This is a genomic window from Nocardia sp. NPDC005745, assembly GCF_040630775.1.
Taxonomy (GTDB): domain Bacteria; phylum Actinomycetota; class Actinomycetes; order Mycobacteriales; family Mycobacteriaceae; genus Nocardia.
This window is the reverse complement of the sequence record NZ_JBEXYF010000015.1, coordinates 54,857-110,454: the sequence shown is the minus strand read 5'-3', so window position 1 is coordinate 110,454 and position 55,598 is coordinate 54,857. Positions and strand designations below refer to the sequence as shown.

The 55,598-nt window shown below is 67.9% G+C and carries 59 protein-coding genes (2 of these 59 running past the window's edge); 26 read left to right on the top strand and 33 right to left on the bottom strand.

Features of this window, described 5'->3' with window-relative positions:
* From ABZ420_RS17940 to ABZ420_RS17930, 3 genes are all read right to left on the bottom strand, one after another.
* Window positions 1–396 carry the 5' portion of a Tellurium resistance gene (locus ABZ420_RS17940; protein ID WP_062966718.1) on the bottom strand. Its footprint begins 228 nt before the window's first position, so the window shows 396 of its 624 coding nt (coding positions 1–396); its start codon is at window positions 394–396; its stop codon lies beyond the left edge, outside the window.
* Window positions 397–490: 94 nt separating this feature from the next.
* Complete coding sequence (locus ABZ420_RS17935) at window positions 491–1,591, bottom strand: DUF475 domain-containing protein (protein WP_040871216.1); 1,101 nt, start codon at window positions 1,589–1,591, stop codon at window positions 491–493.
* 158 nt (window positions 1,592–1,749) lie between these two features.
* Window positions 1,750–2,325, bottom strand: a complete 576-nt coding sequence (locus tag ABZ420_RS17930; protein WP_062966714.1) for a TerD family protein — start codon at window positions 2,323–2,325, stop codon at window positions 1,750–1,752.
* 145 nt (window positions 2,326–2,470) lie between these two features.
* Here ABZ420_RS17930 and ABZ420_RS17925 point away from each other — a divergent pair, with 145 nt between their 5' ends.
* Genes ABZ420_RS17925 through ABZ420_RS17905 form a run of 5 tightly spaced genes read left to right on the top strand, consistent with a single transcriptional unit; the run spans window position 2,471 to window position 8,366 of the window.
* The gene (locus tag ABZ420_RS17925) at window positions 2,471–3,688 is read left to right on the top strand and encodes a hypothetical protein (RefSeq protein ID WP_357123629.1); all 1,218 of its coding nucleotides are present in this window, start codon (window positions 2,471–2,473) and stop codon (window positions 3,686–3,688) included.
* Between the two features lie 13 nt (window positions 3,689–3,701).
* Window positions 3,702–4,916: an HpcH/HpaI aldolase/citrate lyase family protein gene (locus ABZ420_RS17920; RefSeq protein ID WP_357123626.1), complete on the top strand. Its 1,215-nt coding sequence runs from the start codon at window positions 3,702–3,704 to the stop codon at window positions 4,914–4,916.
* Entirely contained in the window at window positions 4,913–6,382 is a 1,470-nt protein-coding gene (locus ABZ420_RS17915; protein WP_357123623.1) for a phosphoribosyltransferase domain-containing protein, read from the top strand. The genes ABZ420_RS17920 and ABZ420_RS17915 overlap by 4 nt, the downstream gene beginning before the upstream one ends.
* Window positions 6,379–7,518 (top strand): cysteine protease StiP family protein, encoded by a 1,140-nt coding sequence (locus ABZ420_RS17910; protein ID WP_357123620.1) that lies wholly within the window; start codon window positions 6,379–6,381, stop codon window positions 7,516–7,518. Before ABZ420_RS17915 ends, ABZ420_RS17910 begins: the two co-directional genes overlap by 4 nt.
* Before the next feature lie 59 nt (window positions 7,519–7,577).
* Entirely contained in the window at window positions 7,578–8,366 is a 789-nt protein-coding gene (locus ABZ420_RS17905; RefSeq protein ID WP_357123827.1) for an HAD family hydrolase, read from the top strand.
* Between the two features lie 45 nt (window positions 8,367–8,411).
* Here the strand turns inward: ABZ420_RS17905 and ABZ420_RS17900 are convergent, their stop codons facing one another.
* The gene (locus ABZ420_RS17900) at window positions 8,412–8,798 is read right to left on the bottom strand and encodes a MerR family transcriptional regulator (RefSeq protein WP_357123617.1); all 387 of its coding nucleotides are present in this window, start codon (window positions 8,796–8,798) and stop codon (window positions 8,412–8,414) included.
* A gap of 47 nt (window positions 8,799–8,845) precedes the next feature.
* On the opposite strand from ABZ420_RS17900, the gene ABZ420_RS17895 reads away from it, so the two are divergent.
* A complete protein-coding gene (locus ABZ420_RS17895) occupies window positions 8,846–9,643 on the top strand; it encodes an MBL fold metallo-hydrolase (RefSeq protein WP_357123614.1) in 798 nt (265 codons plus the stop codon).
* A 2-nt stretch (window positions 9,644–9,645) separates the two neighbouring features.
* On the opposite strand, the gene ABZ420_RS17890 is transcribed toward ABZ420_RS17895, so the two are convergent.
* The 5 genes from ABZ420_RS17890 to ABZ420_RS17870 form a co-directional block, all read right to left on the bottom strand.
* Window positions 9,646–10,491 carry a hypothetical protein gene (locus tag ABZ420_RS17890; RefSeq protein ID WP_357123611.1) on the bottom strand — a complete coding sequence of 282 codons (846 nt, stop codon included), beginning with the start codon at window positions 10,489–10,491 and terminating at the stop codon, window positions 9,646–9,648.
* Between the two features lie 141 nt (window positions 10,492–10,632).
* A complete protein-coding gene (locus ABZ420_RS17885) occupies window positions 10,633–12,132 on the bottom strand; it encodes a hypothetical protein (RefSeq protein ID WP_357123608.1) in 1,500 nt (499 codons plus the stop codon).
* Between the two features lie 99 nt (window positions 12,133–12,231).
* Window positions 12,232–12,996 (bottom strand): AIM24 family protein, encoded by a 765-nt coding sequence (locus tag ABZ420_RS17880; RefSeq protein WP_040871210.1) that lies wholly within the window; start codon window positions 12,994–12,996, stop codon window positions 12,232–12,234.
* 7 nt (window positions 12,997–13,003) lie between these two features.
* The gene (locus ABZ420_RS17875; RefSeq protein ID WP_357123605.1) at window positions 13,004–13,699 is read right to left on the bottom strand and encodes an AIM24 family protein; all 696 of its coding nucleotides are present in this window, start codon (window positions 13,697–13,699) and stop codon (window positions 13,004–13,006) included.
* Window positions 13,700–13,709: 10 nt separating this feature from the next.
* Window positions 13,710–14,333, bottom strand: coding sequence for an AIM24 family protein (locus ABZ420_RS17870; RefSeq protein WP_357123824.1), 624 nt, complete (start codon window positions 14,331–14,333; stop codon window positions 13,710–13,712).
* 180 nt (window positions 14,334–14,513) lie between these two features.
* Here ABZ420_RS17870 and ABZ420_RS17865 point away from each other — a divergent pair, with 180 nt between their 5' ends.
* On the top strand, window positions 14,514–15,923 hold the full coding sequence (locus tag ABZ420_RS17865; RefSeq protein ID WP_357123602.1) for a TerD family protein: 1,410 nt from the start codon (window positions 14,514–14,516) through the stop codon (window positions 15,921–15,923).
* 31 nt (window positions 15,924–15,954) lie between these two features.
* Window positions 15,955–17,532 carry a TerD family protein gene (locus ABZ420_RS17860; RefSeq protein ID WP_357123599.1) on the top strand — a complete coding sequence of 526 codons (1,578 nt, stop codon included), beginning with the start codon at window positions 15,955–15,957 and terminating at the stop codon, window positions 17,530–17,532.
* A gap of 10 nt (window positions 17,533–17,542) precedes the next feature.
* Here ABZ420_RS17860 and ABZ420_RS17855 read toward each other — a convergent pair whose 3' ends face one another.
* From ABZ420_RS17855 to ABZ420_RS17845, 3 genes are all read right to left on the bottom strand, one after another.
* A complete protein-coding gene (locus tag ABZ420_RS17855; RefSeq protein ID WP_357123821.1) occupies window positions 17,543–19,213 on the bottom strand; it encodes a glycosyltransferase 87 family protein in 1,671 nt (556 codons plus the stop codon).
* A 222-nt stretch (window positions 19,214–19,435) separates the two neighbouring features.
* Window positions 19,436–21,802, bottom strand: a complete 2,367-nt coding sequence (locus ABZ420_RS17850; RefSeq protein WP_357123818.1) for a transglycosylase domain-containing protein — start codon at window positions 21,800–21,802, stop codon at window positions 19,436–19,438.
* Between the two features lie 538 nt (window positions 21,803–22,340).
* Window positions 22,341–22,760 carry a DUF5318 domain-containing protein gene (locus ABZ420_RS17845; RefSeq protein ID WP_040871200.1) on the bottom strand — a complete coding sequence of 140 codons (420 nt, stop codon included), beginning with the start codon at window positions 22,758–22,760 and terminating at the stop codon, window positions 22,341–22,343.
* A gap of 113 nt (window positions 22,761–22,873) precedes the next feature.
* On the opposite strand from ABZ420_RS17845, the gene ABZ420_RS17840 reads away from it, so the two are divergent.
* The 4 genes from ABZ420_RS17840 (at window position 22,874) to ABZ420_RS17825 (ending at window position 26,530) form a co-directional block, all read left to right on the top strand.
* Window positions 22,874–23,965, top strand: coding sequence for a DUF1707 domain-containing protein (locus tag ABZ420_RS17840; protein ID WP_357123596.1), 1,092 nt, complete (start codon window positions 22,874–22,876; stop codon window positions 23,963–23,965).
* A 3-nt stretch (window positions 23,966–23,968) separates the two neighbouring features.
* Window positions 23,969–24,766 carry a DUF1707 domain-containing protein gene (locus tag ABZ420_RS17835; protein WP_357123593.1) on the top strand — a complete coding sequence of 266 codons (798 nt, stop codon included), beginning with the start codon at window positions 23,969–23,971 and terminating at the stop codon, window positions 24,764–24,766.
* A 113-nt stretch (window positions 24,767–24,879) separates the two neighbouring features.
* Window positions 24,880–25,437: a PadR family transcriptional regulator gene (locus ABZ420_RS17830; protein WP_040871180.1), complete on the top strand. Its 558-nt coding sequence runs from the start codon at window positions 24,880–24,882 to the stop codon at window positions 25,435–25,437.
* On the top strand, window positions 25,430–26,530 hold the full coding sequence (locus ABZ420_RS17825) for an inositol-3-phosphate synthase (protein WP_040871179.1): 1,101 nt from the start codon (window positions 25,430–25,432) through the stop codon (window positions 26,528–26,530). The genes ABZ420_RS17830 and ABZ420_RS17825 overlap by 8 nt, the downstream gene beginning before the upstream one ends.
* Window positions 26,531–26,590: 60 nt before the next feature.
* Here the strand turns inward: ABZ420_RS17825 and ABZ420_RS17820 are convergent, their stop codons facing one another.
* The 8 genes from ABZ420_RS17820 to ABZ420_RS17785 all read right to left on the bottom strand — a co-directional run bounded on the left by ABZ420_RS17820 (window position 26,591) and on the right by ABZ420_RS17785 (window position 34,012).
* Window positions 26,591–26,860, bottom strand: coding sequence for a type II toxin-antitoxin system RelE/ParE family toxin (locus tag ABZ420_RS17820; protein ID WP_357123590.1), 270 nt, complete (start codon window positions 26,858–26,860; stop codon window positions 26,591–26,593).
* The gene (locus tag ABZ420_RS17815) at window positions 26,857–27,114 is read right to left on the bottom strand and encodes a type II toxin-antitoxin system Phd/YefM family antitoxin (protein WP_357123587.1); all 258 of its coding nucleotides are present in this window, start codon (window positions 27,112–27,114) and stop codon (window positions 26,857–26,859) included. Before ABZ420_RS17815 ends, ABZ420_RS17820 begins: the two co-directional genes overlap by 4 nt.
* A gap of 43 nt (window positions 27,115–27,157) precedes the next feature.
* Window positions 27,158–27,583, bottom strand: coding sequence for a GyrI-like domain-containing protein (locus tag ABZ420_RS17810; protein WP_357123584.1), 426 nt, complete (start codon window positions 27,581–27,583; stop codon window positions 27,158–27,160).
* A 9-nt stretch (window positions 27,584–27,592) separates the two neighbouring features.
* Entirely contained in the window at window positions 27,593–28,051 is a 459-nt protein-coding gene (locus ABZ420_RS17805) for an effector binding domain-containing protein (protein WP_357123582.1), read from the bottom strand.
* 250 nt (window positions 28,052–28,301) lie between these two features.
* Window positions 28,302–30,578: a transglycosylase domain-containing protein gene (locus tag ABZ420_RS17800; RefSeq protein ID WP_357123579.1), complete on the bottom strand. Its 2,277-nt coding sequence runs from the start codon at window positions 30,576–30,578 to the stop codon at window positions 28,302–28,304.
* A gap of 166 nt (window positions 30,579–30,744) precedes the next feature.
* Window positions 30,745–31,638, bottom strand: coding sequence for a carbohydrate ABC transporter permease (locus tag ABZ420_RS17795; protein WP_357123576.1), 894 nt, complete (start codon window positions 31,636–31,638; stop codon window positions 30,745–30,747).
* Entirely contained in the window at window positions 31,638–32,579 is a 942-nt protein-coding gene (locus tag ABZ420_RS17790) for a sugar ABC transporter permease (protein ID WP_357123815.1), read from the bottom strand. Before ABZ420_RS17790 ends, ABZ420_RS17795 begins: the two co-directional genes overlap by 1 nt.
* A 131-nt stretch (window positions 32,580–32,710) precedes the next feature.
* Window positions 32,711–34,012, bottom strand: coding sequence for an ABC transporter substrate-binding protein (locus tag ABZ420_RS17785; protein WP_357123573.1), 1,302 nt, complete (start codon window positions 34,010–34,012; stop codon window positions 32,711–32,713).
* 458 nt (window positions 34,013–34,470) lie between these two features.
* Between ABZ420_RS17785 and ABZ420_RS17780 the strand changes: the two genes are divergently transcribed.
* From ABZ420_RS17780 to ABZ420_RS17765, 4 genes are all read left to right on the top strand, one after another.
* Entirely contained in the window at window positions 34,471–34,959 is a 489-nt protein-coding gene (locus ABZ420_RS17780; protein ID WP_357123570.1) for a hypothetical protein, read from the top strand.
* Window positions 34,949–35,311 (top strand): hypothetical protein, encoded by a 363-nt coding sequence (locus ABZ420_RS17775; protein WP_357123567.1) that lies wholly within the window; start codon window positions 34,949–34,951, stop codon window positions 35,309–35,311. The genes ABZ420_RS17780 and ABZ420_RS17775 overlap by 11 nt, the downstream gene beginning before the upstream one ends.
* A 62-nt stretch (window positions 35,312–35,373) precedes the next feature.
* Entirely contained in the window at window positions 35,374–36,219 is an 846-nt protein-coding gene (locus ABZ420_RS17770) for a DUF2786 domain-containing protein (RefSeq protein ID WP_357123564.1), read from the top strand.
* 115 nt (window positions 36,220–36,334) lie between these two features.
* Window positions 36,335–36,847: a TIGR04338 family metallohydrolase gene (locus tag ABZ420_RS17765; RefSeq protein WP_357123561.1), complete on the top strand. Its 513-nt coding sequence runs from the start codon at window positions 36,335–36,337 to the stop codon at window positions 36,845–36,847.
* A 9-nt stretch (window positions 36,848–36,856) separates the two neighbouring features.
* Here ABZ420_RS17765 and ABZ420_RS17760 read toward each other — a convergent pair whose 3' ends face one another.
* Complete coding sequence (locus tag ABZ420_RS17760; RefSeq protein WP_357123558.1) at window positions 36,857–37,840, bottom strand: o-succinylbenzoate synthase; 984 nt, start codon at window positions 37,838–37,840, stop codon at window positions 36,857–36,859.
* Window positions 37,841–37,945: 105 nt separating this feature from the next.
* Between ABZ420_RS17760 and ABZ420_RS17755 the strand changes: the two genes are divergently transcribed.
* Window positions 37,946–38,353: a hypothetical protein gene (locus tag ABZ420_RS17755; protein WP_357123555.1), complete on the top strand. Its 408-nt coding sequence runs from the start codon at window positions 37,946–37,948 to the stop codon at window positions 38,351–38,353.
* Between the two features lie 106 nt (window positions 38,354–38,459).
* Here ABZ420_RS17755 and ABZ420_RS17750 read toward each other — a convergent pair whose 3' ends face one another.
* Genes ABZ420_RS17750 through ABZ420_RS17735 form a run of 4 tightly spaced genes read right to left on the bottom strand, consistent with a single transcriptional unit; the run spans window position 38,460 to window position 41,010 of the window.
* The gene (locus tag ABZ420_RS17750; RefSeq protein WP_357041308.1) at window positions 38,460–38,717 is read right to left on the bottom strand and encodes a hypothetical protein; all 258 of its coding nucleotides are present in this window, start codon (window positions 38,715–38,717) and stop codon (window positions 38,460–38,462) included.
* Between the two features lie 15 nt (window positions 38,718–38,732).
* Window positions 38,733–40,247 carry a hypothetical protein gene (locus ABZ420_RS17745; protein ID WP_357123552.1) on the bottom strand — a complete coding sequence of 505 codons (1,515 nt, stop codon included), beginning with the start codon at window positions 40,245–40,247 and terminating at the stop codon, window positions 38,733–38,735.
* Window positions 40,244–40,564, bottom strand: coding sequence for a WXG100 family type VII secretion target (locus ABZ420_RS17740; RefSeq protein ID WP_357123549.1), 321 nt, complete (start codon window positions 40,562–40,564; stop codon window positions 40,244–40,246). The genes ABZ420_RS17745 and ABZ420_RS17740 overlap by 4 nt, the downstream gene beginning before the upstream one ends.
* A 32-nt stretch (window positions 40,565–40,596) precedes the next feature.
* Window positions 40,597–41,010 carry a WXG100 family type VII secretion target gene (locus tag ABZ420_RS17735; RefSeq protein ID WP_357123546.1) on the bottom strand — a complete coding sequence of 138 codons (414 nt, stop codon included), beginning with the start codon at window positions 41,008–41,010 and terminating at the stop codon, window positions 40,597–40,599.
* Window positions 41,011–41,060: 50 nt separating this feature from the next.
* Here ABZ420_RS17735 and ABZ420_RS17730 point away from each other — a divergent pair, with 50 nt between their 5' ends.
* Both ABZ420_RS17730 and ABZ420_RS17725 read left to right on the top strand, forming a co-directional pair.
* A complete protein-coding gene (locus ABZ420_RS17730; RefSeq protein WP_357123543.1) occupies window positions 41,061–41,234 on the top strand; it encodes a hypothetical protein in 174 nt (57 codons plus the stop codon).
* 44 nt (window positions 41,235–41,278) lie between these two features.
* Window positions 41,279–41,596 carry a hypothetical protein gene (locus tag ABZ420_RS17725; RefSeq protein ID WP_357123540.1) on the top strand — a complete coding sequence of 106 codons (318 nt, stop codon included), beginning with the start codon at window positions 41,279–41,281 and terminating at the stop codon, window positions 41,594–41,596.
* Between the two features lie 125 nt (window positions 41,597–41,721).
* Here the strand turns inward: ABZ420_RS17725 and ABZ420_RS17720 are convergent, their stop codons facing one another.
* Together ABZ420_RS17720 and ABZ420_RS17715 are read right to left on the bottom strand one after the other, a co-directional pair.
* Window positions 41,722–42,264: a hypothetical protein gene (locus ABZ420_RS17720; RefSeq protein ID WP_357123538.1), complete on the bottom strand. Its 543-nt coding sequence runs from the start codon at window positions 42,262–42,264 to the stop codon at window positions 41,722–41,724.
* Between the two features lie 389 nt (window positions 42,265–42,653).
* Window positions 42,654–43,823, bottom strand: coding sequence for an acetyl-CoA C-acyltransferase (locus ABZ420_RS17715; RefSeq protein ID WP_357123535.1), 1,170 nt, complete (start codon window positions 43,821–43,823; stop codon window positions 42,654–42,656).
* 111 nt (window positions 43,824–43,934) lie between these two features.
* On the opposite strand from ABZ420_RS17715, the gene ABZ420_RS17710 reads away from it, so the two are divergent.
* On the top strand, window positions 43,935–44,453 hold the full coding sequence (locus ABZ420_RS17710) for a helix-turn-helix domain-containing protein (protein ID WP_357123533.1): 519 nt from the start codon (window positions 43,935–43,937) through the stop codon (window positions 44,451–44,453).
* A 256-nt stretch (window positions 44,454–44,709) separates the two neighbouring features.
* On the opposite strand, the gene ugpC is transcribed toward ABZ420_RS17710, so the two are convergent.
* The 3 genes from ugpC to ABZ420_RS17695 form a co-directional block, all read right to left on the bottom strand.
* Window positions 44,710–45,792: a sn-glycerol-3-phosphate ABC transporter ATP-binding protein UgpC gene (gene ugpC, locus ABZ420_RS17705; RefSeq protein WP_357123530.1), complete on the bottom strand. Its 1,083-nt coding sequence runs from the start codon at window positions 45,790–45,792 to the stop codon at window positions 44,710–44,712.
* 91 nt (window positions 45,793–45,883) lie between these two features.
* Window positions 45,884–46,870: a phosphotriesterase-related protein gene (locus ABZ420_RS17700; RefSeq protein WP_357123528.1), complete on the bottom strand. Its 987-nt coding sequence runs from the start codon at window positions 46,868–46,870 to the stop codon at window positions 45,884–45,886.
* A gap of 128 nt (window positions 46,871–46,998) precedes the next feature.
* Window positions 46,999–48,258, bottom strand: a complete 1,260-nt coding sequence (locus tag ABZ420_RS17695) for a helix-turn-helix domain-containing protein (protein ID WP_357123525.1) — start codon at window positions 48,256–48,258, stop codon at window positions 46,999–47,001.
* Between the two features lie 153 nt (window positions 48,259–48,411).
* On the opposite strand from ABZ420_RS17695, the gene ABZ420_RS17690 reads away from it, so the two are divergent.
* The 6 genes from ABZ420_RS17690 to ABZ420_RS17665 all read left to right on the top strand — a co-directional run bounded on the left by ABZ420_RS17690 (window position 48,412) and on the right by ABZ420_RS17665 (window position 53,657).
* Window positions 48,412–49,206, top strand: coding sequence for an LLM class F420-dependent oxidoreductase (locus ABZ420_RS17690; protein WP_357123522.1), 795 nt, complete (start codon window positions 48,412–48,414; stop codon window positions 49,204–49,206).
* A 150-nt stretch (window positions 49,207–49,356) separates the two neighbouring features.
* The gene (locus tag ABZ420_RS17685; protein WP_357123519.1) at window positions 49,357–51,153 is read left to right on the top strand and encodes an ABC transporter substrate-binding protein/permease; all 1,797 of its coding nucleotides are present in this window, start codon (window positions 49,357–49,359) and stop codon (window positions 51,151–51,153) included.
* On the top strand, window positions 51,154–51,879 hold the full coding sequence (locus tag ABZ420_RS17680) for an amino acid ABC transporter ATP-binding protein (protein WP_062975790.1): 726 nt from the start codon (window positions 51,154–51,156) through the stop codon (window positions 51,877–51,879).
* Window positions 51,880–51,987: 108 nt separating this feature from the next.
* A complete protein-coding gene (locus ABZ420_RS17675) occupies window positions 51,988–52,284 on the top strand; it encodes a hypothetical protein (protein WP_357123516.1) in 297 nt (98 codons plus the stop codon).
* Between the two features lie 32 nt (window positions 52,285–52,316).
* Window positions 52,317–53,156 (top strand): alpha/beta hydrolase, encoded by an 840-nt coding sequence (locus ABZ420_RS17670; RefSeq protein WP_357123513.1) that lies wholly within the window; start codon window positions 52,317–52,319, stop codon window positions 53,154–53,156.
* Window positions 53,157–53,252: 96 nt separating this feature from the next.
* The gene (locus ABZ420_RS17665) at window positions 53,253–53,657 is read left to right on the top strand and encodes a nitroreductase family deazaflavin-dependent oxidoreductase (RefSeq protein ID WP_040871157.1); all 405 of its coding nucleotides are present in this window, start codon (window positions 53,253–53,255) and stop codon (window positions 53,655–53,657) included.
* A 24-nt stretch (window positions 53,658–53,681) separates the two neighbouring features.
* Here ABZ420_RS17665 and ABZ420_RS17660 read toward each other — a convergent pair whose 3' ends face one another.
* The 3 genes from ABZ420_RS17660 to ABZ420_RS17650 form a co-directional block, all read right to left on the bottom strand.
* Window positions 53,682–53,924 (bottom strand): hypothetical protein, encoded by a 243-nt coding sequence (locus ABZ420_RS17660; protein WP_357123510.1) that lies wholly within the window; start codon window positions 53,922–53,924, stop codon window positions 53,682–53,684.
* 220 nt (window positions 53,925–54,144) lie between these two features.
* Entirely contained in the window at window positions 54,145–55,401 is a 1,257-nt protein-coding gene (locus ABZ420_RS17655; RefSeq protein ID WP_357123507.1) for a CHAT domain-containing protein, read from the bottom strand.
* On the bottom strand, window positions 55,398–55,598 hold the 3' portion of the coding sequence (locus tag ABZ420_RS17650; protein ID WP_357123504.1) for a tetratricopeptide repeat protein. It continues 1,326 nt past the right edge of the window; only the last 201 of its 1,527 coding nucleotides appear in the window; the start codon falls outside the window, past its right edge; it ends in the stop codon at window positions 55,398–55,400. The genes ABZ420_RS17655 and ABZ420_RS17650 overlap by 4 nt, the downstream gene beginning before the upstream one ends.

The window sequence follows — 55,598 nt, the reverse complement described above, 5'->3', positions numbered from 1 at the left end:
GTTGGGCACGCCCTCGTAGATGAAGGCGAAGATCAGGATGCGCCGGAACAACTCGGGCCGGGCGAGGTCGATGTGCATGTTCTCGCCCGTCGTCGCCGAACCGCTGCGGTCGTCGCCGTCGAGCCGGATGTAGGGCTCGGCCTCCAGAGTGCCGAAATTGTTCCCGATCGCCTGGACGACGCCCTTGGCTCCGGTGGACAGTTCGTAGAGGCAGCCGAGGTCCAGGTCGACGGGCTTGGACCGGCGGAAGAATCCCTTGGATCCGCTCGACCAGTTCAGGTTGACCCGCATGGTGCCCTGTTGCTCACCCGGCTTGGTCAGATTGATGCTGGGCGTCGCCTTCGACAGGGTCACCTTGGACAGGTTGACGCCGCCAGGGTTGGCGTTGATCGCCATGGCGCGATCCCCCCTCTGTGGAAACGAGAGCGGCAGCGGCCATCCGCTGGGATGGGGCCGCTGCCGCAACGGGTCTTCGGCTGCTTGCCGGGAATCAGCCTACCGGCGTGGGTTCCCGTTCGCTGTCCAGTTCCTCCTCGTCCGCTCGGCCGTTGCGGACGATGCTGGTGAGGAATGCCGCGCCGATGAACGCGACGCCGACCAGGCCGGTGACGATCTCGTTGATGTGCACGCCGATCGAGACCAGCAGGATGGCCGCGAGCGCGCCGATCGCCCAGTGCGCGCCGTGCTCCAGGTAGACGTACTCCGACAGGGTGCCCTTGCGGACCAGGTACACCGTGATCGACCGGACGAACATGGCGCCGATCAGGCCGAGGCCGAGCGCGATGATGATCGGGTCGGAGGTGATGGCGAACGCGCCGATCACGCCGTCGAAGGAGAACGACGCGTCGAGCACCTCCAGGTAGAGGAACAGGAAGAAGCCCGCCTTACCGGTGGCCTTCGCCAGCTCGGAGGGGCCGCCCTCGGTGTGCTCCTCGGTGTGGAACATGGAGCCGAGGCCGTCCACCGCGATGTAGGTGATCATGCCGAGCAGGCCCGCCACCAGGACGGTCGAGCGGTGCGCCTCGTCGGCGATGAACTCCGCGGTGAGGATCAGGCCGCCGCCTGCGACCACCACGGAGAGCATGTCCAGCTTGCCCGCCTTGGCCAGCGGCCGTTCCAGCCAGCTCAGCCAGGTGATGTCGCGTTCCTCGAAGATGAAGTTGAGGAACAGCAGCGCCAGGAACATGCCGCCGAACGCCGCGATCTGCGGGTGCGCGTCGGTGAGCAGTTTCTCGTAGCTGGGGCTGCCGTCCGGGAAGGTCAGCGCGTCGCCCGGAGGCGGGTTGAGGGCCAGGTCGAAGGCCCGCACCGGGTCCAGCCCGGCCGTGATCCACACGATGGCCAGCGGGAAGACCAGCCGCATGCCGAAAACGGCGATCAACACGCCGATGGTGAGGAAGATCCGCTGCCAGAAAGCGCTCATGCGTTCGAGAACGGTGGCGTTGATCACGGCGTTGTCGAACGAGAGGGACACCTCGAGGATGCCGAGGATCGCGGCGAGCGCGAGGGCGGTCGGTCCGCCATACACGACAGCAGCGATGAGCGAGAGCACCGTGACGACGAGGGACATGCCGAATATGCGCAGGACCACGCTGGGACCTTTCGTGAGTGAAGACTTGGCGGCGACGTTGCTACCAGCGTGGCCGCTGGATCGCCGGTTGTCCAACGCTGCTCCCAGGGCGCCGGCATGCCTGGGCCGCATGACGAGGGGGCCCGTCGCCGGGCCCCCTGCGAACAGCGAAGTGTTGCTTAGACGTTCACGCCGTAGTCACGGGCGATGCCCGCCAGACCGGAGGCGTAACCCTGGCCGATCGCGCGGAACTTCCACTCCGCGCCGTTGCGGTACAGCTCGCCGAAGACCATGGCGGTCTCGGTCGACGCGTCCTCGGTGAGGTCGTAGCGGGCGAGCTCCTCGCCGTTGCTGCGATCCACGACGCGGATGTAGGCGTTGCGGACCTGGCCGAAGGACTGCGAGCGGGAGTCGGCGTCGTAGATCGAGACCGGGAAGAAGATGCTCTCGATCGTGGGCGGGGTGTTTGCCAGGTCGACGTTGATGACCTCGTCGTCGCCCTCGCCCTCGCCGGTCCGGTTGTCGCCCGCGTGCTCGATCGCGCCCTCGGGCGAGCGCAGGTTGTTGAAGAAGACGAAGTGCTGGTCGGACAGGACCTTCTTGTCCGCGCCGGTCGCGATGGCGCTGGCGTCGAGGTCGAAGTCGGTGCCGGTGGTGGTCCGCACATCCCACCCGAGGCCGACTGCAACAGCAGTGAGGTTAGGCGCCGCCTTGGTCAGCGAGACATTGCCGCCCTTGGACAAACTGACACCCATGCGGGATTCCCTTTCAATAGTCCGTCATTGGTTCCCAGCATGTCCGAATCGCCGGGTACGTCATACGACAGTAGTAGGTTTCCGCGAACTTGCGTAGGAACCGGCGTAACCCCCGGCGAACAGGAAGATCTCCTACCATCGGGGCGTGGCAGGGCGAAGGCGCGGTTGGTTCCGTTCGTCGGGAAACGACGAGTGGATCGAACATGCCCGCGCGACGCTGGCGACGGCGTTCCTCGACATGGATCGGCGACAGAGCGCGGCCGACGCGGCGGTGCACGCCGCCGATCAGATCTTCCCCGAGCGGCGAACGGGCGCGCGCTGGGAACCGGTGCGCCACAAGTGTTATGGCGCCGCGGAGGTCTATCTGACGCTGAGCGCGGAATTGGAGGCCGCGCAGCAGGGCGGGCCGCCGGTCCCGCAGGGCGGGCAACGCGTCGACGCCGCGGTACGGCAACTGGCCGACGCGGCGCGCGCCGTCGACGAGTTCTATCGCGGCGACCAGGGCAAGCTCGAAGAGGCGGTGGCCGTGCTCGGCGCGGTGCCGCGGTTGGCGCAGCAGGTGAAGGCCGCCGCGGCCGAGGTGCGCGGCCGGGCCGCCGAGTCGGAGTTCGCGAACTATCCGTCGGTGCGCAAGGGCGCCACCGCGGTCGATGAGGCGCTGGTCACACTGGAGGCGTCGGGTTCCGGCGCACCCGCGGGCACGGTGCGGGAGGCCGCGAACCGGCTGGAGACGGCCACCAGGGAGCTGACGGATGCGTTGGCGCAAGCTCCATCTCGGGCCGCGGCCGCGAACACCGCTATCTCCTCGGTGACAACCCGCCTTGCCGCCGTCCGGACCAGGGCCGAAGGCGTTCCGCAGGCCTTCTCGGCGCTGCTGCGCGAGTTCAATGCTGCGAGTTCGGCCGATCTGGCTAACAATGAGCGGGAAAGCCAGCGAGCCATCGAGGCCGCGGCCGCGGCCTTGGGCAGGGCGCGTACGGCGGCGGCGGAGAACAATCCGGAGTTTGCACTTGATCTGACCACATCCGCGCGCGGGTTCCTCGCCGAGGCCGAGCAGCGAGTCGACGCCGTCACCAAGCGGCTCACCTCGCTGCGTGTGATCCGGTCCGACCCGCAAGAACAGGCCAAGGCCGTACGATTCCGGCTGCGGGACGCGCAGATGCTCGCGGTGAGCCGCGGGCTGGTCGCCGAATGGGGTTCGGTGCTCGACGCGCAAGCGGCACGGATCGACCGAATCAGCGAAACACTGTCGGGGCGTCATCCCGACTACTGGGCCTATGTGACGGAACTGAATGCCGTTACGGAATTCATAGCCGGGGTAGTGGAACGAATGAGAAGACAAGCAGGACCACGACGAGAATGAGGATGGGGCAACGATGACCGCAGGCATCGCCGTCCAGCAGGAGGTTTCCCTGCGGAAGCGAATGCCGCTGCGCCACTTCCGGCAGTTGCACGGCCCAGAGGCGAGGCGACTCTTCCACCGGCAGCCCGAGCCGTTCGGCGACGACCACACCGATCGCGAGTTGCTCGCGGTCGGGCTCGGCGCGACGCTGTATGCGCCCGCGACCAGGCCCGATCTCGCGCTGACGATCGGCAGGCGCGCCGAGCACGGGGTGTGTTCGATGGTGATCGACCTCGAGGACGCGGTGGCCGATCACGAGGTGGAGTACGCCAAGCAACAGACCGTCGCCGCGCTCGATCTGCTCGCGGGCAGCCACGACGCCAACCCCCTGTTGTTCGTCCGGGTGCGCGACGCGGACACGATCACCGAACTCATCGAGCAACTCGGACCGGGCGCCAAGGTGCTGACCGGGTTCGTGTTCCCGAAGTTCGACAGTGTCACCGGACCGAAGTACCTCAACGCGCTGAACGTAGCGGCCCAGCGGGTGGGCAGGCCGCTGTACGGGATGCCGGTGCTGGAGTCGGCGGTGCTGGTGCACCGGGAGACCCGCGATTACGAGCTCACCCAGATCGCGGCGCTGCTGGCCGCGCATCGAGACCGGGTGCTCGCGGTGCGGGTGGGCGCGACCGACATGTGCTCGACGTTCGGCATCCGCCGCGACCGCGACCTGACCATCTACGACGTACGCGTGGTCGCCGACGTCATCGCCGATATCGTGAACTACCTGGGGCGCGCGGACGGTACCGGGTTCGTCATCACGGGGCCGGTGTGGGAGTACTTCGCCGATCACGAACGGATGTTCCGGCCGCTGCTGCGGACCGCGCCGTTCGAGGAGTCCGACGCGGTGCCGTTCCGGCAGTACCTGGTCAGCCGGGATCTGGACGGCTTGCTGCGGGAGATCACGCTGGACCGGGCCAACGGCATTCAGGGCAAGACGGTGATCCACCCGTCGCACGTGTCCGCCGTGCACGCGCTGTCCGTGGTGTCGCACGAGGAGTACTCGGACGCGCTGGACATCCTGCGCGAGGACGTCGGCGGCGTGGCGGCCTCCGGTTACCGGAACAAGATGAACGAGATGCGGCCGCATCGCAGTTGGGCGCGACAGACCTTGTTGCGCGCACGGGTGTTCGGCGTGGCGAACAAGGGAGTGTCGTTCGTGGATCTGCTTACCGCGATGGTCACCGTATGAGCGGCCGAGCGACCGAACTCGATAGCAGCGAAATCCCCTGGGCGACAAGAACTCTCGGAATATCGCTGCATCACGACCCGGTGCGCGAACGCGATTCGGACCGGCTGCGCTCGGCGCGGCTGCCGATCACGGCGCTGGTCCAGCCGGGTGTTCGCCACAACAACCGGCGCCGGGCGCACCTGTTGGTCTCCACCGTGCTCGGCAAGCACCTGCCGACCGATCCGCGGGTGGTGCTCGGCGCGGGCGATCAGCTGGGTGATCTGGTGCGCGCGGTGCTCGGTGAACGCGAAGCCGTCGTGCTCGGGTTCGCCGAGACCGCGACGGGACTCGGCCACTGTGTGGCCGCGCGGATCGGCGCGAGCTGTTATCTCCATTCGACCCGGCGCGAGGTGCCGCACGCGCAGACGCTCGCCGGATTCGAGGAGGGGCATTCGCATGCCACCTCGCACCTGTTGCAACCGGCGCCGGCCGACATCTTCGTCAACGATCTGCCGCTGGTGCTCGTCGACGACGAGATCTCTACCGGCGCCACGGCGATCGATGCGGTGCGCGCGTTGCACGCCTTCTCGCCGCGCGCCCACTACGTGCTCGCGTCGCTGGTCGACCTGCGCACCGAGGCCGACCGTGCCGCATTCGACACCGCCGCGGCGGAACTCGGGGCGCGGATCGACACGGTCTGTCTCGCCGCAGGCCGGGCGTCGCTGCCCCCGGAGCTGGTCGACGCCGTCGGGGCGCTCCCGGAGCCGCGGTTGAATCCGACCGCGGGACATCTCGGCTCGTTCCGCCGGATGGAACTACCGTGGCCCGCTTCCGTTCCGGAGGGCGGCAGGCACGGCGTACTCGCCTCCGACACCGGTGCGTTCGAGGCCGCGCTGCTGGACGCGGAGCAGGTGCTGGCCGCCCGGCTCGCCACCGATTTCCCGGGCCGGGCCGTCATCGTGCTCGGGCACGAGGAGTTGATGTATCTGCCGTTGCGGCTGGCGGCGCTGCTCGCCGACACGGGGACGCCGACGCGCTTCCAGACCACCACGCGATCGCCCGCCTACGTGCTGGACGAGCCAGGGTATCCGTTGCGGCGCGGATTCCGGTTCATCGCGCCCGAACCGGGCGACCCTGCGCCGCGCTATCTGTACAACGCGCACTGGCCGGTGACTCTCGACGTGTTCGAGGCGGACCTCGCCGGGTCGGGCGCGCTGCTCGCCGCTCCGCCGCGCCGCGACGAGGCCGCCTGCGCGATTACCGATGACGGTGTCGGCAGTGGTGCCGATGGCGACGGCCCGGCCGCCGATCCGGTGCTCGTCGTGGTGGTCGACTCACCCGCCGACACGGCGGAGTTGATGGCCGAGCACGGGTTGGTGGACGTGCTGACCGCTTCCGGCGCGGACGTGCTGCTCGCGGTGCTGCCGGAGGCGGACCCGCGGCGGCTGCACGCCGAACGCGCGACAGCGGCCGGGAGCCGGGCGTGACGAGTACCAGGGTGGGTGCGCTACCCACGCCGCTGCACGGGCCGGAGTTCGGCTCCTACGCCGCCGACGAGGTCTCCTGGCTGCTCAAGGACCTGTCGGGCGTCGATCTGGAGGCCGACGTCGCGGAGCGGGAACGGCGGATCCAGGCGGGGCAGGCGCACTACGCGGAGTCGCTGCCGATCGAGTACCAGCCGGACGCGACGTATCGGTCGCTGTTCGACGAGGTGCTGACGGCCAGCGCCGAGCGGCTCGCGCTGGCCGTGGCGACCGTGTCCGAGCTGGTCGTCGCCGAACGCGGTGAGGACATCGTCCTGGCGTCGCTGGCGCGGGCGGGCACGCCGGTCGGGATTCTGATGCGTCGCTGGCTGCGTTCGCGGCGTCCGAGCCTCGAGATTCCGCACTACGCGGTGTCGATCGTGCGGGATCGCGGCATCGACGCGGTGGCGCTGGACTACCTGGCCGAGCAGCACGATCCCTCCTCGGTCGTGTTCATCGACGGATGGACCGGCAAAGGGGCGATCACCCGCGAGCTGACCGAGGCGCTGGACGCCTATCACGCGGCCGGTGGCGCGCGGTTCGACGACGAGTTGGTGGTGCTGGCCGATCCCGGGCACTGCGTGCGCACCTACGGCACCCGCGACGACTTCCTGATCGCCTCGGCCTGCTTGAATTCCACCGTTTCCGGCCTGGTCTCGCGCACGGTCCTCAACGACACGCTGATCGGCCCCGGTGATTTCCACGGCGCGAAGTTCTACCGCGAACTGGCCGGTGCGGACGTGTCCGGACGTCTGCTGGACGTCGTGAGCGGCGCCTTCGACGCGATCCGCGACCGGGTGCCCGCGGAGGTGGCCGCGGTTCGCGCGAGTGACCGGACGCCCACCTGGTCCGGCTGGGCGTCGGTGGAGCAGGTGCGCGAGCGGTACGGCATCGCCGGCGTGAACTTCGTGAAGCCCGGCGTCGGCGAGACCACTCGGGTGCTGCTGCGACGGGTGCCGTGGCGGGTGCTGGTGCGCGAGGCGGACGCCCCGGAGCACGCGCACATCCGGATGCTCGCCGCGGCCCGGGGTGTCCCGGTCGAAGTCGTCGCCGACCTGGCATATTCGTGCATGGGATTGATCAAGGACGTGCAGCAGTGAACCTATCTCCGAAAGCACACCGAAGACGCGCGCTGATCGCGACCGACCTGGACCGGACGATGATCTACTCGCGTAACGCCTTCAGCACCACCGCCGACGTGCCGACGGTCTGCGTGGAGCATCTGGAAGGGGCGCCGCTGTCGTTCATGACCACCACCGCGGCGCTGCGGATGCAGACCCTGACCGAACCCGCCGCCGTCGTTCCCACCACCACCCGCACCATCAAACAGTTCGACCGCATCCGGCTGCCCGGAGCGCCCTGGCGCTACGCGATCACCAGCAACGGCGGGAACATCCTGGTCGACGGCGTGCCCGATCTGAGCTGGCGCATCGATATCGACGCCAAGGTCCGTGCGGGAGGCGCCACCCTGTCCGAGGTGAGCAAGGAATTGCACGCCCGCATCGATGACTCCTGGGTCACCAAGTTCCGCGTGGCCGACCACCTCTTCTGCTATCTGGTGGTGAAGCCCAAGGAGGTGCCCGAGGGATTCCTGGCCGAGTGGGACGACTGGTGTCGTCTACGCGGCTGGTCGGCGTCCCAGCAGGGCCGCAAGATCTACACCATGCCGCAGGCCGTCTGCAAGAGCCGCGCGGTCGACGAGGTGCGCAAGCGCCTCTGGGAAGGCGGAGAACTCGCCGACGATGCCCGCACGCTCGCCGCGGGCGACGGCGCCCTCGACGCCGACATGCTGCGCGCCGCCGACTCCGCCATCCGCCCCCGCCACGGCGAACTCGAACAACTCAACTGGACCCACCCCAACCTCACCATCACCCGAGCCACCGGCATCCTGGCGGGCGAGGAAATCATCAACTGGTTCATCAAGGCAGCTCCGATGCCTTCCGCGTAGCCGGCACGACATCCGTCGGCCCGGTGCCTGACGATCAGGTTCGTCTCATGCCGGTTCGAAGGTGGACTTGAAGTCCGGGCATTCGACCAAGGGGTCGTGGGTGCAGGTGGAGGCGTGGCGGAGGCTGTCGCGCATGCGGAGGAGGCGGGTGATGTCGTCGTCCAGTTGCCTGGCTTTCTCCGCCATGCGGGTGCGTAGTTCGGCGTCGGTGGGGGAGGCGCGCAGGAAGCGGGCTATCTCGGCGAGGGTGAAACCGGCGCCGCGGGCGCAGGCGATGAGGGCGAGGCGGCCGAGGATGTCGGGGTGGTAGGTGCGGCGCAGGCCGTTGCGGCCGGTGGCGGTGATCAGCCCGCGTTTCTCGTAGAAGCGCAGTGCGGAAGGGGCGAGGCCGGTTCGCTCGCCGACTTCGGCGATATCGAGCAGGTCGTTCATCTCGTCTCCTTGACTTGAACCGCGCTTCAAGTCACAGACTAACTCGCATGACGATCCATCACCTCAATTGCGGCTCGGTTCGGCGGATCGAAGCCACCTACGACGGACCAGCGCCCGCCCATGCCGTGAACCACTGCCTGCTGGTCGAGACGGCATCCGACGGCCTGGTCCTGATCGAGACGGGCATCGGGCTCGATGACGTGCGTGACCCGGCGGGCACGCTCGGGGCGGACTGGGTGGCGATGGCCCAGCCCGTGCTCACCGAGGACGAGACGGCGATACGGCAGGTCCAGCGGCTCGGCTACGACCCCGTCGACGTCCGGCACATCATCCTCACCCACCTCGACGTGGACCACTGCGGCGGACTGCCCGACTTCCCGCACGCACGGGTCCACGTGCTCGCCGCGGAACTCGCGGCGGCGCGGGCCGAAGCGCCCAGCTTCCGCTACCGTCCCGCGCACTGGGCCCACGACCCGCTCTGGCAGACCTACCCGTCGGACCCGACGGGACAGTGGTTCGGCTTCGACGCGATCCAACCGAAGGACCTGCCCGGCGACTTCCAGTTGATTCCGCTGGGCGGGCACACCGCGGGCCACACCGGCATAGCGGTCCGCGAAGGCGAACGTTGGCTGCTGCACTGCGGCGACGCGTACTACTACCATCGCGAACTCGATCCGGCGCCGCAGCCCCACCCGGTGCTCGACATCGTGCAGACCACCTCCGAGGTCCACCACGACCTGCGACTGGGCACCCAGGCGCGGCTGCGCGAACTGCACCGCGATCACGGCGACGAGGTCACCTTGATCAGCGCGCACGACCCGTGGGAGTTCCAGCGCGCGAGCTGAACTCATCGACGCTGCCAGCACTGTGCCCGGTCGCCGAGATTCCACCACGAGACGTAGCCGGGGTCCTGGTCGAGCAGAGTCCACCCGGCCTCGAGCGCGTCGAAGAACGCCCTGTCGGCCGTGCGCCCGCCGCGCGGTTCGCCGATGTAGACCAGCAGCGAGCCGCCCGCGTCCTGGTAGGCGGTGAGCGTCGTCGAAGCCATGGGGTTCTCCCACCCGGGCGGCCAGCAGAGGAACAGCGCGTCGTCGGCGTGGGCGGCGGCGAGATCGGCGGTCGAGGCGGGTGCCGTCGCGGTGGGGTGCCAGGTCGCGGGCAGTCCCGCGGCGGCGGGGAACGCCGTGTTGGCTGCCCGGTCCGGCGGGTGTGAGTCGAAAGCATTTGTGGGCACACCCATTCGGGTGAGTTGGTAGGCCCAATAGCCGCGCCCGGCGCCGACTTCCAGCACCGGTTGGCCCTGCGCCACGTCCGCTATCCAGCGCAGTGTCGCGGGCGAGGGGATCGCGTAGGCGTAGGCGGCTTGCAGCAGGATCTGCGCGTACGCCAGTCGCGCACTGCCTTTCGGGTTCCCACCGTTCACCTCGGAGCGGTTCGCGCGCTCCCACGGCCCTGGCGATACCGCTGCGGCGACGATGTCCCAGTACGGGTTCGTGCTCGCGCCACCGGTCATATAGTGCAGCAGGTGCAGGTCGAACGTGGCGTCGGCGATGTCGTCCCCGGTGCCGGGCAACCGGCCCGCGGCGGCCCAGTAGTCGGCGACCCGCGGATACGCTGTCGCGAAGCGGAATTCGTCGTGGGCCGGGTGCGTCAGCGCCGTGCGACGCTGCGCCGAAAGCGCCGAGTCAGCCATGACCCGATTCTGCGCCGACCGTGCACCGGCGCCGGTGCACATCGAGACGAGTTCACCGTTCCGTCGCGAATCCTTTGCTGTACGTACGTGAGCCGCCTGTCGGCGCGATCTACTCTGACGTGGTTTGCCCGCGGTGCCTGCTCACCGGCCGTCACGCATCGACACCAGTCCGCCGAGCGTGCCGAGGTAGGCCGCTCCGTCGGGGCCGATCGCGATCCCGGCGTAATTGTTGTTGAAGCCCGGGCCCGTGCCGGACAGCTGTTTCCACACCGTCGCGCCGGTGCGGTAGTCGAGGGCGGTCCAGTACCACGGGTCGCTCGGCTCGGTGCCTTTCGTATAGGTGTAGATCAAACCGCTGGCCAGGGACAGCTTCGGTACCACCGAGGGTGCGGCTTCGACCGAGTTGGTCCAGGTGAGACGGCAGCCGTTGCCGTCGGCGTCGATGTCGACACGGGCGAACCCCGGGGTGGTCGTCTTGCCGGACGCGACCGCGTCGGGATGCGAATACCCGTAGTTGTTCTCCACAATGAGTGAGCGCCCCGCACCGATCAAGGAGTTCTCGGTTGCGCTGCGGCCGGGTTCGAACACCGGTACCGCGCAGACCTGCCGTTCGGCGACAGAGGGCGCCGTGCGGTAGACGACGACGTTCATCGGATCGGCGTTGTCGGTGATGGCGACATAGCCGTCGGGCAGGACGGTGGGCGTGGTGCCGGTTCCGTCGTCCACCTGGCCCGGCTTGCGCTGGTTGCTGTTGGCGTACGTGGTCTGCCAGGTGATCCGGGGCGCCCGGTCGGGTCCGGCGTCGAAGCGAAGGAGCTGCCGGTTGGTGGCGACGTAGACCTCGCCTGTCGCGCCGACGGCGAACGAGTTCTCGATCTGGTTCTCCGTGCCCGTTCCGAGCCGAACCACCTGCGCCGCACCGGTGTCCGGATCGAGGGTGCCGACCACGCCGTTCGTCTTGGCCACGAACCAGATCAGGCCGTTCGAGTCCGGCAGCGCGGAGTTCAGTGTCTCCTCCGGGCGCAGCACCTCGGTCAAGTCGTAGTCGCGTGCCAGCGAAAAACCGCCGGCAGTAGGGTTTTCGGCGAACACTTGAATATGTCCGGTGCTGGTGCCCACCACTGCGCGGTCCTCGTCGTCGAGGTAGAAGTACCCTCCGCCACCGAAGTTGTCGAAAGCGCCGGGCCGCAGCATATCGCCGGGAGTCTTGCCGGGCAGTGGATGTTTTCCCAGCACCGTCATAGTCGCGGGATCGATGAGATAGAGGCCCGGCTGCAACCCGAGGCACGTGGTGACGATCCGGCCGGCGCGGTCGAACGCGACCGAACCGCACTCGCTGCCGAGTAGCAGTGAATCGGTCCGCGGCGACCGGCCGAGCGGACCGGGACGGGTATAGGTATCGCTCATCCACCCGTCGTTGTGGATACCAGAATTGCCGTTCGGCGCCAGATGCGGGTTCTGCGGGACCGCTGAGACGCCGGTGACCGGCTCGCCGCTCGCGGCGGCACCGACGTATCGCGGCGGTTCCGGCACGGCTGGAACCGCAGGAATCGGCATCGCTGCGGCGGGCACCGCTACCGCGGCGAGGATCGCCGCGGGCAGCGCCGCGCGCAGGAGCTGGGACGAGAGGATGTGAAACACGAATGAACGGTATCCAGGTCCGGCGGGCCGCGAATCCCCCACACGAGTGATTCCGGGCAGGGTCGCGATTTCGCGCGGCCGCGACCGGGGTTCCGCGGGTCAGTACTGCTGCTGCCCCGCCAGTTGCTGCGCGATGAGCCCTTGCAGTCTTTGCAGGCCGCCGACGGTGATGCCGCTCTGGATCTGTCCCTCGATGGTGCGTACCAGCATCGAGTCGCTGAGCACCTTCTCGCTGGATTGGATCAGCACGGTGCCCGCGCCGGTGAACTCGAACTGACGCTCCTCACCGGAGTTCACGCCGAAGCGCGCCGCACCGGCGGCCAGGAAGTTCGAGATCCAGCGCTCGTCGTAGTGGTGGCTGGGAGAGGGGCAATCCGCCCAGCCGACCAGCGATTCCGGGTCGACGCGCAGCGGAGGCTCGGCGAACATGACCGGCCCGTTGGAGGAGGCGAGGAACTTGCCGGTGCCGATGAGGGTGAGGAAGCCGGGCACGATGGATTGGTTGAGCGACAGACCCGGTTCGAAGGCCAGCAGGTTCGCCGCCCGGATGGTCAGGTTGCCGTTGTCCTCGAGGTCATAGGAATTGATGTCGTAGCCGCGGTCGCCGATGATCAGCTTGCCGTGCCCCTCCGCGACGACGTAATCGCCGGTGAACAGCGGCGCCGAGAACTGCTGCGACACCATGTGCAGCAGCCCGCCCTGCAACCCGTGGGTGAGCATCTGGAACCGCATGTCGCCGTAATAGGCGATCATCGCGCCCTTGCGCATGAACCACGGCTTGTTCAGGTCGATGCAGTAGGCGTAGCTGTTTCCCGGGATGTTGTCGCTCTCACCGAGATTCATGGGGTTGAGGATCTGGGACATACCCTGCTCACAACTTCTCTTCGGAGGCCTGCACGTAGACGACGCCCTGCCCGGCGCAATGCAACTGCATCGCCTCGCCGGAACCGCGGCCCACGGCATCCCGCCAGCTCAGTGCCGCTTTGAGTTCGGTCTGCACGTTGCCGTAAGCGGCGACGAAGGCTTGCGGGTCGACCACGATCGGATTGGGCCCGCCCACTTGCAATTCCAGGAATCCGCCGTGCGCGAGCAGCACCGCGGCCCCCTGCCCGGACAGCTGGGTGGTGAACATGCCCTGCCCGGTCAACGCGCCCGAGGCGGCGCCACGCAGCGCGCCCATCAGGCCGCCACCGCCTCCGCCGCCCGAACTCATCACCGACACCACCGAACTCTGCAATCCGGCGGTGTTGGCCAGCAGCCGCGAAGCCTCGACGCGCAGCGTCGCGCCCGGCTGCATGTGCACCACGTGGACCTCCAGACCCGCGAATCCGTAGTGGACCTGGCCGTTGCCCTGCGCGAGCATGGTGCGCTCGTGCTCACCCGCCATCGCGCGGCCCGCCAGCCCCATCAGCCCGCCCATGCCGCCCATCCCCTGTGCCCCCGGAATCTGGTGGGGGGCAAACGAAACGTCGCCGGTATAGAACAGCATCGCGCCGTTGCGAGCGACCACACCGCCCGCCATCCCGACATCGACCTTGACGACTTTGCCGTTGATCTTCTCGAACACCCGCTCGCCCCTACCGTTCCGCCGGTTGGATCAACACCACGCCCTGGCCGTCCCAGCGCAGCGAAAACGCCTCGCCCGCATCCTGGCCGACGAAAGTGCGCCAGGACACGTCGGTGACGAAGGACTGGTTGAGGTTGCCGCGCGCCGCGACGAACGCGTCCGGATCCACTATCAGCGGGTACTGCGGGGAAACCTCCAGGTGGATGAGCGGACCGCCGGCCGAGAGCAGCGCGACCTGACCCTGGCCGGAGACGGTCGTGGTGAACAGGCCCTGCCCGCTGGACGCGCCGCGCAACCCGGCGAAACGCACATCGGTGCGCAGGTTCCCGGCGAACGCGAGCAGTTGCTGCGACTCCACCTGTAGCGTCTCGTTGTTCAGGTCGACCACGGTGACGTGCTGGCCGTTGACGGCGAAGAACACCCGGCCGTGCCCGGCGCACTCCATCAGCGACAGCTTCTCGCCGGTGGCCCGGCGCTTCAGCCCGGCGATCACACCGTCGCCTCCGCCGAAACCGGCCGCTTTGAACTGCACGTTTCCCTCGTAGGCAATCATCGAGCCGGAGATCGCGCGGAGGCTGGTTCCGGCCAGATGAGCCTCGATCACCTTCTTCGATTGCTCGAACAGTTGCGCCATGCGGTGTCTGCCTGCTGTCTCGATCGGGAACACGGTGCGATCGCCGTATTCCATCTGCGTGCCGTCACCCTAACCGATGTTTCGCGAGTGTCGGGGTAGCTCGGCAGTCGAGTACAAGCGCCGCGCAGCGCGTTTCTCGTAGAGTGTCATGCGAACGCACCGACAAGCGAAGGGTCGAACTTGTCCGCAACTCTCGCCAAGGGCCAGAACGGTCCGCTGGCCACCAACGACGTGGTGATTTCCGTCCAGCTCACGGCGCCGGCGGATCTGTCGGCACTACTGGTCACCGAGCGGGGCAAGGTCCGTTCCGACGCCGACTTCGTCTTCTTCAACCAGCCCAGCGGCCCCGGCGTCAACTTGCAGCCCGCGCCCGCGGGCCAGCCCGCGTCGCTGGCGGTGTCGTTGAACGCCGTGCCCGCCGACATCGATCAGATTCGCGCGGTGATCACGCTGGACGACGCGAACAGCAATTTCGGCATGTTCCCCGCACCGACCGCGATCGTGTCGGACGCGGCCGGTAATCGGTTGTACGAGTACCGGATCGAAGGGCTGAACACCGAGTCGATCGTGATCGCGCTCGAGCTCTACCGTCGTCAGGGTGCGTGGAAGGTGCGTGCGGTCGGACAGGGCTACGCGGGCGGTTTCGCCGCGCTGGTCACCGATCACGGTGTGACGGTCGATGATGCGCCCGCCCAGCCCGCGCAGGCGCCGCAGGCCCCGCCGCCGCCTCCGCCGCAGCCGGTTCAGCAGCCGCCCACCGCCCCGGCGTACCCGACCCAGCAGCAGGCGCCGCAGTATGCGCCGCCCGGCCCCGGTCCCGGCTATCCGCCGCCCGGCCCCGGCTACCCGCCCCCGGGTCCCGGTCAGCCACCGCAGGGCGGGCCGGGTTACCCGCCGCCGCCCGGCCAGGGTTATCCCCCGCCGCCCGCCCCCGGGGCGGGGTATCCGCCGCCCGGCCAGCCCGTTCCCCAGCAACCGCAGCAGCCCGCCGAGGTCAGCCTGAGCAAGGACCGCCCGGTCAGCTTGGTCAAAGGCCAGCGGGTGACCCTGCGTAAGGAAGGCGCCGCGCTGACCTTCGTCAAGATGGGTCTCGGCTGGGATCCGGTGCGCAGCCGCGGCATGTTCGGCAACCGCACGGTCGATATCGACCTGGACGCGTCGGTCATCCTGTTCGCCGACATGAACCCGGTGGACGTCGCCTACTACGGCCAGCTGACCTCGAAGGACGGCTCGATCCGCCACCAGGGCGACAACCTCACCGGCGAGGGCGAGGGCGACGACGAGGTGATCCTGGTCGACCTGACCCGCATCCCCGCGCACATCACCACGCTGCTGTTCATCGTGACCTCCTACAAGGGTCACACCTTCGAGCAGGTGCAGAACGCGTTCTGCCGCTTGGTCGACGGGACCAACAACGGTGAGCTGGCCAGGTACACGCTCGCCGGTGGCATGCCGTTCACCGCGATGGCGATGTCCAAGCTGTACCGGGTCGGCAACGACTGGAAACTGCAGGCGCTCGGTGAGGGCTTCCAGGCCAAGCATCCGGGTGAGGCGGTGCCGCAGCTCGGCCGGTTCCTCGTCAACAATTGACCACCGGCGGCGCGACAGCAGGGCAGACACGGTGATTCAACTGCAGGCCGGTCAGAACATCCCGTTGACCGGTGAGGTCGTTCGTTTCAGTGCGCGCGCCGAGGCTGCCCTCGACGTTTCCGCGCTGGTAGTCGCGGAGAACCTGAAGGTGTTCTCCAGCGACGATTTCGTCTTCTACAACCAGTCCGCCACGGCGGGGGTCGCGTTGACGGCCGACGGGATCACGATCACGCTCACCGATGTGCGCGCCGACGCGAAGGCCGTGCTGCTCGTGGTCAGCGCCGACCCGGCCGTCCCCGCGCGGGCCGACGGGCTCGGGCCGGTCACCGCCACCTTGTCCGAGAACGACAGCGTGACCGCGGAATTCGCGATCACCCCGTCGTCCGGTGAGACGGCGCTGATCTGCCTGGAGGTGTACCGGCGCGGTCCTGCTTGGAAGCTGCGCGCGGTGGGCCAAGGTTACGCGGGCGGTCTCGCCGTGTTGCTCACGGCGCACGGCGTCGAGGTCGACGGAGCGGCCACGGAATCCGGGCCCTCCGACCAACCCGGTACGCACACCATGGCCGGTCCGCTGGCGGGTGACGCGCAGATCGCCGCCGCCGGTGCGCCGCTGGAGGTCGGTCACGGCCTGGAACGGCTGTGGATGGTGTTCGAGGACGCCGCGCGATCGGCTGCCGCCCTGATCTCGGCGCGGGAGTACGCGGCCAAGCGGTTGGATCACGAACTGTCGCTCGCCGTCTCCGACCCGGCGACGAGGAATACTCCGGCAGCCGAGCAGGCGCGCCGGGTCGCGCAGCAACGGCACGACGAGTTGGTCGCCACCGCCGAGCGCAATCACGAGCGCGACGCCGAACAACTGATGGGCGAACTCGCCGAGGCCGACCGGGTGCTGCCGCCCGCCCTGGCCTCCTGGGACTCGCCCGTTTGGGACAAGCCGCCCGCACCGAGCGACGGTATCCGGCTCGGCGAGTTGTACGCGCTCGACCGGGGATCGGTGCGCATTCCGTATTGCGTTCCGGTGCCGCTGAACCGGCCGTTGTGGATCGATGCCGAATCGACCCGTGCGGTCACGCCCGTGGTGGGCGCGCTGCTCGCGCGGTTGCTCGCCACGGCGCCGCAGCGGCGGACGCTGCTGGACATCATCGATCTGACCGATGCGTTCAGCGGCTTCACCGGTTTGCTGGCTCCGGTGCTCAACGGCCCGCCGATCACCGACCACGCCGATATCTCGGCGCGGTTGCAAGCGCTGGTGGACGCCGCCGAACTGGCCGAATTGGCTTATGCGAGTGGCGCGTTCACACCGCCCAGCGAGCATCGGGTCCTGCTGGCCGCGGATTTCCCGCATGGCTATCAGAGCTCGGACGCGCAGCGGATCGGCGCGTTGATCACGCGTGGCGAGCTGATCGGGCTGTCCATCGTGATCGTCGGCGCCGACGAATCCGACTCGGCCGACACCACCGTGGCGATGCTGTCGCAGTCGTGCCGCCACCTGCCGACCATCGGCGGTACGCCGCTGTTCGACCCGTGGACCGGCAGCGCGTGGGAACTCGATCTGGACATGTTGCCGCAGGAGCCGGAACGGCAGGCGCGCTTCCTGCGCACCCCGTGAGATCGCCTGGTCAGCCGCGTGCGACCGCCGGTCGCGGTCGCAGCGGCTCCGGCAGCCACGCCAGCAGCGGGTCCGGCATACGGTCGACGATCCCGCCGACGGGGTCGTCGACGAAGTCGCGCCGCACCAAGTCCTCCTCGGGGCGGTAGATCTGGCGCACGATCAGGGCGCACAGTCCGAGTACCGCCAGATCACGCAGGGCGACGGTGCCGGTGAACCACTGCTCGGGCAGGCCCTTGCGGTCCAGGCCGAGGTAGTAGAACATGCGCGGCACCCAGACCAGCGCGTCGATGGTCATCCAGGCCAGCAGGATGCGCCGGTGCGGCAACGCCAGGACGGCCAGCGGCACCAGCCACAGCGAATACTGCGGACTCCACACCTTGTTCGTCAGCAGGAACGCCGCGACCACGAGGAAACACAGCTGCGCCAGCCGCGGCCGCTGCGGCGCCGTGAGTCCGATGTAGGCGATCACCGCGCACGCCGCGACGAACGCCAGCAGCGAGACGGCGTTGAGGATGGCGGGTTGCTCCCCGTGGGTCAGCACGCCGTCGAAGCCGGGCCAGCCGGTGAACGAGGAGATCACGTTGTAGATCGAGTCCGGGTCGGCATGCCGGGTGGTGTTGAGCCGGAAGAATTCCCGCCAGCCGTTCGGGAACAGCGCGGCGATCGGCAGGTTCACCGCCAGCCAGGTGGCCAGCGCGGCGCATACGGTGACGGACGCGGCGCCGAGCGGACGGGCACTGAGAAATTGGACGCGGTAGGGCGTCTCGCGGACCCACGCCAGAAAGGCGGGCCAGCTGTCGATATCGCGGATCCGCAGGCCGAGGTGCGTGCGCGGCGTGCGTTGCATCGTCTCGGTACGCAGGCACAGCACGACGATCGGACCGAGCAGCAGCAGGGGATACAGCTTGGCGGCGCCGCCGAGACCGAGCAGGATTCCCGCCAGCACGGGCTTGCGCCGGGCCCAGGCGAGCAGGCCGGTCGCGGCGAAGGCCGTCGCGAGCGCGTCGAAATTGGTGAACGCGTGCACGATCACCAACGGTGAACAGGCGATCAGCGCCGCGTCCCAGATCCGGCGGCCCGACAGCAGCGCCGACGCCCAGACGGTGATCAACCAGGCCATCGCCAGACCGAACGCGACGACGTTGAAGTAGATCACCACCTGCAACGCGCCGGGCAGCGGTGCGGCGTCCCAGCTCTTCGCGATCCGCATCGAGAAGTACTGGTACAGGCCCGAGAGCACCGGATACTCCATGTATCGCGTCTCCCGCCCACCGTCGGGAGTCTGCTCGGTCCATTGCTTCTTGTACGGGAAGGCGCCTTCGTTCAGCCGTTCCGCGCCGTAGAGCGGAACGGTGTCCGAGTAACACATCGCCACGTACTGGCGGCCGTTGTTCCAGTCGAGGGTGGGGCCGTCCGCGCCATCGGTCTGCTGGAGGCATCCCGCCTTGCCGAACCAGCCGAGTGCCAGGAACACCACGGTGAACGCCAGCAGCACTCGCATGGGCGTCCAGAACCGCACCCGTCCGATCAGCGCATGATCACCGACCGGCCCGCCGATCACCGTGGACAGTTGCGCGGCGAGGGAATCGTTGCGGCTCGGCCGGTCGCGCGCGTCCGCCGATCGCAGATCGGAGGCGAGCGGAGCGGGAGCGGCGTAGTACGCCCCACCGGGCACCATCTTCTGGTCCGACAGCGGCGCCCTCCCATTCCTCCGTGCCTCCACCAACTGCTGATCGGTCACGGAACCCGAGGCTACCCGGAGGGCGCCGCGCGGTCCGGATCGACTCGGGCACCGACCGCCTCGGCATCACAGCGCATGCCGACCGGGTTCATCGAAAGGGAGGCGACGCACAAGCCGGGGCCGACCATGGTGCGGTCGGCCCCGGCTCGCGACGACGATCTATCGACTTCGGGTGGGCGCGGTTCCGCTCGTACCTTCGCCGTTCCCGGAGTTGCCGCTGTTGCCCGGTCTCGGTGAGCCGGTGGCACTCGGCGAGGAACCGTCGGTCGGTGCGACCGGCTGGCCGGGCAGCGGGCCCGCGTCCGACTCACGTTGCTGTTGCGGGCGCTGCTGCTGCGGTGCGGGCTGGATGCCGGGCACCGGGATGGTGATGCCGGGCAGGATCTCCACCTGGGTCGGCGCGACCACGACCGGCGGCAGCAGGGGGGTGTCGACGGTGGTCGGCGGGGTGTAGGGCGCCGACCACTCGGGGACACCGGCCTGGCCCTTGATCGGCGCGGGCTTCGGGAACGTCTCGTTGCGGCTGCCCGAGAGCGCGCCGTCCATGGTCGCCTTCCAGATGTCGGAAGGCAGACCCGAACCGTAGATCATGCCGCCGCCATAGTTGCGCAGTGCCGAGTTGTCGACGCTGCCGACCCACACGGCGGTGGACAGCGACGGGGTGTAGCCGACCATCCAGGCGTCCTTGTTCTCACCGGTGTCGCCGAGCTGCGCGGTACCGGTCTTGGCTGCCGACTCGCGGCCGTTGGCCAGCCCGTGGTTGCGGGACCAGCCGGCGATCGGCTTCATCGCGGCGGTGACATTGTCGGCCACCGCGGCCGAGACGCGCTGCTCACCGGCCACTTCGCCGCGATCGAGCAGCACCTGGCCGTCGGCGGTCACCACCTTCGTCACGAAGTGCGGCGCGTGGTAGACGCCGGAGGCGGCGAGCGTCGCGTAGGCGGAGGCCATGTCCAGCGGCCGGGCTTGGTACTGACCGAGCACGATGCCGTTGTTCGGCCCTGAACCGTCCGACTCCGTCAGGGTCTTGCCCACACCCGGGATGGTGTCCGGGATGCCCAGCCGGTGACCCATGTCGGCGATCTTCTGCGGACCGTTCTGCATGTCCAGCTGCATCCGGTAGAAGCTGGTGTTCAGCGATCGCTTCAGCGCTTCGGCGATGGTGCACATGCCGCACTGCTCACCTTCGACGTTGGTGATCTTGATGCCGTTCACCGTGAGTGGCGAGCTGTCGTACATCTGCGACAGCGGAATGCCCTGCTCCAGGTTGGCGGCGAGGCCGATGACCTTGAACGACGAACCGGTCTGCAGACCGGCGTTGGCGTAGTCGTAGCCCTGACCGTCGCTGCCCCCGTAGTAGGCGCGCACCGCGCCGGTGTGCGGATCGATCGAGACCACCGCCGTGCGCAGCTGCTCCGGCTCGCCTTGCATCTTCGACGTGGCGGCGTCGACCGCCGCCTGCTGCGCCTTCGGGTCGATCGTGGTGGTGATCTGCAGTCCCGAGGTGTTCAGCTGCTGCTCGCTGATGCCCGCCGCCGCGAGTTCCTTGAGCACCTGGGTCTTGATCAGTCCCTCGGGGCCGGAGTCCTGCTCCTTGTCCTGGGTCGACGCGAGGGACACGACCTGCGGGTACTGCAGGCTCTGCCGCTCGCCCGCGCTCAGGTTGCCCGCGGAGACCATGCCGTCGAGCACGTAGTTCCAGCGTGTCTTCGCGCCCTCCGGGTTCTTCTCCGGGTCCAGGCTGGAGGGCAGCTGGATGGTGGCGGCCAGCACCGCGCCCTCGGCGACGGTCAGTTCCTGCACGGGCTTGCCGAAGTACGCCTTGGACGCCGCGTCGATGCCGTACGCGCCGCGACCGAAGTAGATGGTGTTCAGGTATGCCGCGAGGATCTCGTCCTTGCTCCACTGCCGCGCCATCTTGGCCGAGATGACCAGCTCGTGCATCTTGCGGGTCAGCGAGTGCTCGTCACCGACCAGCGCGTTCTTCACGTACTGCTGGGTGATCGTCGAACCACCGCCCGCGCTCTCCTTGCCGAGGACGTTGTCCCTGGCGGCACGCGCGAAGCCGGAGATCGAGAAGCCGGGGTTGGTGTAGAAGTCCCGGTCCTCGGCGGCCATCACCGCGTTGCGGACGTGCGGCGGGATCTGCTCGATGGTGACGTCGGTCCGGTTGCCCTCCGGCGGCACCACTTTGCTGATCACCGTGTCACCGTCGGAGGCCAGGATGGTCGCCACCTGGTTGGTCTTCAGGTCTCCCGGCTGCGGCACCGACACCGTGGTGTACGCGGCGAGGAAGATGCCACTGGGCAGCAGGATGGCCAACGCGATCAGGACATAGAGGGTGCGCCGCACGATGCGCCACGGCGACTTCTTCTTCTGCGCCGGGCGCCTGCCCGGCCCATCGGAGCCGTCACCGTTGCCGCCGCCACGGCGGGGCGGCGGACCCGACGGCGGGCCGCCCGCGGTCTGCCCGCGTTCACCGGTGGAGGGCCCACTGCCCGGGACGCGACGTCCCTCACGGTCCACCGCCGGACGCGCGCCGGTGGCCGGACGCGGGCCGGTGGAGGGGCCGCGCCGGTCGCGGTCGGCCACCGCCTCGGTCAGCGAGCCCGGCCGCTGGATCCGCTGGGTCTGCTGCGGGGCGGGCGCACCGCCGGCGGGCGCGCCGCTGGCGGGCGCACCGCGATTGGGCTGCGGCGGCCTGCCCGGCTGCGGCGGACGGCCACCCTGCGGCGGTCGTCCCTGCGGCGGGGGGCCGGGACGGCGCGGCGCCTGTGGGCCGCGTGGCTCACCGGGGATGGGACGCCCCCCGGGCGGCGGAACCGGCCGGGCGCCGGGCGGCGGGCCGGGACGGGGATTCTGATACGGGTTGGGACTTGGACGTGAACTCTGTGGAGGACGGCCGCCATGTGGCTCATCGCCGTAGGGGGAAGTCTCGTAGGGCGAATTCACTGACAAGATCTCCATAACTCGTAGCGGTCCAAGTGGCTATCAGCGGTAGTCGTCACCGTGGCGGACGCATGCCGGCTCCGCGAGTCACCCGACTGGCGAATGACCTGGCACTTCATTCGGCGGCGGTGCGCCGGTTCGCGCGTGTCCCGGTGCGGCGGCGTGGCGGCGCAGGCGTGGAACCGAGCACATAGGACTGCACCAGATGATTCCAGCTGCAGGTCCTGCATACCTCGACGACATGGACCGAGAACTCCTCGCGCGTCTCGGCGAGGCGCACGAGTTCCTCGGGTGTGCGAGCCGATCCGGCGACCGGCCCGAGGCCGTCGCCGAAGACCCAGGATACGAGGGTCAGTTGTTCCTTCCGGCAGATGGGGCATGTGACCTCACTCCCCCGACCGTGGAACTTCGCCGCCCGTAAGAGGTAGGGATTCGCATCACACACCTCGGCGACATCGACTCGGCCCGCATAGACGTCAGCCAGCAGCGACCGGCGCCGGAGGGCGTAGTCGACAACTTGCCGCTGAATTCGCACGAGAACCAGAGTAGCGGTGTTGGAATCGGGCCGCCCCGGGCTGTGCGGATTGACCGGCTCCGGCGGGTGCCGGATCCGGCGCGTCGCGCCGTTATCCGGATTACGATCCGTCTGTGTCCACCGCAGCATCCGGGCGCACGCGAGCGCGTGACCTCGACCGCGCCACCGTGTCCAGCCTGCTGGATGCCGCCTACGCCGAGGGCCAGCTCGGCGCCGACGAGTACCACGACCGAATCGCGCAGGCCGCGGCGGCGAAAACGCTCGGCGAACTGGCCGCGCTCACCGCCGATCTGCAAACCCCCGCCGCCGCGCGCGGGTTCACCGCGCAGCGCTCGTCGGCCACGCGAAAAGTATTGCGCCGCTCGGTATCCGGAGGAAGTTATCCCGATCACACCCGGGCGCGCGATGCCGATCGCGCCACTACTCGCGACCTGCTCGACTCCGCCCGCGCCGACGGCCAGCTGTCCGAAGAGGAGCACGACACCCTCACCGAACTCGCCGCGGAGGCGCGCACCCTGGGCGATCTGAAGGATCTGGTCTCGGACTTGCAGCGGGCCCGCGATGTCGCCCCCGCGCCGCGGCCGCCGCGTTCGCGTCGCCGTCAGTGGTACGTGGGTGCGGTGACCGTGGCCGCGCTGCTGGCCGCCTGCGCCGGATATCTCGCGGTCACCCGGGAGGCGGAGGAACCGCGACCGGCGGCGCAAGCCCTGCCCGTGCTGGACCAAGGGGCGGTTCAGCCTTTGGTGATCCCTACGCCGAGCCCGCACACCACCGAGGGAATCACCACATTCCTGCGCAACTACCAGCGGAAATTCGGCGACCTCCAAGTCGACGAGCTGAATATGTACGAGGATTACGCCACGCTCGTCCGGGCGGTGCCGGGCCAGCCGAACCGGAAGGTCGCCTACGACTACCGCGGTGGTTTCGCCCAGTCCGGGAAGATCGAGACGCGCAAGGCCGACACGCCCTCGGTGGACCTGGGCACGTTGAACGCGGAGGCGATCGGCAGGGCGCTCACCGACGCGGCCACGATCACCCGGGTGCCGGGCGGCGCTGTGTCGCATTTCATGGTGAGCGCGAACGGTGACAGGGGCTCCGCCGAACCAACCGTCACCGTTCATGTGAACAATTCCGTCAGGGAGAGCGGCTACTTCACGCTGACCCCGGCGGGCGAGATTCGCCTTGTCCGGCCGTTCAAGGGATAGGCGATGGCGACCACTCGATACAGCGGCATCCGCGCCCGCGACACCGACCGCGCCGATGTCTGCGGCCTGCTCGACGCAGCGCTGGCCGATGGCCAGCTCACCGCGGGCGAGCACGCCGCGCGGACCGCGGAGGCGATGCGAGCCAAATCCTTCGGCGAACTCGACGCGCTGATCGGTGATCTACAGATTCCGGGCGAACTCGCGAACGCCCCGGTGGTCCGCGTCGACCGCAGGCGGCCGCGGCGCTGGCTGGCGCCGGTCTACACGATCGCTGCCGCCCTGGTCGCCGGTGCGATGGTTGGTGCGATCAGTCGTTGCGGCATCGATCTGCCCGGGTCGTCGGAGAAGGTTCCCGATATGACCACCGGTGCAGGCCTGGCCTACTTCCTCGCGGAGTACCGGGCCGAGTTCGGCGACCTGATCGCCGACGATGTCACGCTGTACCCGAAGTACGCCAGCGTGGACCGGCAACAGCCCGGCAACGCAGCCCAGACGGTCGACTACAACTATCGGGGCGACTTCCGCACCTCGCGGACCTCCGAGCGCAATGCGGGGACGCTTACCTTCGACCTCGCCACCGTAGACGTGCCCGCCATCGCCCGGCTGCTGGCCGGCGCGCCGCAGACGGTGCGGTGCCCGGACGGCGAGATCAGCTATGTAAGCCTGGAGTTCGACTCGCCCGGCGCGGTCGACCGCGGTCCCGTGGTGGTTATCCACGTGAAGTGCAAAGGCGGCGACACCGGGTACGCGAAGGTCACTTTCGCGGGCGAGCCGATCGCCGTCTTCCCGCCCTCTCACTGAACCAGCGCAACGCCCGTTCGTGGCCGCCGTCTGTGCACAGATGTATCGCTCCGATATAGTGGAAAGTCGCATCCATCGGTTAGGTCTGCCCAACAGTCAGGGGGTGAAGCCCGGTGCTCGAGCTGGCAATCCTCGGGCTGCTCCTCGAAGCGCCCATGCACGGCTACGAACTGCGCAAGCGGTTGACCGGTCTGCTCGGGGCGTTTCGTGCCTTCTCCTACGGATCCCTCTACCCGACGCTGCGCCGCATGCAGGCGGACGGGTTGATCGCCGAGGAGATCCCCGCGGGCGCGACGACTCGCCGTGCGCGACGGGTTTACCAACTGACTCCGGCCGGGCGGGAGCGGTTCAGCGAGTTGCTCGCCGACACCGGACCGCAGAACTACACCGACGACGGCTTCGGCGTTCATCTGGCCTTCTTCAGCCGCACCCCCGCGGAAGCGCGGATGCGGATCTTGGAGGGCAGGCGGCGTCAGGTCGAGGAGCGCCGAGAGGGGCTCCGGGAGGCGATCAAGAAGGCCAGCGGTTCGCTGGATCGCTACACCCGGCAGCTCCATCAACTCGGACTCGAATCAAGCGAGCGCGAAGTGCGCTGGCTCAACGAGTTGATTGCGGCGGAGCAATCGACGAAGGCGGCACCACAGAAAGAGGGAAATACCGGCCATGAGTGACATCGAGAAGGCTGACAACGCCACAGAGGTTCGCGTCGCCATCGTAGGTGTGGGAAACTGCGCCTCTTCGCTGGTCCAGGGCGTGCAGTACTACCGGGACGCGGACGAGTCCGCGACCGTTCCCGGTCTGATGCACGTGCGGTTCGGGCCCTACCACGTCCGCGACGTCAAGTTCGTCGCCGCGTTCGACGTGGACGCGAAGAAGGTCGGCTTCGACCTGGCCGAGGCCATCTTCGCCAGCGAGAACAACACCATCAAGATCTCCGACGTGCCGCCCAGCGACGTCGTCGTGCAGCGCGGCCCGACCCTCGACGGCATCGGCAAGTACTACGCGGAGACCATCGAGCTGTCCGAGGCCGAGCCGGTCGACGTGGTGCGGGTGCTGAAGGACAACAACGTCGACGTGCTGGTGTCCTACCTGCCGGTGGGTTCGGAGGAAGCCGACAAGTTCTACGCGCAGTGCGCGATCGACGCGGGTGTCGCGTTCGTCAACGCGCTGCCGGTGTTCATCGCCTCCGACCCGGTCTGGGCGGAGAAGTTCACGAAGGCCGGTGTCCCGATCGTCGGTGACGACATCAAGAGCCAGGTCGGCGCGACCATCACCCACCGCGTGATGGCCAAGCTGTTCGAGGATCGCGGCGTGCAGCTCGACCGCACAATGCAGCTCAACGTCGGCGGCAACATGGACTTCAAGAACATGCTCGAGCGTGAGCGCCTGGAGTCGAAGAAGATCTCCAAGACCCAGGCCGTCACCAGCAACCTCAAAAAGGAGCTCGGCGCCAACGACGTGCACATCGGCCCGTCCGATCACGTGGGCTGGCTCGACGACCGCAAGTGGGCCTACGTCCGCCTGGAGGGCCGCGCCTTCGGTGACGTGCCGCTGAACCTGGAGTACAAGCTCGAGGTGTGGGACTCGCCGAACTCCGCAGGCATCATCATCGACGCGGTGCGCGCGGCGAAGATCGCCAAGGACCGCGGCATCGGCGGACCGGTCATCCCGGCCTCGGCCTACCTGATGAAGTCCCCGCCGCAGCAGCTGGCCGACGACATCGCGCGCACCCAGCTGGAAGCCTTCATCATCGGCGCGGAGTAGGCACCGCACCGGCATGAGGTCGGCCGAAGGCGGTAATGCCCTCGGCCGACCTGCCGTCGACTACAGGCCTCGATAGACGTCTTTTCGCCAGCCGACCTTGATCACGAGGATCTCCAGCACGCCGTTGTCCACCCGGTACGCGACCCGGTATCTGCCCACCCGCAGTTGGAACAGGTTGTCGTGGCCGGACAACTTCTTCACGTCGAGCCCGGGGGTATAGGGGTCTTCGCCGAGCGCCGTGAGGGCGGTGAGGATCCGCATCGCGTCCGGACGCTCGATGGCGCGTAGTTCTCGGCGTGCGGACTCCAGGAAGCGGAAGCGGTACTTCACTTCCTGTCGTCCTCGAAGAGGTCGGCCAGCACCTCCGCCATGGTGAAGGTCCGCTCGTCGGCCGCCAGCCGGACCTCGGCTTCCCGCGCGAGAAGTTCGTCCTCGGCTGCGTCGAACGCCTCCACCATGGACAACGGCACCAGCGCCGCGGCGGGCGCGCCATCTCGCAAGATGATCACTTGCTCGCCGGATTCCGCTTCGCGGACGTGGGCGGCGAGGTTGGCGCGCAGCTCCCGGATACTGATCTCCGACATACCCGCAGTGTACACGCTATCGTGTACACTGCAGGCCGCGAATTCAGTCCAGAGAGACGTACACCTCCACCGACGCCGGGCCGGTGTAGCGCTCCACCTCGGCGGTGTGGGAGCGGGTGATGGTTCCCGCGTTCTCGGCCTTTGCCACCTGTGCCCAGGCGGTGCGCAGCAGGTCGTAGGGCTTGTCGGCGACGACGAATTTGGCGTAGCGGCCCTGCGGGATGATGGTGAGCACATCGCCGGGGTCCAACTCGTCCATCCCGCCGATCTCGTAGCCGAGCACCGCGACGGCGTGATCGTTCTGGCCGATGTAGGCGGCCACGCGTTGCACGGTCTTCTCCCGCGCCAGATACCGGTCCCACGTGAAGTTCACCAGGTCGAGGTCACGCGCGGTCACCTCACGGCCGGCCAGCGGCACGGTCAGGCCTGCGACCATGCTCTGCGGCAAAGTGACGATCTCGAAGTCCACTGTCTGTTCCTACCCGTTGCCCTGATCGTCTGCCAATGCCACGAAGACTTCCACCGTTCGCGCGTCCGGATAGTGTTCCCAGTCGCCGGTATAGGCGCGTAGGAGCCGCCCCGCGGCCTCCGCGTCCCAGACCGCTCGCCAGATGCTCACAATGGTGTCGCCGAGATTGTCGCCACTGGCGATGAACCGGGCGAAGCGCCCGGCGGGCACCCGGGCGAGCACGTCGCCGGGCTGCAGGTCGGCCAAGCTGTGGCAGCGGTAGCCGACGATATGGGTCAGGTACGAATTGATCTCCGGCGCGTGGTCGACGTACGCCGTGGTGGGCGGTCCGGGCAGCTTGCGGGCCAGGTTGCGCTTCCACGCCTCTTCGACTTTCGCGCGGCGCGGCCCCTCGACCGCGAGCGCGGGGCTGCGAAGCACTGTTCCCGCCACCAGCGCCTCGGGTTGGTCAACGACATTGAAATCCACCGGCGTAGCCCCTATGTCTCGTCTGTCTTCAATTGGCGTCGCTCCCGGTGCCCTCCATGGTGCGCAGGCTACCGCCTCCGGGCCCGCCGCTCGCGCCGCGCTGTCGTCGCTCGAGCGCATATCCTTCCGCATCGTTTCCGCGGTTTCGGCGTCGGCCCGTTCCGACGCACTCGCTGTTCGCTCTCACTCTGGCAAACGATGCTGCCATGTCATGCGTTCCGCCGGGCCACGGAAGGTCACAGCATCATCGCTATCCAGGAACCGGAATGCTCAGGCCCGGGAAAATCTCCACCTCCCTGGGCGGTTGCGGGCTGGACGGGATGATCACGACGGGTTCGCGCTGCGGTGACTGCTGCGGCGGATTGAGGATGTCGTAGGGGCCGCCCGAGGGAGGCTTGCTCTGATTCGGCCGGTCCGGGGCCTGCGTCCCCGGGAACTGTTCGATGGGCGTGCCGTCGAGCGCGTCGTCCATCACCTGTTTCCAGATGTCGGCGGGCAGGCCGGAGCCGTAGATGTCGGCGCCGCGCGCGGTGCGGATCGGCTGGGACCGCTCGGTTCCGATCCATACCGCCGTGGACAGCGACGGGGTGAACCCGATCATCCACGCGTCCTTGTTCAGATCGCTCGTACCGAGTTGCGTGGTACCGGTTTTGGCGGCCGAGGGACGGTTGTTCTTCAGCGCGTGCCCATTGGAGTAGGCCGCGATCGGGAGCATCGCCTCGGTGGTGTTCTCCGCGATCTTGCGGGGGATGCTCTGCCTGCCCTCGGGCAGTTGGTCGCCGACCTGCTGGTCCGGGCCGCGATCCAGGAGCACCCGCCCGTCACCGGTCACCACGCGCTGTACGAAATAGGGCCGGTGATAGACGCCCGACGCGCCGATCGTGGCGTACGCCGAGGCCATGTCGATGGGCCGGACCGAATACTGCCCGAGGACTATCCCGTTCAGCGGTCGCCCGCCGTCCTCGGTGAGGGTCTTGCCCGGCACGCCCGGCAGTTCCTCCGGGATGCCCGCCGCGTGCGCGGCGTCCGCGATCGCCTTCGGGCCGTCGAACATCGTCATGGTCAACCGGTAGAAGCTGGTGTTCAGCGAGCGCTTCAGCGCCTCCGCCATGGTGCACTTGCCGCACGATTCGCCGTCCACGTTGGTGATCCGGGTACCGCGGTCGGTCACGGGGGAGCTGTCCAGCACGCGGGAAAGCGGGATGCTCTGCTGCTGCGCGGCTATAGCTGCGAAGACCTTGAACGCCGACCCGGTCTGCAACGGCGCCTGGGCGAAATCGAAGCCGATACCGTCGTAGCCGCCGAAGTACGCGCGCACCGCGCCGGATCGCGGGTCGATCGACACCACCGCGGCGCGCAGTTCCGGTGGCTGCGCACCGAGCCGGTCGCGCACCGCGCCCAGCACCGCCTGCTGCGCCCTGGTGTCGATGGTGGTGGTGATCTGCAACGCGCCCTTGTTCAAGTCGCGCTCACTGATGCCGGAGTCGCGCAGTTCGCGCACCACCTGGTTGCGGATCAGGCCCTCGGGGCCGCGGGTCACATTGTCGTCCGGGATCTGGGTGAGCGGGATGATCGGCGGAAAGACGGTCGCGTCGCGATCGCCCGGCGCCAGCGCGCCCATCTCGACCATTCCGTCGAGCACGTAGCGCCAGCGCGCTTTGAGGTCCGCGAGGTGGGTTTCCGGGTCGAGGATCGAGGGCGTCCGGATCAGCGCGGCGAGCACCGCGCCCTCCGCGAGGGTCAGCTGGTCTACCTGTTTGCCGAAGTAGACCTTGGCCGCCGCGGCGATGCCGTAGGACCCCCGGCCGTAGTAGATGGTGTTGAGGTACGCGGCGAGGATGTCGTCTTTACTCCACTGCCGCGCCATCTTCGCCGCGATGATCAGTTCGCGCATCTTGCGGGTGACGGTGCGCTCGGAGCCGAGGAACGCGTTCTTGACGTACTGCTGGGTGATCGTGGAGCCGCCGCCCGCGTTGTCCTTGCCGAGCAGGTTGTCCCGTGCGGCACGCAGGAAGCCGGAAGTCGAATAACCGGGATTGGTGTAGAAATTGCGGTCCTCCGCCGACAGCACCGCGTCGCGTACCGGCCGCGGCACATCGGACAACGGGACCGGCGTCCGGTTTCCGTCCGGCGGAACGATTTTCGCGAGCACGGTGCTGCTGTCGGAGGCGAAGATGGTCGCGATCTGGTTCGTCTGCACCGCATTCGGATCCGGGATCTCGGCGCTCCAGTACGCCAGGACGGACAGCAGCGCGGGCACCACGCCGAAGAGGATGAACAAGGCCAGCAGCAGGCGACGGATACGTTCGGCTCTGCTGCGCGGCGGCCGATCCGGCTCCGCCGGACGCGGGGTGGGCGGTCGTGATTTCCGGCGGGCCGCCGCGCGTTCGCGACGCTCGCGTGCGTTCCGCTTCGCCGCATCCGGCCGCCGCGTCCAGCCCGCGATCGAGGCATACGGTGCGGTCGGGGGAGCCCCCTTGGCGCCGCGTCCACGTCCTCGCGGTTTGCGGAACGAGCTCACGATCATCTCCTCCCGGAGCGCCGGACGAACTCACCTGCACGAACGAACGGAAAAGAGCGTCGAAAGCCAGAGTTTACCGTGTTCTCTCACAAGCGGCTTTCCGCTTCCGGCCCGGCCGCACGCACCAGCGCGGCGATGTGCGACCGCCGGCGCTGCGACCGCCCCGGAAGGCTCAGCTCTTCACGCCGCCCGCGGTCAGGCCGGAGATGATGCGGCGCTGGAAGAGCAGGACCATGACGACCAGCGGGATGGTGACGATGGTGCCTGCCGCCATGATCGCCGCGTACGGCTGGACCAGCGGGTTGTTGCCGGAGAAGCGTGCGATCGCGACGGTGACCGGTTCGGTCTTATCGCTGGAAAGCAAACGCGCGAGCAGGTATTCGTTGACCGCGGCGATGAACGCGAGGATCGCGGTGGTGAACACGGCGGGAGCGGCCAAGGGCAGCATCACCAGGCGGAACGCCTGCAACTTGGTGGCGCCGTCGATCCGGGCGGCTTCTTCGAGTTCCCACGGCAGTTCGGCGAAGAAGGACGCGAGGATGTAGACCGTCATCGGCAGCACGAACGAGATGTTCGGGATGATCATCGCCTGGTACCGGCCGATCCAACCGAGGTTGGTGAACAACTGGAACAGCGGGGTCACCAGCACGACCACCGGGAACATCGAGGCGCTGAGGATCAGGCCGGACACCACGTACTTGCCGTGGAAAGTGAGCCGCGCCAGCGCGTACGCGGCGAGCACGCCGATCACCAGCGCGATCGCCGTCGTGATCGAGCCGATGACGATGCTGTTGACCAGCGCCTTGCCGAAATTGTTGCCGCGGCTGGTGTCGAACGCGTTGCGGAAGTTCTCCAGCGTGACGTGGGTCGGCCACGGAGTGTTGTCGAAGGTGTAGTCGGGGTCGCGGAACGCGGTGACCGCCATCCAGTAGAACGGCGCGAGACCCCAGACCAGCACGATCAGCGCCCCGAGGTACAGGCGTACCGAACCGAGTCGTTTGGTCCACGGAACCGGCCGCGCGGCGGACTTGTCGGTCACCGGCTTTTGCGCCGTCTGCACGGACATCAGTGCGCCTCCCGCTGTTCTTCCTGGGTGCGAACCGCGTTCGCGCCGAGGATCTTCACCAGTACGAACGCCACGGCGAAGATCAAAAGGAAGGTGATCGTGGACAACGCGGCCGCGCTGTTGGGGCCTTGCCGGACCTGATCGACCACCAGGATCGACACCGTGCGGGTGGACGGGTTGCCCAGCGTCATGATCGCGGGCAGGTCGAACATCCGCAGAGCGTCCATGGTCCGGAACAGCACCGCGACCAGCAGGGCGGGCTTCAGCAGGGGCAGGGTGATCTGGGTGAACCGCTGCCAGGCCGACGCGCCGTCGACGCGAGCCGCCTCGTACACGTCGGCCGGAATCACTTGCAGTCCGGCCAGCAGCAGCAGCGCCATGAACGGCGTGGTCTTCCAGACGTCGGCCGCGATCACCGCGAACCGGGCGGGCCACGCGTCGGAGGTCCACAGGATGTGCGTGCCGAGCACGCGGTTCACCACGCCGTCGTACTGGAACATGAACTCCCACAACCGCGCGGTGACGGCGGTGGGGATGGCCCACGGAATCAGCACGGCCGCGCGCAGCAGCGCCCTGCCGCGGAAAGTCTTGCCCATCACCATGGCCATGCCGAGGCCGAGCGTCGCTTCGAGCGCGACGGTGACGACCGTGAAGAACAGGGTGACCCCGATGGCCACCCAGAATTGCGAGCCGAGGTTGCCGGTCGGGCAGGCCACCGTCTCGCCGGTGGCGACCTGGCACTGCTGCAGCAGCCAGTGCGTGTAGTTCGCGAACCCGGCGTTGCCGCCTTCGACGAACATGCCGGTCGCCGGGTCGAGGCCGGGGTCCTTCTGGAAGGACATCCACAGCGCCCGGATCACGGGATACCCGATGACGACCGCGAGCGCGATCAGCACGGGCGTGACGAACACCCAGGCTTTCCCGGATCGTCGCAATTCCAGGGCCGTCCTGGCGGCGAAGCCGCGCCCGGCCGGAACGAGTTCGTCGTCTTTCGGCACGCTAGTCGCCGTTCCCGAAGGATCCGACACCGTTTCTCTCCTGCGGGTTCGTCGGGTCCGTTGCGCTCAACCGCTCACGATCCGGCGGTTTCGATGCCCTTTTGCATCCCGGTGATCGCGTCGTCGACGGACTTGGTTCCGTTCAACGCAGCATAAGCGTTGTCCTGGATGGCCTTGCTCACCGCGGGATAAAAGGGTGTCACCGGGCGCGGCACCGCGCTGGAGATGGAGTCCTTGAGTGCGGGCAGGTACGGCATCTTCGCGATCAGCGCCGGGTCGTCGTACATGGACGCGCGCACCGAGGGCAGCGCGCCCGCGGCGACGATGTGCTGCGCGTCCTCGCTGATCAGGAAACGCAGGAAGTCCAGCGCGGTGGCCTTGTTCTTGGAGTACGCGCTGATCGCCGCGTTGTAGCCACCGAGGGTGGAGGCGCCGACGCCGTTCTCTCCCGGCAGCGGGGCCACCGCGAACTTGTCCTTCACGGCGGAGGCCTCGCCGCCGACGTCACCGAAGGTGGACGGCCACGAGCGCAGGAACATCAGCTTGCCCTGCGCGAAGGCGTTGCTGGACTCGGGCTCCTTGAAGGTGATGGCCTCTTTGGGGATGTCGCCGTTGTTGTACGCGTCGACCAGCACCTTCAGTCCGGCGCGGGACTGCGCGCTGTTCACGGTGGGGGTCTTGCCGTCGGCGCCGACGAAGCTGCCGCCATAGGCGTTGATCACCTCGGCCGCGTTCACGGTCAGGCCCTCATAGGGCGCGAACTGGCCCGCGTAGCAACCGATGTTCTGCTGGCGCGCGATGGGGCACTGGGCGAGCAGTTCGTTCCAGGTCTTGGGCGGGTTCGCCACCAGGTCCTTGCGGTAGAACAGCAGGCCGCCGTTGGTGTTGCGGGGCGCGGCGTAGAGCGTGTTGTTGTAGGTCGCGCTTGCGACCGGCGGGGAGAGCAGCGCGCTGGTGTCGATGGTGAAGGAGTCCTTCAGCGGCTGGATCCAGCCCTTGGCGGCGAACTCGGCGGTCCACGGCACGTCCAAGGCGACCACGTCGTAGTTGGACTGCTTGGACCGCATGTGCTCGACCAGGTCGTCGTACTGCTGCGAGGCGTCGTTCGACTGTTCCTTGAACGTCACCGGCTCGTCCGGGTGCGCGGCGTTCCAGCGCTCGATCAGCTGCTTGACCGCGCCGGTCTCGGTGGTGTCCTTGCCCTCGACATAGGTGATCGGCCCTCGACCGGTGAGGTTCTGGCTGGTCGGACTGCCGCCGCTGTCGCTGGAGCAGGCGCTGGTGAACGTCGCGATCAGCAGCCCGACCGAGGCGACCGCCACCGCGGCTCGCGGCACCAGCGACGAACGTAGGGACGACACCTTCTTCACAGCCATCGCAAACACTCCAGGATCATTTCGTGAGCGGCAGCACACCCTGCCGGTGCACAAGGCAAGATACATGGTGTCGATCCGGAGTGCGGGACAGTGGCGGTAGGAGCAGCTTGTGGAGCCTGTTCCCAGGATGCTCTCGGCGGTACACGCGGTGGCCACAAGGTGGTTCCGGTGATGCTGGGGCAATTCGTAATATCCTCCGCCACTCGATGATTCGGTGGTAGTCTCGTGCTACCGACGGGGGGTTCGTATGTTCGGTGTCCATTTTCCCGACAGGGGTTCGAGGTTGCACTACCTGTCTCTGTGAGTGTGTTCCACTTGGATCTCGGTGATCCGGCTCGCGGGTGGGCGGCCGTCGTTCGGAAGTGCTCTCCTCGCGGAGGGGTGCCTAGACATGCAGGCAGGCACTTGCAGTTGATGGGAGTTGAGTTCGCCGCGTTATCGCGGGGGGAGGAATTCGCGTGTCTATCGGAATTCGCGTGGCATTATCTGCTGTGTGCGCCGGAATCACTGTTCTGGGATTCGCATCACCCGCTGCAGCCGAACCCCAAGTCTGGGGTGCCTGCGGGGTGTCGGACAACGACGCAAAAGTAGTCAGAACCTTCTCGATCACTACCGGGCCTGTGGGAGGCAAGTCGGGCGCGTTGCTGTGCGGGAACAGGGACAGTGGATTCCGCCATATCAAGGATCGCCACATGGCCGAATGGGAGGGCCTGGCGGCGATCGAGCGACGTAACTGGCGCGATATCGTTGATATGGCGATCGAAAAGTCACTGTCCTCGCCGGACAAGTTCACGACGCAAGACGGCGGGAAGTTCTGCTATACAGGCCAGATCTACCTCGTCAACAAAGTGACCGGCCAGATTGCACAGACCGTTCAACCTACGGTAATCGTTACTGGCAGTGGAAAGATCATTACGGCTTTTCCAGGAGGTGGGTGTGCACGCTGATCCGACGTCAGCCGAGCTGACCGAATCGGTGGCCCGCGCCGCGCGCGGGTTGGGACTTCGCGTGGCGACCGATGAGAAGGGCGGGCTCAGGATCACGGCCCGGGGGGAGGTCGAGCTGGCGCCGCCGGTCGCGATCGAGTTCAGTGAAGAGGCGATCAGTGACTACTACGCGCGGATCGCGTCGAGGGTTCCGGATGACGAACCCGACCATACGCCCTCGAGTTGGTGGTACATGCTGATGTCCACTCACCTGTACGAGGCGCTGTACGAGATGGATCGACTCGGTGTCCCTTGCGACATCGTGATCGGACCCAGCGGGCTCACCGCGGTACCGAGCGAGCGAATGACCTAGTTCTCGATCGAAGCCGACATCGGACGGAGTTCGACCGGCTACGCCCACTAGGCTGGGGCGCGATGACTTCGCCGAACGCGGTTCCCGATCGGATGCTCACGCGCATCGGTGGGCTGCTGCGCAAGGCCGAGGCCACCGACAACGAGCACGAGGCCGAAGCGTTTCTCGCCGCGGCTCAGCGCCTGGCCACGAAGTCGTCCATCGACCTCGCGGTGGCGCGGGCGCACATCGCGGGACGCGAGCGCAGGCCCACGCCGGTGCAGCGGGTCATCCCGATCGGTGAACCGGGCAAGCGCGGGTTGCGGACCTACGTCCAGTTGTTCGTCGCGATCGCGGCGGCGAACGACGTGCGCTGCGATGTCGCCCGTACTTCGACGCAGGTCTACGCGTATGGATTCGACTCGGACATCGATACCTGCGAGGCGCTCTACGCCAGCCTGCTCGTGCAGATGGTGCGCGCGTCCGACCAGTACATCAAGTCGGGCGCGTACAAATCGGCGACCGTCGAGAAGATCGTGGTGGAGAAGCGATGGGGTCGTCCGGTCCGGCGCCGGGTGCAGGCGCCGGTCGCGGGTGTGACAGCACGGCTGAACTTCCAGATGGCGTTCGCCGCGCGGATCGGGCGACGGCTGACGGAGGTGAAGGCCGAGGTCGAAGCGGAGGTGTTGCCACGGGAAGCCGAGGCCACCGGCACGGCGCTGGCATTGCGCGCCAAAGAGATCGAGCTCACAGACTTCTACGCCAAGACGTCGGAGGCGCGCGGCACCTGGCGCGGGCCGCAGGCGTCGGCGGGGCATTCGGCGGCGGCGCGGGCGGCGGGGGATCGCGCGGGCCGGGCCGCACGGATCGGTACCTCGCCCGAACTCCCGGCTGCCCGGCGTAAGTTGGGCTCCCCCGAGGGCGGTTGACCAGCGTGCACAACGTCGGGCGTGCGGGCTGGGGTGGCCACGCGCGATCGTCGGAGGCATCGGCGGGTTTCGGCAACCGGCTTATGCCCGTTGTCGCGAGATCGGCTGCGCGACCATGACGGTGCGCGACAGCCAGCGCGCCAAGGTATACGACGCCGAGCAGTTGGTACGCGGGGTGTTCGATCGCGCCGACGAGCACGGTGCGCGCACCGTCGAACTCTACGGTTCGCAGCTCACCTTGCCGATCGAGCGACGCTTCGCCTCGGTGGAATCCGTGCAGAGCTATGCGGAGAAGGTGCTGGCCCTCAATTGGATACGGGCGCGGTGGGACCGGGCCGCCGTGGCGGTGCGCGTCCGCTCGCGGGCCGGGACCACCGCCGCGCATTACGAGGCGGCCGGGAACGTGTTAGCGGTTCCGCTGCACACCGGCGGCACCGCTTGGGCGCTGCGGGAACTGGTGATCCTGCACGAATTGGCACATCACCTGGAGGCAGCCCCGGAGTCGGTGGCCGCGCACGGTCCGGAGTTCTGTGACCGCTATGTGGAACTGGTCGACGGCGTTATCGGTCCTGAGGCGGCGTTGCTCTTGCGGACGACAATGCTGGGCTGCGGGGTACGGATCGGGTAAGGCCGCCGGTCATGCGGGCGGGGCCTGTTGGACCAGGGCGCTGACGCGGGCCAACCGCTCCTGCCACCACGCGGTGCGGTCGGCATCGGGATGGCGATGGCTTTCCATCAGATGCGGGTCCGGCTCGGGTGGGGTGCGCAGGACGGGGAGATAACCGTCCGAGGCACGCAGCGCGCCCGGCGTCACATCGCCGGTGAGCAGGCTCAAAGTGCCGAGACCACAGGCGAAGTCGAGTTCCGGCAGCGCGCCGGCCAGCGCCAGTTGCGCCGCGAGGCCGACGCTGGTCTCGAGCGCGGAGGAGACCACACACGGCAGTCCCGCCGCCTCCGCCACTTGCAGGGCGCGCCGGACGCCGCCGAGCGGTGTGCATTTGAGGACGGCGATGTCGGCGGCCCCGGCGACCGCGACCCGCAGCGGGTCTTCGGCGCGGCGGATGGATTCGTCGGCGGCGATGCGGACGTCGACGCGGCGGCGCACCGCGGCGAGTTCCTCGATCGTCCGGCAGGGCTGTTCGACATATTCCAGACCCCCCGCGGCCTTATCGATCCGCTGGATGTGGCGCACGGCGGTGTCGACATCCCAGACCGCGTTCGCGTCGACCCGGATCGCGCCGTTGCAGCCGAGCGCGTCGCGTACCGCCTCCACCCTGGCCAGATCCTCGGCGAGGGAGTCGGGGTGGTCGGCGACCTTCACCTTGGCGGTGCGGCAGCCGGACCGGCCCACGATCGCTTGCGCCTGCTCCGGGTCCACGGCGGGCACGGTGCAATTGATCGGAATGCGATCGCGCACCGGCTCGGGCCAGCCCGTCGTGACCTGTTCCAGTGCGGTGGCCAGCCAGGCGGCGGCCTCGCGGTCGTCGTATTCGGGGAACGGACAGAACTCGCCCCACCCGAGCGGTCCGTGGATCAGCATTCCCTCGCGCACCGTGATGCCACGGAAACGGGTGCGCATCGGAATGGCGTAGACGATGTTCTGCGCTGCGGAGTCGCTCATCGCCGCCCAGCTTATTCGGCCGCCGCCGCGGATCGGGGATTGCGCACGCGGACTCGAGTAGTTTCCCGGAGTCGCCCGGACGACCGATGCGGGATCGTTGGCGTCATGATCCAGACCGGTACCCCGCAGCCCTGGCCGTACGGCATGCCGCAGGGGCTCGCACGTCCGCCCGCCGGGCAGCGTGCGGTGCGGACCTGGGACGTCGTGCTCGCCGTCGTGCTGTACTGCGTCGCGGCGGTCCTCGGCCTCGCCGCGGCCTACTTCACCGTCTTCTTCGCCTTCGCCACCGATCCGTGCGGGCCGGACAACTGCCGCACCGACTACCTGGGCTGGGCCTTCGTGGTGTCCTGGGGCGGCACCGCGTTCGCTGTCGTCGGCGTGACCGGGATGCTCATTCTGGCCGCGGTGAAGCGCTGGTACATGTGGTACTGGCCGGTGCTCGCGATCGTGCTGATCGTCGCCTCGTTCGGCGGCGGCCTCGCCCTGGCATCCCAGGTCTACCCGGGAAACTGAACCGCCGAGATGCCGGGTGGCGGTGCTCCGCTGCGCGCCACCTGTAGCTGTTACATGTCCTTTCCTCCCCCCGGATGGTCAGTGGAGCTGTCGTTCGGGTAACCGGTCATCCCCAGTACTCGCCGCGCTTCTTGCGCTCCTCCACTTCGGCCAGGTACGCGGCTTCACGGTCGGTGCCTAATGCGTCTTCGTCGCCGAATCGGTCGCGCAAGTGGATTCGCTGATCTTCCGGTACTGCGTTGCGGCGCGCCCTGGCCGCCTCGAATCCCGCTTTGATCTTCGCCAGCTCTTCGTCTGAAATATCGTCGTCATACGGGTATTCACCGGGTGCGTAAAAGATTTTTCCATCGATCTTTTTCGGCATTTCGCTATTTCCTTTCTACGGCCTTGGCATTTCGCGCATTTGAATTATAATACGCCCCGTCTCCGGGTCGGGGAATTTGTCGACCACACGAAACGGAGTGTCAGTTTTGAACACGACTTCCAGTTCTTCGGGAACGCTCGAATGGTGGCCGATGTAGCGACCGTCTATCGACCATATCTCCATTTCGACCGCGCGGTCCTTCGCCGCTGCGGAGGTGGCGGATGCGGAGGTGAACGGCGGTTCGACAATCGTGGAACCCGGCTCATACTGTGCCAGTTGTTCGGGTGTGAGGTCGACGCGCCGGGTAACTTGTCCTTCGTAGACGGGGCACTTATCCAATGCGGCATTCATGGCATCACGCTCGGCCATCTGCGCGGGTGTCAGATTGTCGCCGGATCGGATAGCGGTGTTGAGTGGTGCGCTGTCGCCGGTGTAGCGGCCGATCGTGTCGATATCCGCCCGTGGTAGGTCAACCTTGGGAATGCCTTCGGGATGCTCGATCTTGGGTAGTCCGATCGGATCCTTTTTCGGCGGCCCGACCGGATCGGGTTTGACCGGCAGGCGCCCGCCCGGCAGATTCTCCAGGTCCCGCACATGCCGGGCGATATCCTCGTCCATCTTCACGCCGGCCGCGATCCGGCGTTCGGTCTGCCACGTCTCGATGTAGAGCCGGATCGGGCGGGCGTAGCGTGCGCAGATCGCGGCGGCACCGGCCACCCCGACCGCTACGGAGGCACCGAAGGTGATCCAGCTGGACGCCACCGAAATAGCGACGTTGAGGGCCAGCTCCGCGAGCAAGGCGTCCCGGATCGCTTCGAGTTGGGTTTTGAGGTCGGCGCGCAGTTCGTCCAGCGCGACGCGGTGGTCGCGGCAGGACTGCGCAAGATCATTCATCGCGGCAATCACCGACTCGGCGGACGCTTTGACCGTGCGCAGATCCTCATCGATGAACGTGACTTCGGGCGCGGTGAGTGAGTCGAACGCGACCGCGGCGGCTTCCAGAGCGGCCGGGAACGATGCCACCGCGTCGGAGGCGGCGGTTCGTGCCCACGTATCCGCCGCGTTGGAGATGGTCGTGGCGTTGCCGTCCGGCACGATGATGCCGATCATCTCGGCGAGCCCGATTCCCTCATCCACCAACCCGTTTCCGGGACCGCCGGCCGAGGGCAACGGGATGCGGCACACCACCACCGGGGGCATGAACGGCGCAGGCTGGACGGGCGGCGGCGCTGTCTCACCCACCGTCGCTTTGTGCTCGGCTACCTCGTGGTTGTATCCGATGGTCTGCAATATCGTGGCGTAGTCGTGCGCGGCGGTGGCGATTTTCGACACCATGCTCAGAATGGCAGCGGCCCGATTGTCGTAGGACTCACCCCATTTTTTCGCATCCGAATAGGAGCCCGCCATATTCGTGGCCTTCGCCATATTCGGCCACTCGCCGTCAATCGACATCCAGAATCGCGACGCGGCATCGGCGAGCTTTTGTGCGGTGTCGTAATAGACCGGCACCGACACGTCGAGCACGGTCACTGCGCGGCCCCGACGCCACCGCTGCCACCCCGGCCGAGTACGGCGAGATTGGCCGCTACGGCATCTTCGTATTCCTTACGCGCGGACACGGCAGCGGCTTTCATCTTTGCCAGCCCGTCACGAATTTTCGCGGCGGCAGCGGTCCACTCTGCGTGAGCCGTCGCGTGCGCGTCGGCCGCCTCGCCGCTCCAATTGCCCTGCACGGTCGCAACACGCTCATCGATCTCGCGCAACGAGTCCTCAACGAACCCGTTCAGCCCCTCCATGCGGGCGGTTACGGCTTCCAAGTGGGCCAGGTCTACTCGGTACTCGGTCATAAGTCGTTGCCTTAGTGGATTCGGGTCGGTTGTCAGATCGGCGGCAGGCTCAATGAGCTGTATCGGTCGGCGGCGGCGGTGTCGGCGGCCGCACTGCGATCCACCACCACGCCTAGTAAGTCGGCCATGTCGGTCAGCGCTTCGAACACACCAAGTGCGGCGGTGTGTGTCTCGTCCCAGGCGACCGCGTAGGCGGTGGCCGCCGCGCCGCGCCAACTCGACATGAGTCCGTCGACTTCGGCGCCGGCCGCATGCAATCCGCTGATCAGTGCTTGTGCGGTCTGCTGCACATAGCGCCCGGCATCGGAGACGTGTTCAGGCACCACGGTGAAGGTGGTTGTGGCGGATGGATTGTGCGTCAACTTCTCTGCCCTCTCATCCCCCCACAGGATGGTTTCGAATAGTTGGACGTACCGGGTAGTCGTTCGGTTCCATCCGAATTGCAATCTCTCACATCGAGTCTGGATCTGCTGAACTACGTCCTGGCTGGGCCTTCGTGGTGTCCTGGGGCGGCACCGCGTTCGCTATCGTCGGCGTGACCGGCATGCTCATTCTGGCCGCGGTGAAGCGCTGGTACATGTGGTACTGGCCGGTGCTCGCGATCGTGCTGATCGTCGCCTCGTTCGGCGGCGGCCTCGCCCTGGCTTCCCAGGTCTACCCGGGAAACTGAACCGCCGAGATGCCGGGTGGCGGTGCTCCGGTCATGCTGAAGGCATGGCGTGGCATTTCCGGCGGCGAACGACCGATGCGCTACGCGTAGCGCTGGGTTCGGTGATCGTGCTCGGATTCGGCTGGCTGATGGCGTCTTTCGTCCCGCTCTACGATGTGATCGCGCGCGATGGACACGGCGGCGGGTTTCTCCCGTGGGCGCAGGTCATCGCCTGGACCGGCATCGTGGCCTCGGTGCTCGCCGCGGGATTCTCGGTGCTGGAGAAGGTGCGCGACGGCAGGCCGATCGTGTGGACCCCGCTCATCGCGATCCCGCTGATTCTCGAATCCTGGCTGGTCGGTTTCCTGATCGCGCTGTGTTGACCGACCGCGACTTCGGCGCGGCCGCTGGCTGGTACTCCAGCCGGACTTCGTGATGTATACAGCCAGGTCCGGCGACCTGGATCAGTTCGTCGTCAACGGCACCGGTAGGAGTGCACCACTCATGTTCATCCCATGGCCGTAACGGTCCATATCGCCAGCTCGGCTTCACGAGACGGCGTCCCGTCCCATGGATGGTTCCGGAAATCCTCGTCGATGAGGTAATCCATGTACTTCGCTCCGGCAAACCCCCAATTGGTGACATCCAGCTCGGACGTCCTCTGTCCGAGTTCGCTTTCCTTCCACACATGTGCAATGTCGGTAGCGATAGGGCGTAGATCATCCGGTGTCGCCGCCGTGGGCACATCGAGGGTGATGAGGAACACCAGTTCATCAGATCGGCTGGGTTTCTCCACCGCGTCCACGGACCTGAGACACGCTCCCCCTGGCAGGTCCGTCGTTGTCAGGGCGGTCTTCAATTCCTTGGTAACCCGGGGATCGACAATAGATGGGGCGGGGCACTTCGCTGGTTTCGATGTCGTCGAGATCGTTGCCACAGTCGGCTCCGCTTCCGAATATGCCGAACTCCCGGAACCGCAACCCGCCAGCAGTGCGACGCCGGCCACGGCGACCAGCAAACTTGATCCGGCATGAACCACCGAGCTCACCATGTTCCCCCGAGTATGCGGTCACGTGCAGTTTTGTCTACGCCATGACACTCCGATGTTTCACTAGGCCCGAGATGAGCCGGGCGGGTTGTGATCATCAGGCTCCTGTTCGGATTCGGAAATCACCTGTCGCAATGGAAAGCGGGCGGCTTTTCGGCCCGGGATTCCGAGTCCTTGCGAAAATCATAGATGAAATGCTGATTCGCGATCACTCTTGCCGATCGGCCTTAAGGAATTCTTAACGACAGGTAGCACGGTGGGAAGGTCGCGAATACCGAACAAGGGAGGACGGGCCCTAGCTCGTTCGTCGCGGAGTGCTCGGCCGTCCATGGGCTTACCGGCGGGCGTGTCCGCCTGACGCGCGACGGACACGCCTTACCGTGATGCGGCGTTCACAACCTTTCGACGATGGTGGCGTTGGCCAAACCGCCCGCCTCACACATGGTTTGCAGGCCGTAGCGGGCGCCGCGGTCCTGCATGGCGTGCACCAGCGTGGTCATCAGGCGCGCGCCGGACGCGCCGAGCGGGTGGCCGATGGCGATCGCGCCGCCGTTGACGTTGACCTTCGCCAGGTCCGCGCCGGTGTCGTGCGCCCAGGCCAGCACCACCGGCGAGAACGCCTCGTTGATCTCGACCAGATCGATGTCCGACAGCTGCAAACCGGCGCGTTGCAACACTTTCCGGGTCGCCGGGATCACCGCGGTGAGCATCAGCAGCGGGTCGTCACCGGCCACCGCGAAGCTGTGCAGCCGGGCGAGCGGTTTCAGCCCAAGTTCTTTCGCGCGCTCGCTGGTCATGATGAGCACCGCCGCGCTGCCGTCGCTGACCTGGCTCGCGGACGCCGCCGTGATGGCCCAGCCGATCTGCGGGAAACGGGCGGCCATGGCCGGGTCGTAGTAGGCGGGCCGGAGTGCGCCCAGCGTCTCCAACGTGCTGCCGACCCGGATGCCCTCGTCGGTGGTGAGCCCGTTGATCGGCGCCAGTTCCCGGGCGAACAGGCCGTTCTTCGTGGCGAGCGCGGCCTTGTCGTGACTGGCGAGCGCGAACTCGTCCAGCTGCGTGCGGGTGAGTCCCCACTTCGCCGCGATCAGCTCGGCGCTGATGCCCTGCGACACCAGGCCGTCGGGGTAGCGCTGGGCGAAGCCGGCGCCGGAGATGTCGTCCGAACCGACCAGATTGGCGCCCATGGGAATTCGCCCCATCGACTCCACGCCCGCGGCGACCACGATGTCGTAGGCGCCCGCGATCACGCCTTGCGCGGCGAAGTGGATCGCCTGCTGGCTGCTGCCGCACTGCCGGTCGACGGTCGTCGCGGGGACGGATTCGGGATATCCGGCGGCCAGCGCGGCGCGCCTGGTCATGTTCGCGCCCTGCTCGCCGAACTGGGTGACGACGCCGCCGATCACGTCGTCGATGAGTGCGGGATCGATGCCGCTGCGGTCCACCACCTCGCGCAGGCTGTGGGCCAGCAGATCCACCGCGTTGACATTGTGCAGTGCGCCGTTCGGCTTGCCTTTGCCGATCGGGGTGCGTACCGCTTCGACAATCACCGCGTCTCTCATGGTGCTTCCTTCCGGACCGAGAGCCGGGCGACCATGCCTGGCTCTATCAACACATAGTCAGAGTACCTCTGGCAATAGTTGAGGCAAGTCAGCTCCGGTATGATGTTCGTCATGGCAGCAGTGATGGAAGGACCGTTGGCCGATCTCAGCGCGTGGAAGGCCGAGGAATGCTCGATCGCGAAGGCGATGGACCTCATCGGCACCCGCTCGGCGGTGCTCATCCTGCGCGAGGCGTACTACGGGACGCGGCGGTTCGACGGGTTCGCCAGCCGGGTCGGCATCACCGACGCGGCGGCCGCCGCCCAGTTGCGCAAGCTCACCGAGGCGGGCTTGCTGGCGAAACGGCCGTATCGAGAGGAAGGCAAGCGCACCCGGCACGAATACGTGCTCACCCGGATGGGCCGGGATCTGCTGCCCGCCGTGCTGGCGCTCATGCAGTGGGGGGACGCCTACCTACAACCGGGGCCGGCTCCGCTGCTCTTGGTCGAGGAGGCCACCGGCGACCCGGTGCGCGTGCAGGTGCGCAGCGAATCCGGCCGCGAGATCGAACTCGAGGAACTGGGCGTGCGGATCAACGACGAATACGCCCGGCGGCGGCGCGAACGCCGCCGATCGGACGCGACGGACTGATCGCACCGGGCCCGCTCGAGCCTGTCCCGGCGTTCCGCGCGGTAGACCATGTCGCTGGACGTGCGTTGCTTGCTGGACGTGCGTTGCTTGCTGGACGTGCGTTGCTCGCGGAACGCGCGCTGCCCGCCGACGCGCTGCCGACCGGACGCGCTGCCCGCCGGACACGCTGCCAGCCGGACACGCTGCCAGCCGGACACGCTGCCAGCCGGACGCCCACGCCCGCCGAGTCGCCCGAGCGGGCCACTCGGCGCAGTGCTCAGTTGAGCCTGCGCCCGTCGATGTCGAAGAAGTAGATGTGCTCCGCATCGGTGGCCAGCCGCAGGCGGGTGCCCTTCGCGGGCGGGTTGCGCCAATCCGCGCGCGCCACAATGGTTTCCCCGGCTCCGTCGGTCGCGCCCTCGGCGCTGGTGCGGCCGTAGATGTAGGCGTCGGAGCCGAGTTCCTCCACCACGTCCACTTCCATCTCGATGCCGGAGTCGTCGCCCAGCTCGAAGTGCTCCGGCCGGATGCCGACGGTCACGGTGGCCCCGGCGGCGTCCGCCACCGAGCGCGGCAACGCGAGCGTGTGCCCGCCCAATTGGACCCGGCCGTCGGCGACCGGAAGCGTGAACAGGTTCATGGCCGGTGAGCCCATGAATCCCGCGACGAACACGTTGGCCGGATCGCGGTAGAGGTCGCGCGGCGTGGCGCACTGTTGCAGCAGGCCGTCCTTCAGCACGGCGACCCGGTCGCCCATGGTCATCGCCTCGACCTGGTCGTGCGTGACGTACACCGTGGTGGTGGCGAGCCTGCGCTGCAACTGCGCGATCTGGGTGCGGGTCTGCACCCGCAGCTTGGCGTCCAGGTTGGACAGCGGCTCGTCCATCAGGAACACCTGCGGCTGGCGCACGATCGCGCGGCCCATCGCGACCCGCTGGCGCTGGCCGCCGGACAGCGCCTTGGGCTTGCGATCCAGGAAGGGCTCCAGGTCCAGCAGCTTGGCCGCCTCCAGCACTCGCTGCTGCTTCTCCGCCTTGGCGACCTTGGCCAGTTTCAGCGCGAAGCCCATGTTCTCGGCGACGGTCATGTGCGGGTAGAGCGCGTAGTTCTGGAACACCATGGCGATGTCGCGTTCCTTCGGCTCGGCGTGCGTCACGTCGTTGTCGCCGATCAGGATGCGGCCGCCGTTGACGTCCTCCAGCCCGGCGAGCATGCGCAGCGAGGTCGACTTCCCGCAACCGGAGGGGCCGACCAGGACCAAGAACTCACCGTCCTCGATCTCCAGATTCAGCCGGTCCACCGCTGGTGTGGTGGACCCGGGGTAGAGCCGCGTCGCGTTGTCGAAGGTCACCGTGGCCATGACGAATTCACATCCCATCCCGGCAGGAACGTGCCGGACGATCCGAGTAAGGGTGCGGCGATCGTATCGGGCCGGTGGGCGAGGAGCCATGTCAGCGTGTGCGCGCCTCGAAGAACGCGCGCGGAACGTCGGCCAGCATCGCGCCGATCTGCTCCTCGCTGACGCCGCGATCGAGCACGTAGGGGAAGACGTCCTCGAACAGGTGGGTGTAGTGCCACTGCGGCAGGGCGGCCATGGCGGCCGGCTCGATCCAGTCGATGTAACAGCTGGCGTCCTGGGACAGCACCATCCGGTCGGTGTAGCCGCGGCGCACCATTTCGATCAGCGTGTCCGCGCGGGCTTCGAAGGTGGTGTCGAGGTTGATGCCGAAGCGGTCCATGCCGAGCACGAAGCCGGAGTCGGCCAGGTAGGCGAGGTGATCGCAGTCGGTGGTGTCGCCGCTGTGGCCGAGCACGATGCGGCGGGGGTCGACGCCTTCCTCGTCGCACATCACGCGCTTCACGTCCAGCCCGCTGCGTGACTCGGGATGGGTGTGCACCGTGATCGGGACGCCGGTAGCGAGATGGGCCCGGGCGACCGCGCGCATCACCCGCTCCACGCCCGGGGTGAGACCTTGCCGGTCGATCGCGCACTTGAGCATGCCCGCCTTCACCCCGGTGCCCGCGATGCCGTCGCGGATGTCGCCGATGAACATGTCGACCATCGGGTCGGGGACCTGCGCGCCGACGATGTCGTTCAACGCGGGCCCGCGGTAGTGGAAGAAGAACGGGACATCGCCGTAGGTGTAGATACCGGTGGCGACCACCAGGTTCAGCGGCACTTGCTCGGCGATCCGCTGAATGCGCGGGATGTAGCGGCCCAGCCCGACCACCGTGGGATCGACGATCGTGCGCACACCGGCGTCGTAGGCGACTCGCAGCCTGCGCACCGCGTCGGCGATGCGTTCGTCCTCGGAGCCCCATTCGGCCGGATAGTTCTGCTGCATGTCCCCGGTGAGCACGAAGACGTGCTCGTGCATCAATGTCACTCCGATATCGGCGGTATCGATCGTCCCGCGCACCGTTTCCAGCGTTGACATGGCGGTTTCTCCTCAGCTCAGCTGCGCATCCGGGGGAATGCTACGAACCGGGATGTGAGACGGACCATATTCGCCGACACCGAAACTTCGTACAACTTTCGTGCGGTGAGCACATAGAGCGGTCCGGCTCAGAGCGCCGGGTTCGGTCGAAGTACCACCGGTCCGAGCCAGTGCGCGGCCTGCAACGCCAGGTGCAGGTGCAGCGTGCGGTCGTGATCGTCGAAGACGTGGCCGATCAGCTCGATGGCCTGCCCCACCCGGTACTGGACGGTGTTGCGATGCACGGCCAATTCCTGCGCGGCCGCGGCGTAACTGCGGTTGTTGGCGAGGAAGACGCGCAGCGTTTCGCGCAGCCAGAGATTGCGCTGGTTGTCGGTGGCGAGCTCACCGAGGCAGTCCGCCACGTATAGGCGCAGTTCCTCGATGTCACCACTCAGTAGGGCGATGGCCGCCACCTGCTCGTGAGACACCGCCCGTGGCGCGCCGTCTCCGGCGAGCAGCACGAGTTCGCGTACCCGGTCGGCTCGGCGCAGGCTGCGACGGAATCCCTCGACACCGCCGCCGCGCCCCCCGATCGCCACCCGCACCGGCAACGACAGGGCCGACAGCCCGCGCTGGATGGCGTCGACATCGATCGTCAGGTCGCGGGAGACGGAGAACCACATCCGGACCTCGCGTTCGTCGGTCGGCACCAGCAACGCCCGGCGCGGGTTGCCCAACAGCGGCACCAGCGCCGCGCGAACGGCGTCGAGGACGTCCATCGCGGCCCGCGCCGAGAGCTGCGGCTCGGTCCAGGCGTTCACCGCGACGTGGTGGCCGGAAAGGGGATAGCGCAGCACTTGCTCGGCTCGGCCGATGTCGTCGGCCGAGCCGTCCAGCACCCGGGCCACCCACTCCTGGCGCAGGCCGCCGCGGCTGCCCACCCACCGGTCACGTTCCTGTTCGTAGGCGACGCCGACGTGCTCGCACACCCGGTCGATGTATACGGCGGTGCGATTGACGATCCGGATGATGGCCGCCGCGGTGTCCGGGCCACCCAGTTCCACGGCGTAGCGCATCGCGACATCGAGGAACCCGGCATGCCCCACCCGGTAGGCGCGGATCAGCGCGGACAGCGGGACGTCGCGCTGGGCGAGCGTGCGCGCGTACACCAGCGCCCGCGCCGGGGCGTGCACCTCGTGCTCTGCGGCGTCGTTCTGCACAAAGTCCAGCACCGACATCAGGTTGTCGGTGGTGCCCGCTTCGAACAGGCCGCGCAGCCTGGTGTCCGAGTCGAGCGCCGCGACCTGCGCGCGCATGGACGCCGACAACTCGGCGATCAACCGGTCACGATCACGCAGGATCGTCGAGACGACCGAGCGGACCACATCGTCGTCGCCGTCGGTCACACCAGGCACCTCCCTCCGCCCGCTCGGCATCGCGTCCCCAACCTAGCTCGCGCCGGGCGTGTCGGCGCGCGCCGTGGACCGGTGGCTGTCTGCGGGAAGGCGACCGCGCCGGTAGCCTCGGGCGGGGGCGGGCCGAGCGACGAGGAGAGTGCAATGAGTCGTCCAGTTCGTATCGGAGTCCAGCTACAGCCGCAGCACGCGCCGGAGTACCGACTCATCCGCGATGCCGTGTTGCGCTGCGAGGACGCGGGTGTCGACATCGTGTTCAACTGGGACCACTTCTATCCCCTCACCGGCGATCCCGACGGCGCGCACTTCGAGTGCTGGACGATGCTGGGCGCGTTCGCCGAGCAGACCGAGCGGGTGGAGATCGGCGCGCTGGTCACCGGCGGCGGCTACCGCAATCCGGACCTGCTGGCCGATATGGCGCGCACCGTCGACCACATCAGCGGTGGCCGGCTCATTCTCGGCCTCGGCGCGGGCTGGTTCCAGAAGGACTACGACGAGTACGGCTACGAGTTCGGCACCCCGGGCAGCAGGCTGGAGTTGCTGAAGGAGAACCTGGCCCGGATCAGCGCCCGGCTGCCGAAACTGAATCCGCGCCCGACCCGCGACCTGCCGATTCTGATCGGCGGCGGTGGCGAGAAGAAGACCTTGCGGCTGGTCGCGCAGTACGCCGACATGTGGCACACCTTCGCGGACCTGGACGTGCTCGCACACAAGAACAAGGTGCTCGCCGAGCACTGCGCCGCCGTCGGCACCGATCAGGCGCGCATCGAGCGCTCGGTGCAGTGGCCGGGGCTGGAGAAGGCGGCCGCCTTCGTCGACGCGGGCGTGACGACCTTCACCATCGGGGTCAGCGGCCCGGACTACGATCTGGACGCGGTCGCCGCCGCCGTCCGATGGCGTGACGCGGTCAACCCGGAACCGGTCAGCGGCCTGGCCTGAGGACGGATTGCCTGCCGGCTGTCGCGTCGCCGCGTGACGTTCGGATCAGCGTGATCGAAATCTCGGCGGCTACCCCGGCATCGGTTTCCCATGTCGGCGACCCGGGGGTAGCTCTGGAATAGCAGATTTTCGCGGCTAGGGTTGTCCGTCATGGCTGTTGTGCCCGCTGTGCGGTCTCGTGCGTTGATCGCCGTGTTATTGCTTGCCGTCGGTCTCAGCGCGACGGCGTGCGGTTCCGGCTCCGACGACGCGGCCACGGAGCGCAATCTCTGCGCGCCGCCCGGCGTGGCCGCGGCCTCCGCCGCGCCGACCAACCTGGCCTCAGCGGCCGCCGCGGGCAGCGACCGCTACACCACCGCGACCACCGTGCCGCTGAACTCCATCGACGTCTCGAAGCTCGGTTTGATCACGCCCGGCAAGCTCAGCGTCGGCACGCTCTCGGACGCACCGCCGAGCATCTGCGTCGACCGGCAGGGCACGTTCACCGGCTTCGACAACGAACTGCTGAAGGCGATCGGCGCCAAGCTCGGCCTCCAGGTGGAGTTCTCCGGCACCGAGTTCGCCGGGTTGCTCGCCCAGGTGTCCGGCGGCCGTTTCGACGTGGGCTCGTCCAACATCACCACCACCGACGCGCGCCGCCAGCTGGTCGGCTTCACCAACGGCTACGACTTCGGCTACTTCTCCCTGGTGGCGCCGAACGGCAGCGCCATCAACGGGTTTTCCGACCTGAATCGGAGCACTCGGATCGCCGTGGTGCAGGGCACCGTGCAGGACGAGTTCGTGGTGAACCAGCTGCATCTGGACCCGGTGAAGTTCCCCGACTACAACACCGCCTACGCCAACCTGAAATCCGGCCAGGTGGACGCGTGGGTCGCTCCGTCCGCGCAAGCGGAGGGCGCGATCGCGCCGGGTGATGGAATATCAGTCTCGCAGAACACCTTCAGCCTGGACAACTTCGTCGGGTACGCGGTCGCCAAGAACAACCAGCCGCTGATCGACGCGCTCAACAGCGGCTTGGACGCCGTGATCGCGGACGGTACCTATGCCGAGCTCTACACCGACTGGGTGCCCAGGCAGCTGCCCCCCGGTTGGAAGCCTGGCTCCAAAGCCGCGCCCGCGCCGCAGCTGCCGGACTTCGCCGCGTTGGCCGCGGGCAAGCGAACGAATGAGACGCAGCAGAACGCACCGAAATCCACCGCGCAGCAGTTGAAGGACACGTTCTTCGACTGGTCGCTGTATCGCAAGGCTTTTCCCGACCTCTTCAAGACCGGTCTGCCCAATACCTTGATACTCGCGGTGGTCTCGGGTGCGCTCGGCACCGTCCTCGGCATGCTGCTCGCGGTCGCCGGGATCTCGCGGACCCGCTGGCTGCGCTGGCCCGCCCGGGTGTACACCGACATCTTCCGTGGTCTGCCCGCCGTGGTGATCATCCTGCTGATCGGTCTCGGCGTCGGCCCGGTGGTGCGCAACCTCACCGGCAACAACCCCTACTGGCTCGGCGCGGTCGCGCTGGCGTTGCTCGCCTCGGCCTACATCGGCGAGATCTTCCGCTCCGGTATCCAGTCGGTCGAGGCCGGGCAGCTGGAGGCGGCCCGCGCGATCGGGTTCGGCTACCGCCAGGCGATGACGCTGGTGGTGATCCCGCAAGGCGTGCGCCGGGTGCTGCCCGCGCTGATGAACCAGTTCATCGCCCTGATCAAGGACTCGTCGCTGATCTACTTCCTCGGCCTGCTCGCCACTCAGCGCGAGTTGTTCGCCGTCGGCCGCGACCTCAACGCGCAGACCGGGAACCTCTCGCCGCTGGTGGCCGCGGGCCTGGTCTATCTGATCCTCACCATCCCGCTCACCCACCTGGTCAACTACATCGACCGCCGGATGCGGACCGGCAGGCCCGACCGGCCGATCGACCAAGTCGAGGCGGCCACGATCACGGAAGGGCGCGGATAGATGAGTGCCTCCCTCACCGGTACCGGACTGCATCTGACGCTCGGGCACAACCACGTGCTGCGCGGGATCGACATCCACGTGGACGCGGGCAAGACCGCCACCGTCATCGGGCCGTCCGGCTCCGGCAAATCGACCCTGCTGCGGGTGCTCAACCGGCTCTACGAGCCGGATCAGGGCGACGTGCTGTTGGACGGCAAGTCCGTGCTCACCGAGAACCCCGATCGCTTGCGCCAGCGCATCGGCATGGTGTTCCAGCAGTTCAACCTCTTCCCGCACAAGACCGTCGCGGAGAACGTCGCGCTCGGACCGCGCAAGCTGCGCGGCCTGTCCAAGGACCAGGCGCGGGCGCTGGCCATCGAACAGCTGGAGATCGTCGGCCTCGCCGACAAGGCCGATACGCGCCCCGCCAACCTGTCCGGCGGTCAACAGCAGCGCGTCGCCATCGCGCGGGCGCTGGCGATGCGACCGGAACTGATGTTCTTCGACGAGGCCACCTCGGCGCTGGACCCGGAGCTGGTGAAGGGCGTGCTCGCCCTGATGGCCGACCTCGCCTCCGGCGGCATGTCGATGGTCGTGGTGACCCACGAGATGGGCTTCGCCCGCAGCGTGTCGGACACCGTGGTGTTCATGGACCAAGGGCAGGTCGTGGAGACCGGCACGCCCGACGCCTTGTTCGACGACGCGCAGACGCCGCGATTGCAGAGATTCCTCGCGCAGGTGCTCTGAGTCGGCACGCCGTGCCAGCACACGCGAGGCAATCTCGATTGATGCACACCTGCTAATGTATTGGTCATCACGATTCCAGCTATCCGTGCCAGGAAAGAGGGAAATTCGATGACCACAGCACACGCGCAGCACACTGGCCACGACCATGTGCACGGCCCGGACTGCGGGCACACCGCGTTCCAGCACGGCGATCACATCGACTACGCCCACGATGGTCATCTGCATCGCGAACACCAGGGGCACTACGACGAATGCGAGCGGTCGGGGCACACCGAGTGCGCCCAGCATCCGCATCAGCACGGTCCCAATTGCGGCCACGAGGCCGTCCAGCACGGGGACCACGTCGACTACGTGCACGACGGCCACCGCCACGCCGTCCACGACGGTCACTTCGACGAGCACTGACGGCGTCGGTACCCGGTTCTAGAGTCGGGCAGGTGATCGAAGAACTCGAGATTCGCACCGGAGCGGGAACCTTCGACGTACTGGCCGCCGGCTCTCCCGGCGACCGGGAGGTGCTGTTGCTGCACGGATTTCCGCAGGGCGCGCGTGAGTGGGAGTTCCAGCTCGGGGTGCTGGGCGGAGGCGGTTGCCACGCCGTGGCGCCCGATCAGCGCGGATATTCGCCGGGTGTGCGGCCGGAGCGTGCCGCCGAATACCGGCTCGAGGAGTTGGTCGGCGACGTGGTGGCCATCGCCGACGCGCTGGGCTGGGAGCGGTTCGACCTGATCGGGCACGACTGCGGCGCGCTGGTCGGGTGGGCGGTGGCGGCGGAGCTGCCGCAGCGGGTTCGCACGTTCGGCGCGGTGTCACAGCCGCATCCCGCCGCGCTCCAGCAGGCGATGGCCGAGGACGAGGACCAAGCGCAGCGATCCCACCACCTGATCACGCTGCGACAGCCGCGCACCGCGGAGCGAACTCTGCTCGCCGACGACTGCGCCGCACTGCGCCGGATATTCGAGTGGAAGATACCTGAGGAACGTGTGGAGGAGTACGTGCGCAGGCTGGCGCGGCCCGGCGCGCTCACCGCGGCGCTGAATTGGTATCGCGCCATGGATTCGGCGGGTCCGATCGGCCCGGCCAGCGTGCCCACCCTGTACGTATGGGGCACCGAGGACGCCACCATCGGGTCCACGGCGGCGCTGGCCACCCGGAAATACGTTTCCGGCTCGTACCGATTCGAGATGCTCGAGGACGTCTCGCACTGGATTCCGGAGGAGGCGCCCGAGGCGCTGACCCGGCTGCTGATCCAGCACCTGCTCGCCCATCGCGCCTGATGCGTTGGGAACGCGGCCGATCCCGGCGTTTCCCGGACAGGGCGTGCGACCGGACGGAAAGCTGAGTTGGTCGACCACAATCAAGGGAGGTGAACCGTGGACGTCAAGGAAATCAATCGGCGAACCATCGCTGCGTTCCGAGCGGGCGGCGAGATCGACGGCATGCAGCGCGACCGTCTGATCTTGCTGACCACCACCGGCCGCAGGACCGGCGCCCCGTACACCACCCCGTTGATGTACCACCGCGACGGTGACCGCCTGCTGATCGTCGCGTCCAATGTCGGTGCGCCGAAGCATCCCGACTGGTATTCCAACCTGCGGAAGGACCCGCACGTCACCGTCGAGGTGGGCCAGGAGAGCTATCCGGCGCTGGCCACCCCGTTGACCGGTGACGACCGCGCGCGCACCTGGGCGATGCTGAAGAACACCTATCCGTTCTTCGCCGAACACGAAATGGGCACGTCCCGGGTCATCCCCGTGGTCGCACTCACGCGGATGTGACGACGCGGCGAAGCGCTGTGCTGCTCAGCGATGGGCAGCCGCGTCGGCATGGGAAGCCGTCGCATCGGCTCGACGGGCCGCGACCAGGTCGAGCAGAGCGGTCAGGTTGTCCGGGTCGGCGGGATCGACGACGCCCTCCGGTAGGGCCAGTTCGGTGAGCCGTTGTCCCCGATGGAAGGCGGCGGTGCGCAGCGGCGGCGCGTCGTCGGGTTGTCCGAGGATGGTGGCGATGTTCCCGTCGTTGTCGTAGACGGCGTAGTAGCGCATTTGATGGGCTCCTCAGAGGCCGGTCGAGGCGGTCATCCGACTGGTGTTGCGACTTCTCCTGATCAGGAATCGTGATGGCTGACGGCGTTGAAGCTTATCCACACGTTCGATGCTGAGTGTCGGTTTGCGCAGGAGTAGCGTTACCCGTTTTCATTCGAATCTCACGGCATCGCCGCACGTAGACCGGTATATGGAGACCGGTGGGCATGGTTTGCCCGAATCAGGCGCACACGGTAGCGAAGGCTGCCCAGAGCACCGGGGAATGCTCGATCCGGCCGGTGTCGCGCCAAGCGGTCGAGCGGTCGCGCTGCCATGCGGCGAGGGCGGTCACCGGGTCGGGTTGTTCGTGCGCCTCGTCGATGGCGCAGATGGCCTCCTGGAGCGGGAGGGCTTGCGCAGGTGCGCCCGCGACGCGCTGGAAGGCGAAATCGGTGGGCAGCGGCCACCGGCTCGCGGTGACCAGTTCCGCGCCGCCGGTGATCATCGCGGCGGTCAAGCCGAGCGCCTCGCTGAACCGCATGTCGCCGCCGCTCTCACAGGCGATCAGCGCGACCCGGCTCGGCATCGGCCACAGCTGCGGCCCGGCAACGGGATCCGGATGGATGGTGTGCGTGCCGAGCAGCAGGTCCTTGGCCGTGAGCGGCCGGTGCGTGCGCGATGGTTCGGCGAAGCCGACGGCGTCGGCGGTGCAGGCGAGGTGCAATTCGGCGTCCTCGCTGCGGCCGGATTCGGGCGCGGCGGCGGTGACATGCCCGACGTAGATCAAGCGGCTCGCGCCGGCGCGCAAGGCGGCGCCGAGCCAGTCGCGATCGACGTCGGTGCGCCGGAAAGCGTCCACCGGGCCTGCTACCTCGGGCCGCAATCGGTCCTCCGCGAGGTAACGCGCCATCCGCCGCGCGAGCGGAGCTTCGGGGGTCATCCGGCCCAGCACCGAACCGAGCGTCGAATCGGCGCGGAAGCCGGGGATGCGCGGGTCCAGCACCGCGACGATCGGATGCGCGGCGGTCTCGGTCCAGGCGCGTGCGATCCGCCCGGGCGCCTGCACGACGCTCGCCGGGGCGAGCAGGCTGACGTCGGCGATGTCGATCAGCCGGACGTCGCGGTCCGGCGCGATGAGTTCCCACGGCACCTGGGCGACCCGTGGTGAGGGTTGCAGCCGGATATGCGGGCGCACGCCGCGCTGCCACAGCTCGTAGAGCTGCGCGGCCAGGCCGTAGGGCAGCAGTGCTCGAGAGAGCGCCTGTGCCACGGCGTATTCCCGCTCGTAGTCGGCGAACGCGCCGGTGGTGAGGGCCTGCTCGAGACCGCCGGGTTCGGCGGGCCGGGGGAGCGCGTCGGCCAGCAGTCCGACCGCTCGCATCGCCGCGTCTTCCGGAAGCACCCCCGCGCCGCGGGGTGCGCTGTCGTCGACCCACCGCCACGACACGTAGATGTCTCCCGCGTCCGCCATCCGGACGAGCACCGTCGGTCGCGTCATACCGTGAGCACCCGATCGTCGCGGATCACCCGGCCATAACGCTGCTCGGCGGCGGCGATGAACGGCGCGAGTGCGATCCTTCCCTCGGCGGCCAGTGCCAGGCGCGGCGGCGGCGCGACCGGCAGGCCCGCTCCGGCCGCGACTTCGGCCAGGGCGGCGCCCAGTTGCAGGGCGGCGCTGCCGGGATGATCGTTGAA

Coding starts and splice junctions, on each gene's coding strand:
- ABZ420_RS17930 (WP_062966714.1), bottom strand. CDS start 2,325: ATGGGTGTCAGTTTGTCCAAGGGCGGCAATGTCTCGCTGACCAAGGCG.
- ABZ420_RS17920 (WP_357123626.1), top strand. CDS start 3,702: ATGACCGCAGGCATCGCCGTCCAGCAGGAGGTTTCCCTGCGGAAGCGA.
- ABZ420_RS17915 (WP_357123623.1), top strand. CDS start 4,913: ATGAGCGGCCGAGCGACCGAACTCGATAGCAGCGAAATCCCCTGGGCG.
- ABZ420_RS17905 (WP_357123827.1), top strand. CDS start 7,578: ATGATCTACTCGCGTAACGCCTTCAGCACCACCGCCGACGTGCCGACG.
- ABZ420_RS17900 (WP_357123617.1), bottom strand. CDS start 8,798: ATGAACGACCTGCTCGATATCGCCGAAGTCGGCGAGCGAACCGGCCTC.
- ABZ420_RS17895 (WP_357123614.1), top strand. CDS start 8,846: ATGACGATCCATCACCTCAATTGCGGCTCGGTTCGGCGGATCGAAGCC.
- ABZ420_RS17890 (WP_357123611.1), bottom strand. CDS start 10,491: ATGGCTGACTCGGCGCTTTCGGCGCAGCGTCGCACGGCGCTGACGCAC.
- ABZ420_RS17880 (WP_040871210.1), bottom strand. CDS start 12,996: ATGTCCCAGATCCTCAACCCCATGAATCTCGGTGAGAGCGACAACATC.
- ABZ420_RS17870 (WP_357123824.1), bottom strand. CDS start 14,333: ATGGCGCAACTGTTCGAGCAATCGAAGAAGGTGATCGAGGCTCATCTG.
- ABZ420_RS17855 (WP_357123821.1), bottom strand. CDS start 19,213: ATGGTGCCCGGTGGGGCGTACTACGCCGCTCCCGCTCCGCTCGCCTCC.
- ABZ420_RS17835 (WP_357123593.1), top strand. CDS start 23,969: ATGGCGACCACTCGATACAGCGGCATCCGCGCCCGCGACACCGACCGC.
- ABZ420_RS17825 (WP_040871179.1), top strand. CDS start 25,430: ATGAGTGACATCGAGAAGGCTGACAACGCCACAGAGGTTCGCGTCGCC.
- ABZ420_RS17815 (WP_357123587.1), bottom strand. CDS start 27,114: ATGTCGGAGATCAGTATCCGGGAGCTGCGCGCCAACCTCGCCGCCCAC.
- ABZ420_RS17800 (WP_357123579.1), bottom strand. CDS start 30,578: ATGATCGTGAGCTCGTTCCGCAAACCGCGAGGACGTGGACGCGGCGCC.
- ABZ420_RS17795 (WP_357123576.1), bottom strand. CDS start 31,638: ATGTCCGTGCAGACGGCGCAAAAGCCGGTGACCGACAAGTCCGCCGCG.
- ABZ420_RS17785 (WP_357123573.1), bottom strand. CDS start 34,012: ATGGCTGTGAAGAAGGTGTCGTCCCTACGTTCGTCGCTGGTGCCGCGA.
- ABZ420_RS17770 (WP_357123564.1), top strand. CDS start 35,374: ATGACTTCGCCGAACGCGGTTCCCGATCGGATGCTCACGCGCATCGGT.
- ABZ420_RS17765 (WP_357123561.1), top strand. CDS start 36,335: ATGACGGTGCGCGACAGCCAGCGCGCCAAGGTATACGACGCCGAGCAG.
- ABZ420_RS17760 (WP_357123558.1), bottom strand. CDS start 37,840: ATGAGCGACTCCGCAGCGCAGAACATCGTCTACGCCATTCCGATGCGC.
- ABZ420_RS17755 (WP_357123555.1), top strand. CDS start 37,946: ATGATCCAGACCGGTACCCCGCAGCCCTGGCCGTACGGCATGCCGCAG.
- ABZ420_RS17750 (WP_357041308.1), bottom strand. CDS start 38,717: ATGCCGAAAAAGATCGATGGAAAAATCTTTTACGCACCCGGTGAATAC.
- ABZ420_RS17740 (WP_357123549.1), bottom strand. CDS start 40,564: ATGACCGAGTACCGAGTAGACCTGGCCCACTTGGAAGCCGTAACCGCC.
- ABZ420_RS17725 (WP_357123540.1), top strand. CDS start 41,279: ATGGCGTGGCATTTCCGGCGGCGAACGACCGATGCGCTACGCGTAGCG.
- ABZ420_RS17720 (WP_357123538.1), bottom strand. CDS start 42,264: ATGGTGAGCTCGGTGGTTCATGCCGGATCAAGTTTGCTGGTCGCCGTG.
- ABZ420_RS17715 (WP_357123535.1), bottom strand. CDS start 43,823: ATGAGAGACGCGGTGATTGTCGAAGCGGTACGCACCCCGATCGGCAAA.
- ABZ420_RS17710 (WP_357123533.1), top strand. CDS start 43,935: ATGGCAGCAGTGATGGAAGGACCGTTGGCCGATCTCAGCGCGTGGAAG.
- ugpC (WP_357123530.1), bottom strand. CDS start 45,792: ATGGCCACGGTGACCTTCGACAACGCGACGCGGCTCTACCCCGGGTCC.
- ABZ420_RS17700 (WP_357123528.1), bottom strand. CDS start 46,870: ATGTCAACGCTGGAAACGGTGCGCGGGACGATCGATACCGCCGATATC.
- ABZ420_RS17690 (WP_357123522.1), top strand. CDS start 48,412: ATGAGTCGTCCAGTTCGTATCGGAGTCCAGCTACAGCCGCAGCACGCG.
- ABZ420_RS17685 (WP_357123519.1), top strand. CDS start 49,357: ATGGCTGTTGTGCCCGCTGTGCGGTCTCGTGCGTTGATCGCCGTGTTA.
- ABZ420_RS17680 (WP_062975790.1), top strand. CDS start 51,154: ATGAGTGCCTCCCTCACCGGTACCGGACTGCATCTGACGCTCGGGCAC.
- ABZ420_RS17675 (WP_357123516.1), top strand. CDS start 51,988: ATGACCACAGCACACGCGCAGCACACTGGCCACGACCATGTGCACGGC.
- ABZ420_RS17660 (WP_357123510.1), bottom strand. CDS start 53,924: ATGCGCTACTACGCCGTCTACGACAACGACGGGAACATCGCCACCATC.
- ABZ420_RS17655 (WP_357123507.1), bottom strand. CDS start 55,401: ATGACGCGACCGACGGTGCTCGTCCGGATGGCGGACGCGGGAGACATC.